Raw genomic sequence first — 40,420 nt, 5'->3', positions numbered from 1 at the left:
AGGAACCTCGACCATCCGAAGATGGACGGGGTATCAACATATCTGGCGTTGATTTTTGGCACACTGTTGAGTTCTCAAGGAACGGACGCTTCCTTCAGGCCCTTCTCACGGGGCCTTCCGGGCGCTTCCCTTCGGTGTTTCAAACACTACCAGGCTTTCCGGGCCCTCCTGACCACCTCCCTGCGGGCACCCTGGGGGCGCGCAGTGGTTTAGACCAGTTAGGCTCTCGACTTGATAAGCGCTCCGCCGACCCTCGACTCGTTCTCGCGTTGGGGTCAGGCAGGGCTACGACAGTACAACCGAACCGGCATCCGGTGCAAACCGGTTCCGGTGCTCCCCTAGGTCTGTCAACTGGTAGAAGCCGGACGGAACTAGGACTTCTCATGACCTACTCTTCAGAACAGCGCGTCGTCCGCGACCTGCGGTGGCGGCGCCGTACGAATCTCCGCCCCTGGGAGGCTCCATGACCACAGTGACGTCCCCTCTTGCCGGCCGGGCCATCGGACTCGCCGCTGTGCCCGATCCGGTGTTCTCCGGTGCGATGGTCGGCCCCGGGACCGCCATCGATCCCGTGCGTGAGCCGTCGGAGGCGCTCTCTCCCGTCGACGGGATCATCGTGTCCCTGCACCCCCACGCCTTCGTGGTCGTGGACGCCGAAGGGCACGGTGTGCTGACGCACCTGGGTATCGACACCGTCCAGCTGAACGGTGAGGGCTTCGAGCTCCTCGTCAACAAGGGCGACACCGTGCAGCGGGGTCAGGCCGTGGTCCGCTGGGACCCGGCGGCTGTCGAAGCCGCCGGGAAGTCCGCCATCTGCCCGGTCGTGGCGCTGGAGGCCACGCCCGACGCCCTGTCCGAGGTCCGTGAGGACGGCGACGTGAAGGCCGGCGAGAGCCTCTTCGGCTGGCAGTGACCCGCCGGCGTCGGTGACGGCGAGTCCGACAACCATCGCGGCGGCTGGGCCGCCGCCCAATCGGAGACGGTGAAATGGAGACAACGCTGCGAGGCGTCGGCGTGAGCCACGGGGTGGCGATCGGCGAGGTGCGGCACATGGGCACGGCGGTTCTCGAGCCGCCGGCCAAGCAGAACCCCACGCAGGACGCGGAGCGCGAACAGGGGCGCGCCCGCCAGGCCGTGGAAGCCGTGGCGGCCGACCTGATCGCGCGGGGCAATCTGGCGGGCGGCGAGGCGCAGGCCGTGCTCGAGGCGCAGGCCATGATGGCGCAGGACCCGGAGCTCATGGCCGACGTCGATCGCCGTGTCGCCGTCGGCAGCACGGCCGAGCGCGCGGTGTACGACGCGTTCGCGGCCTACCGTGCGCTGCTGGCCGGCGCCGGGGAGTATCTGGCCGGGCGGGTCGCCGACCTGGACGACGTACGGAACCGGATCGTGGCGCGGCTGCTGGGTGTGCCGATGCCGGGTGTGCCGGACAGCGACGAGCCGTATGTACTGATCGCACGCGACCTGGCGCCGGCCGACACGGCGCTGCTGGATCCGGCCCTGGTGCTCGGGTTCGTCACGGAGGAGGGCGGGCCCACGAGTCACAGCGCCATTCTGGCGCGGGCTCTCGGGGTTCCCGCGGTGGTCGCTCTGCCCGGTGCGGGTGAGCTCGCCGAGGGCACGCTGGTCGCGGTCGACGGCAGCACGGGCGAGATCTTCGTGGAGCCGAGCGACGAGAAGCGCGCGCAGATGGAGCGGGCCGCGGCGGAGCGGAGGGCGGCCCTGTCGGCGTCCACCGGACCGGGTGCCACGTCGGACGGGCACAAGGTGCCGCTGCTGGCGAACGTCGGAGGGCCCGCGGACGTACCGGCGGCCGTGGACGCCGGCGCCGAGGGCGTCGGGCTGTTCCGTACAGAGTTCCTGTTCCTCGACGACAGCAAGCAGGCTCCGTCGGAGGAGAAGCAGGTCGAGGCGTACCGGAAGGTGCTCGAGGCGTTTCCCGAGGGCCGGGTGGTCGTGCGGGTGCTGGACGCGGGTGCGGACAAGCCGCTCGACTTCCTGACGCCCGCCGACGAGCCGAACCCGGCGCTGGGTGTGCGCGGGCTGCGTTCGCTGCTGGATCACCCGGAGGTGCTGCGGACGCAGCTCTCCGCGCTGTCGAAGGCCGCGCGGGGGCTGCCCGTCTACCTCGAGGTCATGGCGCCGATGGTGGCGGACCGTACGGACGCCAGGGCGTTCGCCGACGCCTGCCGGCAGGCGGGGCTCGAGGCGAAGTTCGGGGCGATGGTGGAGATCCCGTCCGCCGCGCTGCGGGCACGTTCGATCCTGCAGGAGGTCGAGTTCCTGTCGCTGGGGACCAACGACCTCGCGCAGTACACCTTCGCCGCCGACCGCCAGGTGGGTGCGGTGTCCCGGCTTCAGGACCCGTGGCAGCCCGCGCTGCTCGACCTGGTGGCGCTGTCCGCGGAGGCGGCGCGGGCCGAGGGCAGGAGTTGTGGTGTGTGCGGTGAGGCTGCCTCCGATCCGCTGCTCGCCTGTGTGCTCACCGGTCTCGGTGTGACGTCGCTGTCGATGGGCGCCGCGTCGATCCCGTATGTGCGGTCGACGCTGGCGAAGTACACGCTCGCCCAGTGCGAGCGGGCCGCCGCGGCGGCGCGTGCCGCGGACACCGCGGAGGAGGCCCGGGTGGCCGCGCAGGCGGTGCTGTCCGGCGAGTAGCCGGAGCGTACGGGCCCGGGTGATCGGGCCCGCCGGAGAAGGGGGCTTTCCGCCGGGAGCGGGAAGCCCCCTTCGGCGTCAGTGGTGGTTCTCCGGATCGTCGGTGGTGAGGGGGAATCCGGCGCAGTACTCGACGCCCGGCTCCGGGGACAGCGGGTCGCCGGTGGCGGCGTCGGTGCAGTAGGCGCTGAACACCTCGCCCGCGGTCAGCGGGTCGAGGCGGCCGTGGTGGAGACGCCAGCCGTGGAGATGGTCCGGGGTGCCTGGCGCGCTGGTGCGCAGCACCACTCCCCCGGCGCCTTCGAGTGCGATGCCCGCGGCGAGGACGGTGACGAATTCGGTGCCCTCCGTGGCGTCGATCTGTGCGGAGGACACCGGGTCGCCGTGGGCGTGCAGCACGGCGAGGAGCTGTTCGTCGGGGCCGGGGACGCTGCAGACGAGGTGGTGCTCGCCTGCGCCGGCGAGTTCGAGCAGGCGCATCAGGATGCGGGAGGCCCGGTCGAACGCGGCGCTGCCGATGTCCTGACCGCAGTCGGCGCAGACGCCGAGGTCGGCGAGGAGCAGGGTGGCGTACTCCCAGGTGGCCTGGCGCACGGTCCTGTTGACGAGTTCGGGCAGCAGCGTGGTCAGTGGCCGGCCGGTGTAGGGAACGCCGGGGCCGCGGCGCGCGAGTTCGGCGGTGAACCGGCTGCGGCCCGTCGGGCCGTCCGCGTCGATGCCGGCTTCCGCGCAGAACTCGGCGAACTCGTCCGGGTCGAAGAGGGCGACGGAGGTGTGCAGTTGCTGGGTGGACAGGGTTTTCAGCAGCCGTTCCGACTGCCTCAGATAGGTCGGGTAGTCGTCGAACGCGAAGGTGCGGTAGCGACGCATCCGTGTGAAGTCCTGTTCGTCGGCGAGGATGCCGACGGTGCTCGGGACCTCGCGGCGCAGGGCGCGCCGCAGTGCCGCGCCGTCGCCGGGCCGCTTGGACGGGCCGGACCGCCGGGACCGCTGCTGTGACCGGTGCTTGGACTGCTGCTTGGACTGGTTGGTGTTCGCCATGCCGATTCCCCCGGTGAGCTGTCGATCATTCGTGACTCACCGTAGCGGCCGGCACTGACAGTGCCGGTTTCGGCAGTCGGTCGCGGACGAGTCGGCTCTGGGCCAGACAGACCGCGGAGAGGCCGGCGCCGAACAGGGCCCAGCCGAGCGGGCCGGCGGCGATGGTCGCGGTCATGACGAGCGGGCCGAGGCTGCGTTGGGCCGAGTTGGCCAGGCCGTGGACGCCCAGGTAGGCGCCCTGCGCCTGCTCGGGCGCCAGGGCGACGGACAGTTCCCACGACGCCGTGGCGTGCAGCATTTCGGCGAATGTCAGGGCAATCGCCGCGAGGGTGAGGGTGACCGTCGCGGTCCATGCTCCGCCGGCGGTCGACAGGCTGAGCGCGAGGGCTCCCACCGCGAACGCCCCGGCGAGGGGCACGAGGAGTCGGCGGGCGGCGTGGCTGGTGGCGCCGTAGCGGGAGAGCGGGATCTGGAGGGCGACGACCATCACGTTGTTGAGGACCATCAGCAGCGGGGCGAGGCCGTGCGGTGCGTCGGTGGCGTGGACGATCCACAGCGGCAGTCCGACCTTGAAGACGGCGTCGTCGAGCAGCAGGAGCGCCTCGGTCGCGGTGTAGAGGAGGTAGGTGCGGTCGCGCCAGGGGCCGGCCGGTTTCCCGGGCCCGGCGGTGCCGTCGGCGCCGGCCGTGCGGGCGGGGACGGGTGCTTCGCCGCAGCGCACGATGAGGAGGGCCGCCGTGAGGGCCGCGATGCCGTTGCCGACGAGCAGGGCCTGGTAGGCGGGGGTGGTCCCGACAGCGAGGGCGGCCGCGGCCGCGAGGCCGCCGACGGCGAACCCGATGTTGGAGACCGTGCGGTTGACGGCCTGGTAGCGCACCCGTTCGGAGCCTGCGATGCGGGCTGCGTACAGCTTGGTGAGGACGCTGCTGGCGCGGTCGCCGAAGCTGCCTGCCGCGGAGAACGCGATCAGCAGGAGGTAGTGGTCGGTGGTGAGGAGGCAGAATCCGGCCGCGGCGCGCAGCAGTTGGGTCGCGATCAGCAGGCGGTTGAGGGACATCCGGTCGGCGAGGCGTCCGGCGAGTGGGGCGCCGGCGACGCCGATGCCGGCGGAGACGGCGATGAGCATGCCGACCTCGGCGACGGTCAGGCCGGTGACATGGGTGAAGTAGAGGGCTCCGGTGGCCGCCCAGAGGCCGTTGCCCGTCTTGTCGACGAGCGCTGTCCAGAGCATGCGGCGGCCGTCGGGTCCGCCCGGGATGCGTTCTTCGAGTGTGCGTCGGCGCTTCTGCTGACTCACGGTCCCCCCGCCTTGACTCGGATTACGTATTGATACATAATTATCTACGTGGCAGCACAATATGCGATCTCCGGTACGACCGCCAGTACGATTGCCGCCTCCGTGGAAGGAGCGGTGGCCGAAGGGACGTTGCGGCCGGGAGACGCGCTCCCCCCGGTGCGCCGGCTCGCCGAGGACCTGTCGGTCAGCCCGGGCACGGTGGCGACCGCGTACAAGGAGCTGCGGCGCCGCGGGCTCGTCGTCACCCGCGGCCGGGGCGGCACGATCGTGGCGGCGGCCCCATCGGTCGCCTCACGCCGGCCGCCGAAGGTGCCGCAGGGGCTGCGGGATCTGGCGGGCGGCCATCCCGACCCGGCGTTCCTGCCGGATCTGGTGCCCCCGGGCCGGCTCTCGGCCGGTGTCCGCTCACACCGGGCGACGCCGCGGCTGCCGGAGCTGGAGGAGACGGTCCGGGCCTGGATCGGCGGGGCGGGGGTGCCGGTGGAGCACGTCACCTTCGCGCACGGGGCCCTCGACTGCGTGGCCCGGCTGCTCTCCACCGACCTGAGGCCGGGCGACGCGGTCGCGATGGAGGACCCCGGATATCACCATCTGCTCGACCTGGTGCAGGCGTTGGGGCTGCGGTCGGTGGCCGTGGCCGTGGACGACGAGGGGATGCGGCCGGAGGCGCTCGAGGCGGCGCTGCGGGCGGGCGCGCGGGCCGTCGTGTGCAGCCCCCGCGCCCAGAACCCGTACGGCGGCGCGTTCTCCGCCGCACGGCGGGACGCCCTGGTGGCGGTGGTACGGCGGACGCCGGACGTCCTCGTCGTCGAGAACGACCACGCGGCGGACATCGCGGGCGCGCCGCTCCACTCCCTGGCGTCCGGCGGGCTCGCGCGCTGGGCGCACGTACGGACCGTCACCAAGTTCCTGGGCACGGACCTGCGCTGGGCGGCGGCGGCCTGCGACCCGACGACGCTGGGGCGGCACGACGGGCGGCTGCTGCTGACGTCTGGGTGGATCAGCCATCTGCTGCAGCGCACGGTGCTCGGTCTGATGAACGACCCGGCCACGACTGCGCTGGTGTCACGGGCGCGCTCCGCCTACGCCGAGCGGCGCGGCGCTCTGGTGGCGGAGCTGGCCTCACGTGGGGTGGCGGCACACGGCGGGAGCGGGATGAATGTGTGGGTGCCGGTCCGGGACGAGTCCGCGGTGGTGAACGGGCTGCGTTCGCGCGGCTGGTGGGTGGCGGCCGGGGCGCGGTTCCGGCTCGCGTCGGCGCCCGGGGTGCGTATCACGGCGGCCGGCCTGCTTCCCGCGGACGCGGCCCGGCTGGCCTCGGACTTCGCCGGTGTGCTGGGCGAGTCCGAGACCACGTACGGGGGTTAGCGCCTCCCCGCGGCGGCGGCGCTACGGGCGGGTGCGGGTGCGGGCGATGTCCTCGTAGAAGCGGAGGAGTTCGAGGTTGTCCACCGAGCCCGGGTTGACCGCCTTGTCGAGCGCGGTGCCCTGGAGGAGGCGCTTGACCGGCACCTCGATGCGCTTGCCGGTGAGCGTGTGGGGTACGCCGGGGACCTCGATGATGTCGTCGGGGACGTGGCGCGGGGAGAGGTTCTCACGGATGGACTGCTTGATCCGGGTACGGAGGCCGTCGTCGAGCACGGCGCCCTCGGAGAGGTGGACGAAGAGCGGCATCCAGTAGCCGCCGTCCGGTTCCTCGAGGCCGATGACGAGGGACTCGCGGATCTCCGGGAGGCGTTCGACGACCTCGTAGATGTCGGCGGAGCCCATCCGGACGCCCTGTCGGTTGAGGGTGGAGTCGGAGCGGCCGTGGATGACCACGGAGCCGCGGTCGGTGATGGTGATCCAGTCGCCGTGCCGCCAGACGCCGGGGTACATCTCGAAGTAGCTGTCGCGGTAGCGGCTGCCGTCGGGGTCGTTCCAGAAGCGGATCGGCATCGAGGGCATCGGGTTGGTGACGACCAGTTCCCCGACCTCCCCGATGACGGGCTTGCCCTGCGGGTCCCAGGACTGGAGGTCGGTGCCGAGGCAGGCGGCCTGCAGTTCGCCGACCTCGACCGGGAGGGTGGGCACGGCACCGGCGAAGCAGCTGCACACGTCCGTTCCGCCGCTGACGGAGGCGATCCACAGGTCGTCCGCGACCTCGTCGTGGATCCAGCGGAAGCCGTCCGGCGGCAGCGGGGAGCCGGTGGTGGCGACGCACTTGACGCGGGAGAGGTCGAAGTCGCGCCCCGGGTGGACGTCCGCCTTGGCGCAGGCCATGACGTACGCGGCGGAGGTGCCGAACAGGGTGGCCCCGGTGCGCTCCGCGACGCGCCACTGGGCGGCGGTGTCCGGGTGGCCGGGGCTGCCGTCGTACAGGACGACGGTGGTGCCGGTGAGCAGGCCGGAGACGAGGAAGTTCCACATCATCCAGCCGGTGGAGGTGTACCAGAAGAGGCGGTCGCCGGGGCCGAGGTCGCAGTGCAGGCCGATCTGCTTGAAATGTTCGAGCAGGATGCCGCCCTGGGACTGGACGATGGCCTTGGGCAGGCCGGTGGTGCCGGAGGAGTAGAGGACCCACAGCGGGTGGTCGAACGGAACCTGTTCGAAGACCGGCTCGGCGTCTCCCGAGGTCACCGCGGACCAGTCGAGGGCGCCTTCGGGTGCGTCCGTGCCGAGCAGCGGGATGTGGACGACCGCACGCAGGGTGGGCAGTTCACGGCGGAGTTCGGCGACCGTCTCGGTGCGGTCGTGCTCCTTGCCGCCGTAGCGGTAGCCGTCGACGGTGAAGAGGACGACCGGTTCGACCTGCTGGAAGCGGTCGAGGACGCTGCGGGCGCCGAAGTCGGGGGCGCAGGAGCTCCAGACGGCTCCGACGGCGGCCGTGGCCAGCAGCGCGGTGACGGCCTGCGGGATGTTGGGGAGGTAGCCGCTGACGCGGTCGCCGGGGCGTACGCCGAGGGACCGCAGCTCGGCGGCCAGGGCGCCGACCTGGCGGCGCAGCTCGGCCCAGCTGACCGGGGTCGGCTCATGTGTCTCGTCCACATGCAGGAGCGCCGGGTCATGTGCGCGCTCCGGGTCCTCCGCGGTGCGCAGGGCGTGCTCCGCGTAGTTGACGGTGGCGCCGGGGAACCACTGGGCGCCGGGCATGGCGCGGTCGCCGAGCACCCGGTCGTACGGGGTGGAGAAGCGGACCTCGAACCATTCGGCGACCGCCTGCCAGAACGTCTCCAGCTCGTCGACGGACCAGCGGTGCAGTGCCGGGTAGCCGCCCTCGGCGGGTGCGCCGTGGCGTTCGGCGGCCCAGGCCTGGAAGCGGGTGACCCGGGCGGCGGCGACGCGGTCGGGATCGGGCTGCCACAGGGGGGCACGGTTCGCTGCTGAGGTCATGGGGCGACTCCCGGGGTGGCTCTACGCGGTGTGTGCGTGCGCCGCGCACGGGCTGGGGTGTGCGCGGACGCGGCTGACAGGACGATGCCATGTGATCGACGTTCGCACCAGGGCGGATCCTCCATGGTCGGGACGGCCGATATGTGGTCCGACCATGGGTGAACGCCAGTTGAACAGGGCATCCGAGCGCCCATCCGGGTGGCAGGGTGAACAGCATGGACGGTCGTGATCTGGTGCGCGCGGTGAGAACTTTCGGTACGGCACAGGGGCTGCGCGCGGCCCGCTCGGCGTGGCGCCGCCGGCGGACCGATGCCGAGTCTCTGCCGCCCCGGGGTGCGGAGCGGGCCAGAGTGCCGGGCCCCGCCGGTGACGCGGAGCCGCTGCCCGGCGGCGGGACCGTGCGCTTCGCCCGCTCCGAGCTGCGGATCGTGGTGACCGTCGGCGGGGCGGTGTTCCGCGGCTGGGACGGTGCGCTGCCGGAGCCCTCGTACGCGCTGGCCGGCGCTCCGCCGGAGCCGGACCCGCGGGTGGGTCTCGAGCCGGACAAGGACGGCGGCTGGAAGGTGGTCTCCGAGCGGCTGACCGTCGCGGTCTCACGGCACGGCACGGTGGAGATCCGTACGCCGGGCGGCGTGCTGCTGCGCCGTGATCTGCCGCCGCGCTGGTGGGAGCCGGTCGGGGGCGGACCGGCGCGCTGGGTGCAGCGCAGCGAGATCCCGGCGGACGCACGGCTGTTCGGTCTTGGTGGCCGTGCGTCGGGGCCCCGGCTGCGGGACGGCTCGTACCGGCTGTGGAACACCGCTCCGCCGGCCGGGTTCGGCCCGGACGACGGTCCGCTGCACATCACCATGCCGGTGCAGACGGTGGTGGCCGACGCGGGCACCCACCTCGCCTTCCACGACAACAGCTGGGACGGCCTGGTCACCGTCCGCGAGGGCGAGGAGGGAGCCGGTTCCGGCCATGACAGGCCCGGCACGGTCGAGCTGAGGATGGACGGCGGGCCGCTGCGCAGCTGGGTCCTGGTGGGGACGCCGGCGCGCGTCCTGAACGGCTGGGCGCAGCTGACGGGCGCGCCCGCGGTGCCGCCGTCCTGGGCGCTGGGCCCGCAGCACCTGCGGCGGACCGGCGGCGAGGAGGAGGTGCGGCGGACCGTGGAGGCCCATCGGGAGCTGGGCCTGCCGCTGTCGGCCGTCCATGTCGGCGGCGACGCCGACGAGCCCGGCCCGGCCGGCGATCCCGACCGCTTCCCCGGGCTGCCCTCCCTCGCCAAGGATCTGCGCGAGGACGGGGTGCGGCTGGTGCGGGCGGTGACCCCGGCGGTGCCCGCCGGGACCGGGGAGGCGCTGTACCGCCACGGCTCCACCACGGGGCTGTTCGTACGGGACGCGCGGGGCGGTGAGGTGCGGGGTACGGCCGGGCGCGGGGAGTGCGTCTTCCCCGACTTCACGGACCCTCGGGTGCGCGAGTGGTGGGACGAGTTGTACGGGGAGACGGCGGCGCAGGGCTACTCCGGGGTGTGGCTCGACCGGAACGAGCCGGCGGCCTGCACCTCCTTCGCCGGGCTGACGCTGCCCCGCTCCGCACGGCACGCCCTGGACGGGCGCGGCGGCGACCACCGGGAGGCCCACAACGTGTACGCGCCGGCCATGGCGAGGGCCGCCCATGAGGGACTGCGCCGGCAACGGCCCGACGAGCGGCCCCTGGTGCTCTCCCGTTCCGGCTGGGCGGGCATGCAGCGGTACGGCGGCGCGTGGGCCGGGGACGTCACGACGGGGTGGCCGGGGCTGCGGGCCTCGCTGTCGCTGGTGCTGGGCCTGGGGCTGTGCGGCGTGCCGTACTCGGGTGCGGATGTGGGCGGCGACGACACGGTGCCGGCGGAGCTGTATCTGCGCCGGCTCCAGCTCGCGGCGTATCTGCCGCTGTTGCGCACGACGGAGTCCCGGCCGCCCTGGGCGTACGGGCCGGAGGTGACCGCGCACGCGCGGGCCGTTCTGGCGGAGCGCGAGCGGCTGGGCCCCTACTTCATGACCCTGGCGCAGGTGGCGCGGCTCAGCGGTGCGCCGTATGTGCGTCCGCTGTGGTGGCGTTCTCCCGGGGACCGCGACCTGCGGAACTGCGAGGACGCGTTCCTGCTGGGCGACGCGCTGCTGGTGGCGCCGGTCCTGGAGCCGGGCTCGGAGCGGCGTGCGGTACGGCTGCCGCGCGGCCGGTGGTACGACACGGCGTCGGGCCGGCCGTACGAGGGCCCCGGGCAGGCTCTGGTGGACGCGCCGCTGTCCCGTGTGCCGGTGCTGGCGCGGGCGGGGGCGGTGCTGCCGGTGCTCGACGGGCGGGACGACGGGAGCGGGGCGCCGGGCCGGGTCGGTCTCGAGGTGTGGACGCCGGCCGAGGGGCGCAGGGGCGGCGGGCTGGTGGTGCGGGACACCGGCGACGGCTGGGACGAGCCGGAGATCGAGCGCTACACGACACGGCTTGCGGGCGGCCGTGTGGTGGTGGAACGGACCATGGACGACGGTGCGGTGGCGGTCGAGGAGCCGGTGCGGGTGCGCGGTCTGGAGTGACGCGCCGGGTCTCAGCGGCCGCCCGCGCTGTGGCTGTAGGCGGAACGGCCGGCGTCGAAGTGGCCGGGGGCGCCGTCGCCGTAGGCGCCGGCGAACCAGTTGCGGACCGCGGTCGTGTGCAGCGGGAAGGCGAGGTCCGCGGGGGCGTGCAGCAGGTGCCAGCCCTCGGTCTCGTCGGTGGGCACGGACAGCGGCAGTTCGGCGGCGGGGCGCTGGGGGAGCAGCCCGAAGACGAGCAGATGCCCGGCCGGGGAGCTGAGGACGTCGGCGAGGCGTACGTCGTCCTGCGACGCCTCGATGCCGGTCTCCTCGCGCAGTTCGCGCACCACCGCGTGCCGCCAGTCCTCGCCGTGGTCGATGAAACCGCCGGGCAGGGCGGTGCCGCCGAGGGCGGGTTCGATGGTGCGGGTGATGACGACGAGTCCGGTGCCGTGCGCGTCGTGGGCGGGCTGGAGGGCGACGGCGACCGGCAGTGGGTTGCGGTAGGCCCGCTCGCCGCAGGCGGGGCAGGTGCGGGGCCAGCCGGCGTCGGCGGCGTACGGCGTTCCGCAGCGGGGGCAGTGGGAGTGATGGGGCACGAGCGGACTGTAACCGATCACTCTTTCCCGGCGCGGTGGTTGCTGGTAGACCGGGCGCATGACTCGACTTGGTTCCGCTTTACGTGTCCTGACCGCCGCGGCCGCCGCGCTGCTGCTCGCCGCCTCGGCGGCGCCCGCCGCGCAGGCCGTGCCCGAGCCGAAGGCGCCGCGGGAGTTCGTGGCGCTGCGCGCCGTGGCGCCGACGATCATCGAGGAGATGCGGTACACGACCGGCCACAACTTCGTGGGCGAGCCGGTCGACGGCTACCGGCAGCCGGTGTGCGTCGTCACCCGGCCGGCGGCGCGGGCGCTGGGACAGGCACAGGCCCGGCTGCTGCGGCAGGGGTACTCGCTGAAGGTGTACGACTGCTACCGGCCGCAGCGGGCCGTCGACCACTTCGTGCGGTGGGCGAAGGACCTCGGGGACGAGGCGATGAAGCAGGAGTTCTATCCGCAGGTCGACAAGTCGCGTCTCTTCGCGGACGGTTACATCGCCGCGAAGTCCGGGCACAGCCGCGGCAGCACCGTCGACCTCACGCTCGTGAAGCTGCCTGCGCAGCGCACCCGGCCGTACGTCCCCGGTGAGACGCTCGTGCCGTGCCACGCGCCGCAGGCCGAGCGGTTCCCCGACAGCTCCGTCGACATGGGGACCGGCTACGACTGCTTCGACACCCTGTCGCACACGGACGACCCGCGGATCACGGCCGAGCAGCGCACCAACCGGGACCTGCTGAGGAGCACGCTGGCCGCGGTGGGGTTCGCGAACCTCCCCGAGGAGTGGTGGCACTTCACGTACCGGCCGGAGCCGTTCCCCGGCACGTACTTCGACTTCCCCGTCGCGGTGCGTTCGGTCGCCGGGCACCGGGCGGGCTGACGCCGGGGGCCGTGGCGGCTACGGTGCCCGCATGGCAGAGCAGCGGACATTCGAGTCGTACGAGGAGTTCTGGCCCTACTACGTCGCGATGCACTCACGGGCGGCGACCCGGTGGGTGCATCTGACGGGGACGCTGACCGGGCTCGCGGTCGGCGTCTACGGGCTGACGCGGGGGCGGAAGCGGTACGCGGCGGCGCTGCCGCTGATCGGGTACGGGACGGCCTGGCCGGCGCACTTCTTCATCGAGAAGAACAACCCGGCCACGTTCGGGCATCCGGCGTGGTCGCTCCGCGGTGATGTGCGGATGATCCGGATGATGCTGGCCGGGCGGGACGCGGAGCTCGCGGAGACCGCCGCGAAGTGGCTGGCGGAGAACCGCTGAGCCGTCGCTCCCGTCCCGCCGGGTCCGCGGCGGCTCCGGCGCGTGCGGCTTGACACCGGCCCGGCTCCTGTCCAGGAGCCGCCGTGAACAGCGCATGTAGTCCATTGCCTTGACGCCCCGTCACGGCAGGTGAAAACTCCCCTCTCGTCACCGCCCCGCACTCCGGGGCCGCACACGCACATGGAGCACGCACCCTGCACGGAGGACCGGCCCCGCGGCCGGGCCAGGGCAAAGGAGCAGCCATGAGCAACGCAGACATATTCCTCGGTGAGGTCATCGGCACCGCGATACTCATCCTCTTCGGCGCGGGGGTCTGCGCCGCCGTCACCCTGCACCACTCCAAGGCGAAGGGAGCCGGCTGGGTCGTCATCGCCTTCGGCTGGGGCTTCGGCGTGATGGCCGGCGCGTACACCGCGGCGCCGCTGTCGGGCGGTCATCTCAATCCGGCGGTGACCGTGGGCCTGGCCGTCGACACCGGCGAGTGGGGCAAGGTGCCGCTCTACATCCTGGCGCAGCTGGTGGGCGCGGTCCTCGGCGCGGTCCTCGCCTACCTGGTCTACTTCGCGCAGTTCCAGGCCAACGCGGACACCAGGAACGGCCGGCCCACGCTGGGGATCTTCGCCACGGGCCCGGAGATCCGCAAGCCGTGGGCCAACCTCGTGACCGAGATCGTCGCAACGGTGGGTCTGGTGCTGCCGATCCTCGCGTTCGGCAGGAACGACGGCATCGGCATCGGCCGGATCCCCGGCCAGGACGCCGGGATCTACGGCTCGGGCATCTCCATCCTGCTGGTGTCGCTGCTGGTCGTCGGCATCGGCCTCTCGCTCGGCGGGCCGACCGGCTACGCCATCAACCCGGCGCGCGACCTGGGCCCCCGCCTGGTGCACTCCGTGCTGCCGATCCCCAACAAGGGAACGTCCGACTGGGGTTACGCCTGGGTGCCGGTGGCCGGACCGGTCATCGGCGGGCTGCTGGCCGGGCTCGTCTTCAACCTGGCCTTCTAGGCCGCAGGGCTTCGGCCCGCCACCGGCTCCACCACGACACCGATTCCGGTAACACGACGCCGATTCCGACAAGGGGACGTCATGACGGACAGGTTCGTCGCCGCCATCGATCAGGGCACCACGTCCAGCCGCTGCATCATCTTCGACCGGAACGGCGCGATCGTCGCCGTCGACCAGCGCGAGCACCGCCAGATCTTCCCCCGGCCGGGCTGGGTGGAGCACGACGCCACCGAGATCTGGTCGAAGGTGCAGGCCGTCGTCGCCGGGGCCATGGCAGCGGCGGGCCTGCGGGCCGACCAGCTCAGCGCGCTCGGCATCACCAACCAGCGGGAGACCACGGTCCTGTGGGACCGCGCCACCGGACAGCCCGTGCACAACGCGATCGTCTGGCAGGACACCCGGACGGCCGGCCTCTGCCACGAACTCGGCGGCGCCGAGGGGCAGGACCGCTTCCGCGGCACCACCGGCCTGCCGCTCGCCAGCTACTTCTCCGGCCCCAAGGCCGCCTGGCTGCTGGAGAACGTCCCCGGCCTGCGCGCACGGGCCGAGCGGGGCGAGATCGCGTTCGGCACCATCGACTCCTGGCTGATCTGGAACCTCACCGGCGGCACGGACGGCGGGGTTCACGTCACCGACGTCACCAACGCCTCGCGGACCATGCTGATGGACCTGCGCACCCTCCAGTGGGACGAGCGGATCCTCGAGGCGATGAACCTGCCGGCGGCGATGCTCCCCGAGATCAGGTCCTCTTCACAGGTGTACGGGACGGCCACCGGCCGGCTCGCCGGGGTGCCGGTGGCCTCCGCGCTCGGCGACCAGCAGGCCGCCGTCTTCGGCCAGGCCTGCTACGACACCGGGACCGCCAAGAACACCTACGGCACCGGCAGTTTCCTGCTGCTGAACACCGGCGAACGGCCCGTGCCGTCGAAGAGCGGGCTGATCACGACGGTCGGCTACCAGATCGGCGAGGAGCCGCCGGTCTACTGCCTGGAGGGCTCGATCGCGATCACCGGCGCCCTCGTCCAGTGGTTCCGCGACCAGCTCGGCATCATCGGCTCGGCCGACGAGATCGAGCCCCTCGCCGCGAGTGTGGAGGACAACGGCGGGGCGTACATCGTGCCCGCCTTCTCCGGCCTCTACGCGCCGTACTGGCGCTCCGACGCGCGCGGCGTCGTCACCGGCCTGACCAGGTACGTGACCAAGGCGCACCTGGCGCGGGCGGTGCTGGAGGCGACGAGCTGGCAGACGCGCGAGGTGGTCGACGCGATGTACCAGGACTCCGGGGTGCGGATCACCACGCTCAAGGTCGACGGCGGCATGACCGCCAACCATCTGCTGATGCAGCATCAGGCGGACGTGCTGGGCGTGCCGGTGATCCGGCCGACGGTGTCGGAGACGACCTGCCTCGGCGCGGCCTACGCGGCCGGGCTCGCGACCGGCGTCTGGTCGGACACGGACGAGCTCAAGACGCACTGGCGGCGCGATGTGGAGTGGTCGCCGCGGATGGAACCGGAGGTCCGCGAGCGGGAGTACGGCAACTGGCGCAAGGCGGTGGAGAAGAGTTTCGGCTGGGAGGAGACCGGCCCGAGCTGAGCCCGCCCTCGCGCGCCCCATGAGGCCCACGGCCCGTACCCCTGTCGGTGGGGGTACGGGCCGTGTCCGCTCCAAAGGCGCGGGCGGCTCAGGTGACGGCGGGCTCCCGCACCTGGTCCGCGCGGACCAGCGCGTGTTCGACGACCGCGACGAGGATGTCCTTGACGGACTCCCGCTCCCGCGCGTCGCCGATCAGGACCGGCACCTCGGGGTCGAGGTCGAGCGCGGCGCGCACGGTCTCGGCCGGATACCGCTTCGCCCCCTCGAAGGAGTTGACCGCGACGGCGAACGGGATGCCGCGGCGTTCGAAGTAGTCGATGCCGGCGAAGCAGTCGTCCAGGCGGCGGGTGTCCGCAAGCACGACGGCGCCGAGCGCCCCCTGCGCCAGCTCGTCCCACAGGAACCAGAAGCGGTCCTGTCCCGGGGTGCCGAAGAGGTACAGGACCAGGTCCTCGCGGAGGGTGATGCGGCCGAAGTCCATGGCGACCGTGGTGGTCGTCTTGGCCTCGACACCGGCGATGTCGTCGACCGGCCGGCCCGCCTCGGTGAGTCTCTCCTCCGTCCGCAGCGGCCTGATCTCGCTGACCGCGCCCACCAGGGTGGTCTTGCCGACACCGAAGCCACCTGCCACCAGGATCTTCAGAGTGACCGGCTCGATCGGCGCCTTGCGGCGGCTAGAGCGCCCGAAGACCATTGATCACCTCGCGGAGAATGCTCACGTCCGGCAGTTCCGCCGGAGGTACGGGACGGGTTACATGTACGAGTGCGTCGTCGACGAGGTCTCCGACGAGGACGCGGACCACACCGACCGGCAGGTCGAGCCCGGCGGCGAGTTCGGCGATGGACTGGGGGACGTCGCCGCAGCGTTCGACGATCTCGACGTGTTCCGGCGAGAGCGTCTGGTCGCGGCCCGGATCGTCGACCGCGGGCTCGGGCACGACCAGGGCGATCAGGTCCAGCCGGTGGCGGCCGGCGTGGCTCGTACGGCCGCGGGTCATGGCGTACGGGCGCACCACCGGCCCCGCGTCGGCGTCGATCCAGTGGTGCGACCTGCGACTGTGCCGGACTGAGTCACTCATGGCCGGCCCTCACCCTCCGGCGGCCGGTCCGGTCCGGGGCGCCGTGACGAGGTGGGCTCCGACGCGCTTGACCATCAGCGTCATCTCGTAGGCGACCTGGCCCACGTCCGAGTCGGCGTCGGCCAGCACCGCCAGGCAGCTGCCGTCGCCGGCGGCGGTGACGAACAGGAACGCCTCGTCGAGCTCGACGACGGTCTGCCGGACCTGGCCGGCCTCGAAGTGGCGGCCGACGCCCTTGGCGAGGCTGTGGAAGCCGGAGGCCACGGCGGCCAGGTGCTCGCTGTCCTCACGGGTGAGCTCCCGTGAGGCGCCGGTGGCCAGGCCGTCGCTGGAGAGGACGAGGGCCTTCCTGATGGTGGCGACGCGGTCCACCAGCTCATCGAGGAGCCAGTTGAGCCCGCCCGTGCGCTGGGCGCCGGTGGCGTCGGGTGCTGCGGCGTGCGGTGCGGTCATCGACCGTCCCCCTCAGATGTCGATCCTGGTACGGTCCGGCCGTCGCCGGTCTGGTCGTCGGCCTGCTCTGCGGCGGCGTCCTCGGCGTTGCGGCGGCGGCCGCGCTGCCAGCCGCGCTGCATGGAGGCCATGCGGTTGCGCACCTCTTCGGCGTCCCGCTCCGGTTCACGCGCCGCGTCACCGGCGGCGGGCTGCGCGGGTTCCTGCGCCCTGAGCTGGGGCGCGAGGCTGGCCTGCCGTACCCGGCGGGGCAGTTCGTCGAGGAGCGGCGCCGCGTCGGGTGCGGGGCCGTCGTCGCGCCGTCCGGCCGGCCGGGTCCGGTTGTCCTGGGACGGCGGCACGGGCGCCGCGTCGGCCTGCCGCCCGGTCCTGGACCGGTCGCGGCGCTCGGAGGTCAGCGGCGTGGGGGCGGCCGTGAGCGGCGGCCGGGCGAACGGCGTCGGCTCCACGGGAAGGCCCGGGTCCGCGGCCGGGTGGCTGCGGCCGCCGGCGCCGCGTTCGTCGACCCGTCGGCCGTGGTCGGCGACGAGCGTCGGCGGGCGGCGCCTCGGCAGCGGCACCGGTCCCGCCGCGCGGTGTTCCCGCGGCTGCTCGGACGCCTGCTGGTGGCCGGTGCCGTCGCCGCGGCGCTCACGCCGGCGGGAGCGGAAGATGCCGCCCCGCTCGCTGTCGCCGTCGTCCAGGTCGGCGAGGCGGTCCGGGTCGCCGGTCAGGGACCGGTCGTCCCCCAGCAGCGCGCGGTCGCGCTCGTCGAGGCCCAACGCCTCGACCGGGGCTTCCAGTTCGACCGGTCCGTCGAGGAGTGCGGCGCCGTTCAGGCCGCTGTGCCGCTGCGACAGGGCCGTCTGCCGGCCGTCGCGCCGGCCGGCGGCGCTCTCGCTCTTGCGGTCCAGCCGGAAGCCGGCGCCCTGGGTCTCCGGCGCCTCCGTGAGCAGGGCCGCCGGTATGAAGACCACGGCGGTGGTGCCGCCGTACGGGGACTGCTGGAGCGACACCCGTACGTTCTGGCGCTGCGCGAGGCGGCTGACGACGAAGAGGCCTAGCCGGTCGGTGTCGGAGAGTTCGAACTCGGGGGTCTCCGCGAGCCGCAGATTCGCCTCGAGGAGGGCGTCGGCCGCCATGCCGAGACCGCGGTCGTGGATCTCCAGGGTGAAGCCGTTGGCGACCCGCTCGCCGAGGACCTGCACTCCGGTGTGCGGGGGCGAGAACACCGTGGCGTTCTCGAGGAGTTCGGCTATGAGGTGGGTCAGGTCGGCGACCGCGGGGCCGCCCACGCCGATCCTCGGCAGCCTGCGCACCTCGATGCGCTCGTAGTCCTCCACCTCGGCGACCGCGGCGCGCACGACGTCCATCAGCTGGATGGGCTTGCGCCACTGCCGTGAGGGGGCGGCGCCCGAGAGGATCACCAGGCCCTCCGCGTGCCGCCGCATCCGGGTGGTGAGGTGGTCGAGGCGGAACAGGTCGGCCAGTTCCTCGGTGTCCTCCGTGCGCCGCTCCATGGTGTCGAGGAGGGACAGCTGGCGGTGGAGCAGGACCTGGTTGCGGCGGGCGAGGTTGACGAACACCTCGGAGACGCCGCGGCGCATGTCCGCCTGGCGCACGGCGGCCTCGACGGCCGCCCGCTGGAGGGTGTTGAGCGCCTGCCCGGCCTGCCCGATCTCGTCCTTGTCGTACTCGAGGCGCGGCGCCTCGGTCTCGACGTCGACGTGTTCCCCGGCGGCGAGGCGGCGCATCACGCTGGGCAGCCGTACGCCGGAGACCTCGTGGGCCTCCTTGCGCAGCCGGGACAGGTCGCGGATCAGGTCGCGGCCGATGCGTACGGAGACGATGACGGAGACGAGCAGCGCGAGGAAGCCGAGGACGCCTGCCACGCCGGCCTTGACGAGGACGCCGTACGCGGCGGGTTCGACGCGGTCCTGGTAGCGGTCGCGGGCCTCCGCGGCCTCCCGGTCGAGGTTGTCGAGGACCGGGGTGGCGGCCTGCTGCCAGCGTTCGGCCTCGGAGGCGGGGAGCCCGTCGGCGGGGCCGGCGGCGATCAGGCGCTCCTCGGCCTCGCGCAGTGGCGCGGTCTCCGGGCTGCCCCAGTACTCCTCGAAGCGCTCGCGGTCCTTGGCGGGCAGCATTTCGAGGTTGGTCTCGTAGTGGATCTGCCGGTGCGCCGCGTGGTCGGCGAGCTCGCGGATCTCCCCCGCGGACACCTTCCGCGCCGTCAGCGAGGAGGCGATCAGGGCGTCCTCGCGGGCGAGCATCTCGCGGGCGCGGGACAGGCCGACGAGCGCGCGGCCCTGGCGTTCCAGCTCGACGTCGTCGATGGCGTGCAGCGACAGCAGGAAGCCGTGCGAGGGGTCGATGATCCGGTTGAAGAATTCCAGCACCTGCGGGCGGGTGATGGTGTTCGTGTCCACGGACCGGCGGAGTACGCCGATGCCGTCGAACGCGTCGATCAGCGCGGTGAGCCGGTCGAGCGACTGCGGTGTCATGTCGCTTCTTACCGACGATTTCAGGGCGTTGTCCCGGATGTCAGCCAGGGCCTGGTCGGTGGCCGCGCGGCGGTTGCGCAGTGCGGGCAGCGCGTCGGCGGCGCGGCGGTCGGCGAGATAGACGAGCGTCTGCCGGCGCTCTTCCTGGATGACGCCGACGCTGTCCACGACGGGCTTCCCGACCTGCTCGGCCACGGAGGCCGTTTCGAGGAGCTGGTTCGCCTCCCGACCGGTCAGTACGGTGGCGAATCCCCAGAGGGCCGTGAGCGAGACCAGCGGAACGAGCAGCAGCGCCACGATCTTCCGGCGGATGGACTTCCCGCGAAAGCGCATGGCCTCCCCCTGGTCGACCCCGCACCGTGCGGGTGGTGTTCCGTCAGCAAACGGCGTGAGCCTACTACTGTCACACTGCCAACTCGAAGACTCGTCCGGACGGTTTTCGGCCGCCGTGGCACCGTCCGATCGCGGGATGTCCCGGTATTCACGGAGATGGCGTTCCCGGCCGCGCCGGGCACCGGCGGCGGCCTGCTCCTGTTCGGACCGGGGCAGATGGCTGGAACTCTTCGCTGCCCGGGAATCATCACCCCTGGTCGTTCGTCATGCTGAGCGGGGGCGCCCGGGCTTCGCGGTCGCCGCACGCATCGGTTCCGGCCGTCGTCACGCGGAGCCGGAGGCCGTGCGGCGTGTGCCGCGGATGTGCGGCGGTCGGAGTAGGGCGGCAGAATCCGGGCACCCACCGTTAAGTCGGGACAGAGGTGGGGAGTGACACGATCCATGGACACGGAAGAGCGTCGTGAGACGGCGCCGACGGTGGACGACGTGTATGTGCCGCGGCAGCAGCTCGGGTTCGACGAGCCGGAGCCGCGCCAGCAGCTCTGGGTCGAGGAGCCGGCGACCAGACGGCGCATGGCCGACCCCGTCCGCACGGCGGCCGTCCGCGCGGTGATCATCATCTCCCTGACGATGATCCAGGGAATGACCGCGCTGCTCTTCACGCTCGCCGGGGCGTGGCCGGCGTTCCCGTTGGTGCTCAGCTCGGTGGGCAGCACGGTCGTCGCCACCTGGGCCGTGCTGGACGTGTGGGTCACCCGCCAGGTCTGGAACCAGCGCAACGGCGTGGTGTCGGTGCCGAGCAGCACCGCCCGCGCGCTGCGGCGGGAGCGCCGCCGCGCCCGCCGGGCGGCCCGCGCCGCCGCCCGCGGGACCTCACGGATACGGCGGCGCGGCGGCGGCAGGCTCTCGCAGGCGTAACGCCCGCGCGCGGAGCGCTGGTCGGCCTGCTTCGCCGCGTCCGTACCGCGTAGCCGCCCCCACGCGCGGGCGGGTCACTCCAGTCGGTCGGTGGCGGTCCGCGACGGCTCCGGGGCCGGTTCCTCCGTCGGCTGCTCGGGCAGCGGCGTCCGCTTGAACATGCGCGTCGCGGTGATCTCTCCGTGCACCGTCGCGCCCCCGGGGTCGGCCTGCGGCAGACCGGGGCGCAGGTGCTCCTCGACGCTGATGTACTTCAGGCCCGCCCTCAGGTCCGCGTCGTTGCGCAGCCGGATCACCAGCGGGAACTCCGCCAGCGCCGTCGTGTCGAACAGGCCCGTGGTGTAGAGCAGTTGCACGCCCAGCGCGTCGGACACCGCGCGCTGGAGCTCGAGGAGATACGTGGCGTTCGCCCGGCCGATCGGGTTGTCGAGGAAGAGCGTCCCGGCGTGCCGGTGCCTGTCGCGGCCCCGGTCGTTGCTGCGCAGCGCGGCCATCGTGCAGTACAGGGCGATCGCCGCGGTCAGCAGCTGGCCGCCGGAGAAGACGTCGCCCATCTGACCGACCGGCACCCGCTCGGCCCGCAGCACCGCGTCCGGCTTGAGGATCTCCACGGCCACGCCCCGCGGTTCGAGGGCCGCCTGCACTCCGCGCAGCAGCAGCGACATGCCGTCCCTGCGCAGGTCGGAGTTCTTCTTCACGGCCGCGCGGGTCGCCTCGTCGACGACCTCGCCGAGCCGCTCGGACAGCGTCGCCTGGTCGGGTTCGTCGAAACGGATGCGCAGGAACTCCTGCCCCGACCACTCGCCGAGCCCGTCCGGCAGCCGGGAGAGCCGCTGCGCGGAGCGGAGCGTCGCGAGCGCCGATTCCACGAGGCCGCGCAACCGGTCCACGATGGTGTCGCGGTTGCGCTCCAACTGCTCCAGCTCGTCGGTGAGCACCCGCAGCCGGGGCGCGAACGCCTCCGCCCACTTCGCCGCGTGCTCCGGCAGCGCGGCCGCCGGGAGTTCGCGGATCTGCTGGCGGGCCGGCGTGCGCACCTGCTCGTAGCGGGTGGAGTTGGCGTGCCGTACGAGGACGTCGCTCGCCTCCCGTACGGCCGACTCCGCGGCCGACAGCTCGCCGGCGCAGGCGCGCAGCGAGCGGCGCGCCTCCGCGGCGGAGTGCCTGGCCTCCTCCAGCGTGCCGGAATACGGCTCCGGGGGCTGCGGCGCCTCGTCCTCGTGGTGGTCTCGCAGCAGGTCCCGCAGGAGCGTGGCCGTCTCCTCGAAACCGCCCGCCGCGTCCTGGGAGGCCCGGTGGGAGTGGAGCATCCCGGCGTGGGCGGCGCGGGCCGCCTCCAGGGTGTCGGTGCAGGCGGCGAGTTCGCCGGTGGCCGTGCGCAGCAGGGCCTGGGCGTGCTCGGCGTCCACGGGGACCAGCTCGTCGGGCAGTTCGGTGTGGGCCTCGCCGTCGGCGGGCGCGAGGCGTTCGGCCTCGCCGCGCAGGCGGCCCAGCTTCTCGCTCGCCTCCGAGGTGCGCGTCTCCAGCATCTGCACCAGCGACTCGGCCCGGACCGCGGCGGCCTGGCGGGAGGGTCCGTCGGCGCCGTCCGTCTCCTCCAGGAGCTGCGCCGCGCGGGTGCGGACCTTGTTGGTGAGCCGGTCGAGCTCCGCGAGCGCGGCGCTCTCGTCGCTCTCCGCGCGGGCCTGCTCGGCGCGCAGGTCGGCGCCGACGCCGACCTTCTCGTAGAGCTGGGACGCCGCGCGGTACGCCTCCCGCAGGGCGGGCAGCGAGGAGCGGGGCGCGTCGGGGTCCTGCTCGGGGAGGGTCTCGGGCGCTCCGGCGATCTCGGCGCGCTCGGCGCGCAGGGCGCGGGCCGTGCGGCGGGCGTCGTCCCCCGCGCGCTGGGCGGCGCGGCGGTCCTCGTCGGCGGCCCTGGCGCGCTCCAGGCAGCTCGCGGCACGGGCCTCCGACTCGGCGGCCTCGTCGGCCAGTTCGCGGAGCTTCACCTGCCAGCCGGCCCGCTCGCGCAGCCGGAAGGCGAGGCCCGCGAGGGCGTCGGCGGCCCGGCGGGCGCGCTGCGCGGCGTCCTGCCGCTCGTCACGGACGCGGGCGGCGTCGGCGGCCGCCTCGTCGGCCTCGGCACGGGCGGTACGGGCCTCGGCGAGCGCCTCCGCCGCCTCCTCGGCGGCCGCGCGGGCGCTGCGGGCGCCTTCCGCGAGCTCGGCGAGCATCCCCTGCGGGCAGTCCGCGCGCCACGCTCCGAGGCGGGCCCCGATGGCCCGGTCGGCGGCGAGGCGGGCGGCGAGCGCACGGATGTCCTCGTCCCGCGCGGCCGCCCTGGCGCGCAGCGCGTGGCGCTCCTCGTCCGCGGCGTGCTCGTCGTGCATCGCCGGGTTCGGCGGGACCAGGAACACGCCCTCGTCATCGTCCGCTCCGGGCCGCGGAACCGGGGCGAGCAGGGCGGCCGCGGTTCCCACGGCCACGGCGGAGCGCGGCAGCAGGGCCGCGCCCGCGAGCACCTCGCGCGCCCGCAGATGCGAGGCAGGGTCGGTGATCACCACACCGTCGACCAGTTCGGGCCGCGCGGCGAGGACGGCGGCGTGGTCGGCGGGGTCGACGGACTGCGCGAGATAGCGCCAGCCGGGCAGGGCGGGGATGCCGTGCTCGCCCAGGTACTCGACGGTGGCCAGGACGTCGGGGCCCGGGGGCAGCAGACCTCCGTCGCCGAGGGCGCCGAGGATGCGGGCGTCGTCGGCGGCGGCGGTGCGCAGGTCGAAGAGCTGCCGCTCGGCGGAGGAGACGGACCGGTCGATCAGTTCGCGCAACTCGTCGGCGAAACCGTCGAGTTCCTCGACGCTGAGGGGGCCGGCCGCGGCGCGCAGCGTCTGGTCACGGGAACCTGCCGCGGCGGGACCGGCTGCTCCGTGCTGCGGTTCCGGCGCGCCGCTGCGCGGGGACGGGACCGCCGCGGTCGGGGCCTGTGGGGCGAGGCTCAGCAGGTCCGCGAGGCGTTCGTCCGCCGCGATGGACTCGGCGGCGCGGCGCTCCGCCTCGAACGCGTGCTCCGCGGCCTGCGCCGCGTCCGCCGCGCGGGCCGCGGCCAGTTCGGCGCGGCTCTCCGCCGCCGCCGTCTCCTTCGCACGGTCCGCCGTGGTCCTGGCCGCCCCGCGGGCCTCGTCCCATGCGGCGACGGCCGCCTTCTCTGCGTCACTCGCCGCCAGCGCGGCGCGCGCCGGGTCGGCGTCGGGGGCGGTGTCGTCGAGCCATCCGGCCCGTACGGCCTCGGCGGTCTCCTGTTCGACCTCGCTGAGCCGCTGGCGCAGGTGGCCGATCTCGCTGCGGGCGCGCTGCGCCTCGGTCGCGGCGGCGGTCGCGTCGCGGTGGGCGGTCTCGGCCGTCTCCTGGAGCGCGCGGGACCGCTCCTCCTCCTCGTTGGCGACGCGCTCGCCGTCCTCTGCCGCCGTGTGCAGGGCGCGCACCAGGTCGCCGGCGGCCTTCGCGCGGGCGGCGAGCGCGGGGGCGGCGTCGCGCTCCGCCTCGCGGATCGCCGCGGCGACGCGGGCGGAGCGGTCGGCGGCCGCGCGGTGGCGCAGCACGGCTTCTGCGGCCAGCCAGGCGGAGTGCAGCGTACGGGCGTCGATCAGCTCCCGGCGCCTGGCCGCCGCGCCCTTCTCCGCGGCGGCCAGTGCCAGGGAGGCGTGCCGGAAGGCCAGTTCCGCGGCGACCAGGGAACTGCTGCCGCGCGCCTGTTCGGCTTCGGTGACCGTGTGCGCGGCGGCGGTGACCTGCTCGGCGAGCTCGGCGGCCCGGGACCGCTCCTCCGCGGCGCGGGCGGACAGCCGGTGCGCGAGGGTGCGGGTGCGGCGCTCGGCGCCGGCGTGGACGTCGCGCGCCCGGGCCCTGGTGGCCGCGGCCTCGACGATGCGGCCGAGGAGATCGACGGACCCGGCGGTGAAGTCGCGTTCGGCGGTGAGTTCGGCGCGGCGGCCCAGCTTGTTGCCGAAGCCGCTGACGAGGTCGGCGAGGCCGTCCGTGTCGCGGGTGTCGGTGACGGCCCGCAGCAGCAGATCGGTGAAGTCGGAGTCCTTCTTCACCGCGAAGAGGCCGGCCGCCTCACCCTCGTCGGCGTTCATCTCACGCTGGTAGCGGAAGAGTTCGGGGTCGAGGCCGAGGTCGCCCAGGTGCTCGTTCCAGCGGTCGTGGATCTCCTCCCAGTACACCTCGAGGTGCGGATACGCCTTGCCGGCCTCGGTGAGCGCGTCGCGGAAGCCCTTCATGGTGCGGCGGCGTCCCTGGGCGCCGGAGGCACCCTCGACGAGCGGGCGCACGGCGGTCGACTCGGCGACGGGCAGCGAGTCCAGGCCGAGGCCCGGACCGGGTCGGAACGAGTACCACGCCTCGGCGAACTTCCGCGGATCGTTCGACACCTGGCGGCCCCGCCACTCGCTGACCTTGCCGACCACGACCAGCTCGCCCGTGAGCGTGTGCTGCCACTCCAGCGCGACATGTCCGCAGTCGTCGGCGAGGAGGAACTTGCGCAGCACTCCGGAGCTCGCCCCGCCGAGGGTGTTGCGGTGGCCGGGCAGCATCACCGAGAAGATCAGCTTGAGCAGGACCGACTTGCCTCCGCCGTTCTCCAGGAAGAGCACGCCCGCGGGCGCCGGGCGGCGCGGCGGGCCGACCGGCTCCTCCTCGAAGAACTCCGCCTGCATGGGGGCGGGGTCGGGCACGGGCTCGCCGACTCCACGCAGGTCGAGCACGGTGTCGGCGTAGCGCGCACCGGCAGGACCGATGGAGTACAGGCGGACCCGGGACAACTCGTACATGGCGGCGGACTCTCGGTTTCGTCGATGGCGCGTGTGCGTCGGTGGTGCGTGTTGAGCGGTTGCGCGAGTGCTGTGCGGTGACGCGTGTTGAGCGGTTACGCGTGGAAGGGCAGGCCGGCGTCGGCCGCCAGCTCGAGGTCGTCGCCGTCCGGCGGGGCGACGAGCGTCGCCGTGCCGTCGCTGACCGGGACGACGCCGAGCTCCAGCAGCTCGGCCATCGCGGCGCTGCCCGCCATGTCACGGACCTGGAGCTGGTAGCGAGCCGTGGTGCGGTACGCGCCGCCGGCGTCGTCGCCGGTCCGCTGGAGGAAGCCGGAGTCGGTGAGGAAGGCGACCGCCTTGCCGACGATGCCGGTCGTGGACCCGGCGAGACGGCGGGCGTCCTTGGTCGCACCGGCCGCGCTGCGGCGCGTGTACACCCGCCAGGCGGCCTCCAGACCGGGGGCGTCACTGGCCGGGTCGGTGTTCTCGCCCTGCTCGTCCGCGCGCTCCTCGAGGCGGCGGCACGCCTGGCGTACGAAGGCGTCGACGCCGTTGACGGTGATCCGGCCCACGTACCCGTCGTCGGCGAGGTCCTCGGGGCGGGGGAAGGCCATGGCGGCGACGGCGAGATGGGCGAGCCCGTGCAGGAAGCGGTCCGCGGAGTCGGCGGAGGCCCGTCGGGCGTAGTCGCCCATGCGGACGGCGAAGACCGAGTCCTCGCCGGCGGTCACGGCCATGCCGGCCCGGGGGGAGACTTCGAGGACGATCAGGCCGAGGCCGGTGGCGACGGCGTCGGCGAGGCGCGCGAAGGCGGTGTCCTCGCGGTAGCGGCGCAGCAGTTCGGCGTACTCGGCGTCGCGCGCCGGGAGCAGCTTGGGCTGCAGGCCGAAGGAGACCAGGCGGGCGGCGTCGGCCGCGTCGGCGGGCGTGACGGCGCCACCGGGGGCGGCGGAGACGGGACCGGCCGGCGGGCCCTGCGGGGCGACCGGCTCGCTCCACGCGGCGCCGGGCTCGGCGTGGTGGTCGCTCACGGGGTGGGCTCCTTGCTGGCGGGGTGGTGCGGGTACGTGCGGCGGTGGTGGGCGGGCCGGGTCATGAGGCCTCCGAGCGGGCCGCCGCCATGCCCGCCGCGTCGAGGAGCGCCGTGCCGACTATCAGGTCGGCGCCGCCGAACTCCGGGTCGTCCAGCTCGGTGCCGTCGTCGACGGCGAACAACAGCCGCTGCTCGCCCTGCCGGTAGGCGGTGCCGACCGGCGGGCTCGCCGCGTGGACGGCGAGCAGCGCCACCAGATACGGCAGCTCCGGGTCGCGGCCGCGTGCCTCCGCGAGCAGGCCGGAGAGCCGGCGGGGTGCGTCGTGCTCCAGGTCCAGCAGCTCCATGGCGCTCGCGAGCTGCTCCTCGCTGAAGCGGCTGTCGTCGGGGGTGGCGATCAGGTCCGGCTCCGGCATCTCCGCCCCGAGGTGCTCGCGCTCCGCGGGCGGGGTCAGCAGCAGGTCGACCAGGTCACCGACCCGGACCGAGGGCGGCGTGCGCAGTCCGGTGCCACGGGCGAAGAACGCGTCCGTGACGCTGATCGCCGACTCGACGGGCAGCGGCAGCAGCGGCGCCAGCAGCTGTCCGTACAGGTCGAGCCCGGTGCGGGCGGTGGGCCGGGCGAACGCCTGGCGGTCCTGCTCGGCCCGGAACAGCGGCCCGGCCTCCAGCAGCCGGGACTGGAGCTGGGTGTGTCGCCGGATGCAGTCCTTGACGATGTCGACGAGCTCGGCGGCGCGCCGCTTGTGCTCCGGGTCCTCGGCCTCGTCGCGGGCCCGGCGGATGTTGGTGAGGATCGCGTTCTCGTGGCGGTAGCGGTCGGCGACGTGGTCGAGCGCCTCGGCGATCATGTCGGGGACGGTGTGGAGCCAGTCCACGGCCCGCACGTTGCGCCGGGTGGCCTCCAGCGTCCTGCGCAGGGTCTCCGAGTACTGCACGGTCCGGTAGCGGGCCTGCTCTGCGGCGAGTTGCGCGTCGGCGAGGCGGCCGCGGTTGATGAGGACCTCCAGCTTCACCTCGGCCGCGATCTGCGCGCTGGTCACGTCGGTGTCGAGCGCTCCGACCAGTACGTTGACCGCTTCGTCGGTGGTGCGCAGGTAGACGGTGCCGTCGTAGCCCGGCACCTCCTCGACGAGCTTGAAGTCGTAGTCCCGGCGGGTGTAGACGCCGTCCGTGCCGAAGGTGCCGTAGACCGCGCGGAACCCGCGGTCGACGCTGCCGACGTTGATCAGGTTCTCCAGCACCCAGCGGGCCACGCGCTCGTGCTCGGCGGCGGGCCGCCGGGGGGCCTGGGCGGCCACGCGCGGCAGCAGACGGGCCACTATCTGGTCGTGGTCGGCGCCGGTGTCGAAGTCCATGTTCAGCGTGACGAGGTCGATCGCCGCGAGCGCGACCTCCGCCATGGCGTAGACCGAGTACTCCCCCGCGAGATTCGCCTTGCGCACGTCCAGATCGTGCAGCGGCGCGGTGCACGCGAGCGCGCGGAGCCGCCGCGCGAGCCCTTCGTCGGCGGCCGGGCCCTGGGCTGGGCGCGGCGCCGCGCTGAGCTGGGGCGGAACAGTGTCCGTCGGGGCAGGCGAAGTCACGGAGCACAGATTAGGTCCTCGCACCGACAACGGTCGAAACGGACCCAGAGCGGACCCCGCGCTGACCTGCCGACCCGGCCCGGCCCCCGGGACCTGGTGGCCGGCCCGGGAAACGCCCCTGCGGGCGACGCCACCGCCCGGCCGGTCCCGTCGCGACGGGTCGGCCCAGCCGGTCCGGTTCGCGCTGACCCAGGTCCGCCGACCCGCTCAGCACCGGGCCGTGACGCCGACGACGACGGACGCGATGTCCGGCTCGAAGGCGAGCGCGGCGGGCAGCTGGCTCTCGGCGACGTCCCTGCCGAGGGCTCCGCTGACGGCGAGGTTCCGGAACTCGACGGGCGCGTCCGGGGCCCCGACCCCACGCGCGAGCAGCGCGGCCCACCCCCGCCACCCGCCCTCGACCGGGTCACCGACCCCGGTGGTGAGCGAGTCCCCGAGCGCGACGAACCGCAACGGCACCGGGCCGTTTCGGGCGCCGGGCCCTGCGGGACGCGCCTGCCCCGCCCTCCGGACGATCCCACCGGGCGCGGAAAGGGGACCGGCCGCTTCCGACGGCACGGCAACCCCGGCGGCGCCCGTCCCGGAGCACATCAGCGGCCCCCGCTGTCCGCGGCGCGGCCCGAGACCGGGAGGGCGGCCTCGTGGGCCGCGAGGAACGCCGTCACCGAGCGGCGCCAGTCGAAGAGTTCGGCCCGGGCGCGGGCCGCCTCGCGACAGGCGGGTTCCGGGCGCGCGAGCAGGTCCCGTACGCCTCGGGCGAAGTCCTCCCCCGTGTCCGCCACGGCCACGCCCGCGTCGCCCACGACCTCCGGCAGCGCCGAGGACGCGCTGGCGACCACCGGCGTGCCGCAGGCCAGCGCCTCCAGGGCGGAGAGCCCGAAGGTCTCCGCGGGCCCGGGCGCCAGACACACGTCGGCCGCCGCCTGGAGGTCGGCGAGGGCCTCGCGGTCGGGGACGTGGCCGAGGAACTGGACGGGCAGCCGTTCCTCGCGCGCACGGCGGACGAGCGAGGGCTTCAGCGGCCCGTCCCCGGCGACCACCAGCGAGACCCGCAGGCCCTGTTCCCGCAGTGCGGCGAGCGCGTCGAGGGCCGTCCCGGGACGTTTCTCCACCGACAGGCGCGAGCAGAGCAGCAGGAGCACGTCCGCGCCGGCGGCCTGCCGGGCCCGCAGCACCGTGCTGCGCCGGCCCGGCCGGCAGCGCCGCAGGTCGACGCCGAGCGGGGCGCGTACGACGTTCTGCGCCCCGATGCGTACGAACTCCCGCTCGGCCCACTCCGTCGTGCACACGATCCGCGCGTACGCCCAGGCGCTGCGGCGGTTGAGGCGGTCCGCCGCCCGCGCGGCGGCCTGCTCGGGGACGCCCCAGGTGCGCAGGACGCCGTCCGCCGTCTCGTGCGAGACCATCACCGCCGGGATCCGCCGCCGGCGTGCCCATTCGCCGGTCCACCGCAGGGTGGTGCGGTCGGAGACCTCGAGCCGGTCGGGCGCCAGGTCTTCGAGCAGCTGCCGCAGCGGCCGCCGCCTCGCGAGCACCCGGTAGCCGCCGGTCCCGACGATCTCCGGGCCGGGCAGGGTGATGACGCGCCCCTGGTCGGTGAGCCGGTCGCTCTCGACCTCGCCGGGCACGACGAGCACCGGCTCGTGGCCCGCGGCCAGGTAGCCGCGCCCCAGCTCGGCGAGCGCGGTGCGCAGCCCGCCGGACGAGGGGGTGACGAAGTTCGCCAGCCGTACGATGCGCAGCCCCCGCTCCCCGGTCACGCGGCCACCGCCGTACGGGTGCCGAGTACGTCGGCGTAGTGGTCCAGCAGCATGTCCCCCACCGCGGTCCAGGTCCGGCCCTCGACGGCGGCGAGCCCGGCCTGCCCGTACGCCCGGCGCAGCGCGGGGTCCCCGGCGAGCGTGGCGACGGCGGAGCGTACGGCGTCGGCGCTGTGGGGTTCGACGAGCAGCCCGGTGCGGCGGTGGTCGACGAGGTCGAGGGGGCCGCCGGCGGCCGGCGCGATCAACGGCAGCCCGCTGGCCATCGCCTCCTGGACGGTCTGGCAGAAGGTCTCGTACGGGCCGGTGTGGGCGAAGACGTCGAGCGAGGCGAAGATCCGGGCGAGGTCGTCGCCGGTCCTGCGGCCGAGGAAGACGGCGCCGGGCAGGGCCGTCCGCAGCGACGTCTCGCTGGGCCCGTCCCCGACGACGACCACTCGGACGCCGGGCAGCCCGCAGACCCCGGCGAGCAGTTCGACGTGCTTCTCGGGGGCGAGCCGGCCGACGTACCCGACGATCAGTTCGCCGCCGGGCGCGAGGCTGCGGCGCAGTTCCTCGTCGCGCAGCCCGGGCCGGAAGCGGGTGGTCTCCACGCCGCGCGGCCACAGCCGTACACGTTCGACCCCGTGCTCCTCGAGGTCGCGCATGGCGGCGGTGGACGGGGCGAGGGTGCGGTCGGCGGCACCGTGCACGGCCCGCAGACGGCGCCACGCGGTGCCTTCTCCCGCGCCGACGTAGGTACGGGCGTAGCCGGCCAGGTCGGTCTGGTAGACGGCGACGGCCGGCAGCCCGAGCCGCGAGGCGGCGGCCATGCCGCGCACTCCCAGTACGAAGGGCCCGGCCAGATGGACGAGGTCGGCACGGTGCGCGGCGATCGCCGCCGCGACCCGGCGACTGGGGAGTGCGACGCGCACCTGCGGATAGCCGGGCAGCGGCAGGGAGGGGACGCGCACGACCGGGCAGGGGGCGGCGGCGTCACTGCTGTCCGCCCCGGCGGCCGCCGGGGCGATGACGAGCGGCTGGTGACCGCGGTCGGCGAGATGCCGGGCGGTCTGCTGGGCGCAGTGCGCCACACCATTGACGTCGGGCGGAAAGGACTCGGTGACGATGACGACACGCATACCCGTGTTGTCGTCCCGCCCGAAGTGGCTGCGCCAACGTGGATCTTTCCGGCTGCGGAACGTCCCGTGAGCGTTTGTGGCCGGGGCGGGCGCCAATCGTCGTCAACCGCCCCCAACCGTCGCCGAACGCCCCGGGAGGCGTCCGGGGGCGCCTCCCGGGCGTCCGGGACATCACACAGCGGGCCTGTCGGGCCCGATGCGGCTCCGTACGGCGGTCTGCACCTCGGCCTCCTCCGCGGGGTCGGCGGCCAGCCGGCGCAGCCGCTCGGCGACGCGCACGTCGCCCGTCTCCGCGTGCAGCGCGGCGACTTCTCTGGTGGTCTCCTCGCAGTCCCACAGGCATTCGACGGCGAAGCCGTTGGCGAAGGACGGGTCGGTGGCGGCCAGTGCCCGGGCGGCGCGGCCCCGCAGATGCGAGGAGGCGGTCTCCCGGTAGACGTGGCGCAGCACGGGGGCGGCGCAGCCGATGCCGAGGCGTCCGGCGCCGTCGACAAGGGTCCACAGCCGGGGCGCGTCGGGTCCGTCCGCGCGGACGGCTTCGCGCAGGGCGCCGAGCACGAGCTGCGCGTCGCCGGCGCCGCCGCGGCAGGCGAGCACGCCGGCCGCGGACGCGCCGAGTTCGTCGGGGCGGTGCACCCAGCTCCGCGCCCGGTCGGTGGCCTCTTCGCCGCACATCCGCTCGAACGCGGCGACGGCGGCCTCGGCGACGGTCCGGGACCCGGCGGCCACCGCGGCCTCGACCAGGTCGAGGACGACGGGGTCGCGCGACTCGGCGAGGTAGTGCAGGGCGGCGCAGCGGGCGCCGTCGGGGCCGCCGCGGGCGGCCTCGACGATGGCGGCGCGGTCCTCGGGGCCGGCCACCGCGGTCAGACAGCGGGCGGCCGGGACATGGAGGGCGCTGCCGCGCTCGAGGCCCTGGTCGGCCCAGTCGAGGACCGCCTGGACGCTCCAGCCGGGGCGGGGCCCGGAGGGGCGCATCTGGCGCTGCCAGCGGTCGAAGGACCCCGCTTCCTGCGCGGCCCTGACCCTGGCGCCGACGGTGTCGCGCGGGTCCTCGGCCCACAGCCGCCAGGGCCGGGGCTCGAAGGACTCGCGCATGGCGGCGGCGAGTTCGGCGTCGCCCTCCGCGGTGGCGGGGAATCTGGCGAGCACCGGGGCGGCGAGGGCGCGCAGGCCGGCGTCGTCGTCGCGCAGGGCGAGTTCGTCGAGCGCCCAGGCCCAGTTGGCGCCGTTCGCCGCGTACCGCCGCAGCAGGGCGAGTGCGTCGCCCCTGCCGTAGGAGGCCAGGTGTCCGAGTACGGCGAGGGCGAGACCGGTGCGGACCTCCTCGGTGTCGAGGTGGTCGTCGATGTCGCACAGGTGCCGTTCGATCTCCTCGAGACTGCCGTGGAGATCGAGGTAGAGGCGTGCGTAGTAGAGGGAGCGGTTCTCGACCTGCCAGTCGTGGCGGGGGTCGCTCCGGACGCAGTGGTTGAGGGCGGCGAGCGCTTCGGCACGGGGAGCGGCGAGCGCGTGCAGCGTGCCGTCGCCGCGGCCTCTCTGCAGCAGACCGAGCAGGGTGCCGCTCGGCGCTATGACTGGTTCGAACATGGGGAGTGCCTCACATCAAGCTGTCGACGCGACCGGGAAGTGGAGTGCCTAGGCCGCGCAGCAGCATGTAGGGCCGCCCGTCGTCATACGCGTCTTCCGCTTGGTGTAGAGCATCTTCCTCTGCCTCTCTTCGGTGGCCCCAGGGGAAACTCCCGGTTGATGTCGTCCGGGATGGGGCTGACGTCATGATGATGACCCACCCATTTCGCCACCGCGACCACATTTACGGCGCCCCCCGTGGCGACGTCCTCGGCGCTGCCCGCGGGCCGCTCAGCGGCTCTCGAACAGCTCCAGGAGTTCTGTCTTCCCGAACATCCGGGCCGTATCCGCGGCGGACGGGGTTCCCGCGTCGGGGTCGGCGCCGCCGGCGAGGAGGACGCGGATCACGGCGTCCTCGCCCTTGAAGACCGCGCCGGCGAGCGGCGTCTGCCCGCGGTCGTTGGCCCGGTCCGGCTCCGCGCCGCGGGCCAGCAGCGTCTCCACCGCGGCGGCGTGGCCGTGGTAGGCGGCGAGCATGACGAGTGTGTCGCCCTTGTCGTTGGTGAGGTTGGCCGGGACGCCTGCGTCGACGTATGCGGCCAGCGCCTCGGTCTCCCCCTGACGCGCCAGGTCGAAGACCTTGGTCGCGAGTTCGATCACCTCGGAGTCCGGGACCTCACTCATCGGGGTGTACCGCCTTTCACACGCTTGACCTGGGCGCACGGCGGGAGAGCCGTACGAGTGAATCGACAGGGTACTGGCCCCGCGTCCGACATGGCGCCCGGTGGTGGCGGCAAGGGATCAGGGCGCGGAGGCACTGTGACGCGCCGCCCTGCCCTTTGCCCGCCGGGCAACGACCGGTGGTCCGCCAGTGCAGTGAAATGCCAAGAATTTCACTCGTTTGCACCTTTTATCGCATTGATACTTTCGGTAAGCCTGGGAGAACTGATGGTGACTGTCCCCTCACCCAGGAGAACCTCATGATTCTGTCCATGTCCGGCGTCGTGCTCCTCGGCATCATCGTCTTCCTCTTCTTCCGGAAGGACGGCCTGAAGGCGTCGCACGCATTCGTCTCCGCGCTGTTCGGCTTCTTCCTCGCGGGCACGGCGATCGCGCCCAGCATCACGGCGGGCACGACGAGCCTGGCCGGTCTGCTGGGCGGGATCAAGTTCTGACCGCCTGCCCCTTCAGCACTCAAGGAGACGATGTGGCCCGGCGTCCACTCCCCCGCATCCTGACCAGCGGTGGCGCGCAGATCGCCCGCAGCCGCGAGATCGCGCGCACGGCCGCCGACAGCGCCACCGACGTCCTCCATCCACTGATCACGGTCTCCCGCGGCCTGCGGAAGCTGGCCGCGACGGGCCGGCAGAAATGGGCGGCGACCCCCAAGGAGCGGCGTGGTCCGACCCTGTTCCTCGTCGCCCTGTGCGTCTTCGCGGTCGCGGTCGTCCCGTACGGGCCCCTGATGGCCCTGATCACGGTGATGGCCGCGGCCGCGTGGCAGGGACGCGTCCGTACGCCGGTCCGCACCGGGCCCGGCGAGGCGGAGGCCGCACGCCTCAAGGCGCTCTACGAGGCGCTCGTCCCGTACTTCTCCGTCCCCGAGGACCCGGCCCCGCTGTACGCCCACGGCGGGGAGTGGAGCAAGGCCTTCAGCGAGTACGCGTTCGACGGCGACGGCCGGCTCACCCGGCTGCGCATCGCGTACCCGGCGTACTTCACCGACGGCGAGGCCGCCGCCAGGTCCCGGATCGAGCAGCTGCTGCACGCGAAGTCCGGGCGCGGCCGCGAGTACCTCTTCACCTGGGACGAGGAGGGCAACGTGCTCGTCATGAGCGTGCTGCCCGCCCTGTCCACCGCCATCGCCGCCCAGCGCTTCGTCACCGTCCCCGGTGAGACCGTGCTGGGCTTCACCGACGCCGACGCGGTCCAGCGCACGGTGCCGGTGACCCTCGACGGCGAGACCACCCAGGCGCCCCCGGTCGTCTGGCGCACCGGGCCCCGTTCCACCGAGCCGCACCTGCTCGCCGTCGGCGAACCCGGCAGCGGCACCACGACCCTGCTGCGCTCCATCGCTCTCCAGGCGCTGCAGCACGGGGACGTCCTCGTCGTGGAGGGCAGCGGGACCGGCGAGTACGCCTGCCTGACCGGCCGCAGCGGCGTCCTGGCCGTCGAGTGCGGACTGGCCGGCGCGCTCTCCAGCCTGGAGTGGGCCGCCCAGGAGACGGAACGGCGCCTCATCGCCGCCAACCGCGCACGGCAGGCGGGGCAGCCCGCGCCCTACGACACCAGGCGGCCGCTGTGGATTCTGGTGGACCGGCCCAGCGTCTTCGGGCATCTGGCCGCCGCCGACGGCCGCCGCGACCCGCAGGAGATGCTCTCCGTGCCGCTGCGCCACGGGCGCGCGGCCCATGTCACCGTCGTCGTGGCCGAGCAGTACGACAGCCTCGGCGCCCTGACCGAGACGGTGTGGACGCACACCCGCGCCCGGGTGGTGCTCGGCGCGGCCGACTTCACGGACGTGGCGGCGGTGCTGGGCACGGCGCCGAGCACGACGCCGACGACCGCCGTCCCCCCTGGCCGGGGGTACGCACGGCTCGGCACGGGGCCGGTCCTGCGCCTCCAGGTCCCGGCCACGCCCGACCCGTTCGACGACGCGACGACGGAGGCCCACCGCCGCGCGGTCCTGGCCCTGCTGCCGCCCGGCCCCGACGCCCCTGCCCCGGTCGCGCCGCCGCAGGGGATCCCGGCGAAGCCGCTCACTCCGCCGACGGTCCAGGCGTAGCCCGCTTACGCCACGAAGGTGCGGGGGGTTTCCGCACCCGTCGACGCACCCGTGGAGACGAGGCGCGCCGCCGCCGCCAGCCGGGCCGCGGCCTCGTCGGCCACCGGGCCGCCCACGGTGAACGGCAGGCGCACGTACCCCTCGAACGCGCCGTCCACGCCGAAGCGCGGCCCGGACGGCACCCGGACCCCGACCCGCTCGCCGACCTCCGCGAGACGTGAGCCGGAGAGGCCGCCGGTACGGACCCAGAGGGTGAGACCGCCGCCGGGGACGTCGAACTCCCAGTCCGGCAGCTCCCGGCACACCGCGGCGACCAGCGCGTCCCGGTTTCCGCGGGCCTGCTCGCGGCGGATCGCGACCGCCTCGTCCCAGCCGCCCGTCCGCATCAGCCAGTTGATCGCCAGCTGTTCGAGCACGGGGGTGCCCAGGTCCGCGTAGGCCCGGGCGGCGACGAGCGAGCGGATCACGTCCGGGGCCGCGCGGACCCAGCCGATCCGCATACCGGCCCAGAACGCCTTGCTCGCGGAGCCGACGGTCAGCACGGTCGACCCGGCGGGGTCGAACGCGCAGACGGGGCGCGGCATGTCCAGGCCGGGGTCGAGGTGCAGTTCCGACATGGTCTCGTCGACGACGAGCACCGTGCCGGCCGAGCGGGCCGCCTCCACCAGGGCGCGGCGCTGGGGCTCGTCGGCGAGCGCGCCGGTCGGGTTGTGGAAGTCGGCGACGACGTACGCGAGGCGGGGCGCGGAGTCCCGCAGGACCTGGCGCCAGCGGTTCAGGTCCCAGCCGGTCAGGCCCTCGGCCATGGCGACGGGCACGAGCCGCGCGCCGGCCTCCCGCATCAGCTGGAGGATGTTGGCGTACGAGGGGGACTCGACCGCGATGCGCTCGCCGCGGCCGGCGAAGAGATGACAGATCGCGTCGATCGCGCCCATCGCCCCGGTGGTGACCATGATCTGTTCCGGCATGGTCGGGATGCCGCGCTCGGTGTAGCGGTCGGCGAGCATCTGACGCAGGGCGGGCAGACCGGCCGGGTAGTCGCCGTGGGTGTGGGCGTACGGCGGCAGTTCTTCGAGGGCGCCCTGGACGGCGCGGGTGAGCCACGGCTCGGGCGCCGGCAGCGCGGCGCAGCCGAGGTCGATCATGGAGCCGAGGGACTCGGGCGGCAGGGGTTCGAGGCCGCGGGCGGGCAGCGGGTTTCCCGCGGGGACGGCGGTCCAGCTGCCCGCTCCCCGGCGGGACTCGAGGAAACCTTCGGTGCGCAGCGCCTCGTAGGCCGCGGCGACGGTGGTGCGGCTAACGGACAGCGAGAGCGCCAGTTCGCGCTCGGCGGGGAGCCGGGCCGCCACGGGGACGCGGCCTTCCAGGACGAGCAGCCGGATGCCGTCGGCGAGCGCCCGGTAGGCGGGCGGCTTGCGGGTGCCCGGTCCGGCGGGGCGCGGCTGCTGGGAGGTGAGCTGCCGGGCGAGTTGGGCCGCACCCACCGCAGAGGTCCACTGCGTCATGAAAGTCAGTCCACCTTCCTCGAATTGGCCATGGCTGGCGATCGTTCCGTAGCCACAGAGTGTCATGCATCAGTCCACCGACACCACAAGGGGGCGGAATCGTGTCCGCGTATCTCACCCGCAGGCTGCTGCAGCTGTACGTCGGCCTCGCGCTGTACGGAGTGAGCTCGGCGCTGCTGGTGCGCGCCGGGCTCGGCCTCGAACCCTGGGGCGTGCTGCATCAGGGCCTGGCGGAGCTGACCGGGCTGACCATCGGCGTGGTGTCGATCATCGTCGGGGCGGTGGTGCTGCTGCTCTGGATACCGATCCGCCAGCGGCCCGGGCTCGGGACCGTGTCGAACGTGTTCGTCATCGGCCTCGCGATGGACGCCACCCTGGCGATCGTCCCGCGGGTGGACGGGCTCGGCGGGCAGATTCCGCTGATGGCGGGCGCGATCGTGATCAACGGCATGGCCACGGGCCTCTACATCGCGGCCCGCTTCGGCCCGGGCCCCAGGGACGGCCTGATGACCGGCCTGCACCGGCTGACGGGCCGGTCGATCCGGCTGGTGCGCACCGCGCTCGAGGTGACGGTCGTCGCGACCGGTTTCGTGCTCGGCGGCTCGGTCGGCGCCGGGACGGTGGCCTACGCGCTGGCCATCGGGCCGCTGGCCCAGCTGTTCCTGCGCGTCTTCGACGTCCCGGAGAAGGACAAAGGCAGCACGGTGGTCGCCGGAGGGTCACCCGTACAGGCGATACTGCGGCGGTGACGCGCATACGCCATCCCTATCTGGACCATCCCGTGACGCTCGCCTTCGCCCACCGGGGCGGGGCGGCCGACGGCATCGAGAACACCGCGGCGGCCTTCCGGCGGGCCGCCGACGCCGGTTACCGCTACTTCGAGACCGATGTGCACACCACGGCGGACGGCCGGCTGGTCGCGTTCCACGACACGACGCTGGACCGGGTGACCGACGCCCGGGGACGTATCGCGACGCTGCCGTGGAGCGAGGTGCGGCGGGCGAGGGTCGGGGGCCGTGAGCCGCTGGCGCTGTTCGAGGAGCTGCTGGAGGAGTTCCCCGAGGCCCGCTGGAACGTGGACCTCAAGGCGGAGTCCGCCCTCGGGCCGCTGGTCGACCTGATCCGCCGGACGGACGCCTGGGACCGGGTGTGCGTCGGCTCGTTCTCCGAGGGCCGGGTCGTCCGGGCGATGCGGCTCGCGGGTCCGCGACTGGCGACCTCGTACGGGGTGCGCGGCGTGATCGGCCTGCGCCTCGGCTCGTACGGGATACCGGCGGCGGTCCGCAGCGGCGCGGTGTGCGCCCAGGTGCCGGAGACGCAGGGCGGCATACGCGTGGTGGACCGGCGCTTCGTACGGGCGGCTCACGCGCGGGGGCTGCAGGTCCATGTGTGGACGGTGAACGACGCCGACCGGATGGCCGCTCTCCTGGACCTTGGCGTGGACGGCATCATGACCGATCATCTTGAGACGTTGCGCACGGTGCTGACCGCCCGGGGCGTGTGGATGTGACCCGGCGCTTCTTGCGACGGCACGAGCGAGGGGGCGCGGGGTGACAGCGGAGACCGCGGACCGCACCGGGGACACCGGCGGGGACAAGCAGACGGCGCAACGCAGACGCGAACAACGGGGCTGGTACTTCTACGACTTCGCCTGCTCCGTCTACTCGACGAGCGTCCTCACGGTGTTCCTGGGGCCCTATCTGACATCGGTCGCGAAGGCGGCGGCCGACGCGGAGGGCTTCGTGCACCCGCTGGGCATCCCGGTGCGGGCCGGCTCCGTCTTCCCGTACGCGGTGTCCGTCTCGATGGTGCTCGCCATCCTGATCATGCCGCTGGCGGGGGCGGCGGCGGACCGCAGCGGCAGGAAGAAGCCGCTACTCGCCGTCGCCGCGTACGTGGGGGCGACGGCGACCGTCTGCATGTTCTTCCTCGACGGCGACCGCTATCTGCTGGGCGCTTTCCTGCTGATCGTCGCGAATGCCTCGCTGGCCGTGTCGATGGTCCTCTACAACGCCTATCTGCCGCAGATCGCGGAGCCCGACGAACGCGACGCGGTGTCCTCGCGCGGCTGGGCCTTCGGCTACACGTCCGGGGCCCTGGTCCTGGTACTGAACCTGATCGTCTACTCCGGCCACGAGTCCTTCGGACTCTCCGAGGGGGACGCGGTCCGCATCTGTCTGGCCTCCGCGGGGCTGTGGTGGGGCGCCTTCACGCTGATCCCGCTGCGGCGGCTGCGCGACCGGAGCATCGCGACGTCCGGCGAGGGCGCGGTCGGCTCGGGCTGGCGGCAGCTGACGGCGACGCTGCGCGACATGCGCCGCCATCCCCTGACGCTGTCGTTCCTGCTGGCCTATCTCGTATACAACGACGGCGTGCAGACGGTGATCTCGCAGGCGTCCGTCTACGGCTCCGAGGAGCTGGGCCTCGACCAGACCACCCTGATCACGGCGGTGCTGCTGGTGCAGGTGCTCGCCATCGCGGGAGCGCTCGGCATGGGCCGGCTGGCCCGTACGTACGGCGCGCAGCGCACGATCCTGGGCTCGCTGGCCGTCTGGACGCTGATCCTGGCCGCGGGATACTTCCTGCCCGCGGGCGAGCCGGTGTGGTTCTACTGCCTGGCGGCGGGCATCGGGCTGGTCCTGGGCGGCAGCCAGGCGCTGTCGCGGTCGCTGTTCTCGCACCTGGTGCCGCGGGGCAAGGAGGCGGAGTACTTCTCGGCGTACGAGATGAGCGACCGGGGCATGAGCTGGCTGGGACCGCTGGTGTTCGGCCTGGCGTTCCAGCTCACGGGCAGCTACCGGGACGCGATCATCTCTTTGGTGATCTTCTTCGTACTGGGATTCGTGCTGCTCGCGAGGGTTCCGGTGAGGCGTGCGGTGGCCGCGGCGGGGAACCCGGTACCCGACCGGATTTAGACGCCTGAGTAAAAGGCCGGTAGTGTACGCCTTTGGCTTGCCAGGCGGACCGTTACTGCGTGCTGGAATAGTGAAATCAGTGGGTGACACTTTCTGTCAGATGTGACAAACCGGGCACTGGTGGGTACCCCAACCAATGGCAAAGCAGCGGCACGACGGGCGACGCATGACCCGGAACGGGAATCTTTACCGCCGACCGGACGTTGACCGGATGACGACGACAGCGACACCTGTCCTGTGGGCGACAAGCCCGGGAGGCACGATTCATGAGTGAGCGAGCTCTCCGCGGCACGCGACTTGTGGTTACCAGCTACGAGACGGACCGCGGCATCGACCTGGCCCCGCGCCAGGCGGTGGAGTACGCATGCCAGAACGGACATCGGTTTGAGATGCCGTTCTCGGTCGAGGCGGAGATTCCGCCGGAGTGGGAGTGCAAGGCGTGCGGCGCCCAGGCACTCCTCGTGGACGGGGACGGCCCCGAAGAGAAGAAGGGCAAGCCGGCGCGTACGCACTGGGACATGCTGATGGAGCGCCGCACCCGCGAGGAGCTGGAGGAGGTCCTGGCCGAGAGGCTGGCGGTCCTTCGTTCCGGCGCCATGAACATCGCGGTGCATCCGCGCGACAGCCGCAAGTCCGCGCCAGGACGCCTTCAAACTCTCCACCGACCCGCAGTTCGTCGCGAAGGTCGTCGACGTCGTCGGCCTGTACCACCATCCGCCCGAGAAGGCAGTGG

Annotated in this window: 30 protein-coding genes and 2 pseudogenes; 15 read left to right on the top strand and 17 right to left on the bottom strand. The window is 73.6% G+C overall.

Features of this window, described 5'->3' with window-relative positions; all coding sequences use genetic code 11:
• The first annotated feature begins 463 nt into the window (after positions 1-463).
• Positions 464-913, top strand: coding sequence for a PTS sugar transporter subunit IIA (locus ACWD01_RS33950; protein ID WP_451167374.1), 450 nt, complete (start codon positions 464-466; stop codon positions 911-913).
• A 74-nt stretch (positions 914-987) separates the two neighbouring features.
• The gene (gene ptsP / locus ACWD01_RS33945; protein WP_451167372.1) at positions 988-2,658 is read left to right on the top strand and encodes a phosphoenolpyruvate--protein phosphotransferase; all 1,671 of its coding nucleotides are present in this window, start codon (positions 988-990) and stop codon (positions 2,656-2,658) included.
• A gap of 78 nt (positions 2,659-2,736) precedes the next feature.
• On the opposite strand, the gene ACWD01_RS33940 is transcribed toward ptsP, so the two are convergent.
• Together ACWD01_RS33940 and ACWD01_RS33935 are read right to left on the bottom strand one after the other, a co-directional pair.
• Positions 2,737-3,699 carry a hypothetical protein gene (locus ACWD01_RS33940; RefSeq protein WP_451167370.1) on the bottom strand — a complete coding sequence of 321 codons (963 nt, stop codon included), beginning with the start codon at positions 3,697-3,699 and terminating at the stop codon, positions 2,737-2,739.
• 25 nt (positions 3,700-3,724) lie between these two features.
• Positions 3,725-4,996, bottom strand: a complete 1,272-nt coding sequence (locus ACWD01_RS33935; protein ID WP_451167369.1) for an MFS transporter — start codon at positions 4,994-4,996, stop codon at positions 3,725-3,727.
• Positions 4,997-5,044: 48 nt separating this feature from the next.
• Between ACWD01_RS33935 and ACWD01_RS33930 the strand changes: the two genes are divergently transcribed.
• A complete protein-coding gene (locus ACWD01_RS33930) occupies positions 5,045-6,364 on the top strand; it encodes an aminotransferase class I/II-fold pyridoxal phosphate-dependent enzyme (RefSeq protein ID WP_451167367.1) in 1,320 nt (439 codons plus the stop codon).
• A 21-nt stretch (positions 6,365-6,385) separates the two neighbouring features.
• Here the strand turns inward: ACWD01_RS33930 and ACWD01_RS33925 are convergent, their stop codons facing one another.
• Positions 6,386-8,368, bottom strand: a complete 1,983-nt coding sequence (locus ACWD01_RS33925) for an acetoacetate--CoA ligase (protein ID WP_451167365.1) — start codon at positions 8,366-8,368, stop codon at positions 6,386-6,388.
• Positions 8,369-8,583: 215 nt separating this feature from the next.
• Between ACWD01_RS33925 and ACWD01_RS33920 the strand changes: the two genes are divergently transcribed.
• On the top strand, positions 8,584-10,929 hold the full coding sequence (locus ACWD01_RS33920; RefSeq protein ID WP_451167363.1) for a glycoside hydrolase family 31 protein: 2,346 nt from the start codon (positions 8,584-8,586) through the stop codon (positions 10,927-10,929).
• Positions 10,930-10,940: 11 nt separating this feature from the next.
• Here the strand turns inward: ACWD01_RS33920 and ACWD01_RS33915 are convergent, their stop codons facing one another.
• Entirely contained in the window at positions 10,941-11,567 is a 627-nt protein-coding gene (locus tag ACWD01_RS33915) for an NUDIX domain-containing protein (protein ID WP_451167361.1), read from the bottom strand.
• On the opposite strand from ACWD01_RS33915, the gene ACWD01_RS33910 reads away from it, so the two are divergent.
• The 4 genes from ACWD01_RS33910 to glpK all read left to right on the top strand — a co-directional run bounded on the left by ACWD01_RS33910 (position 11,566) and on the right by glpK (position 15,360).
• Positions 11,566-12,381, top strand: coding sequence for a M15 family metallopeptidase (locus ACWD01_RS33910; protein ID WP_451167359.1), 816 nt, complete (start codon positions 11,566-11,568; stop codon positions 12,379-12,381). The genes ACWD01_RS33915 and ACWD01_RS33910 overlap by 2 nt on opposite strands.
• Positions 12,382-12,412: 31 nt before the next feature.
• Positions 12,413-12,763 carry an Mpo1-like protein gene (locus ACWD01_RS33905; RefSeq protein WP_451167357.1) on the top strand — a complete coding sequence of 117 codons (351 nt, stop codon included), beginning with the start codon at positions 12,413-12,415 and terminating at the stop codon, positions 12,761-12,763.
• Positions 12,764-13,005: 242 nt separating this feature from the next.
• Positions 13,006-13,767, top strand: a complete 762-nt coding sequence (locus ACWD01_RS33900) for an MIP/aquaporin family protein (protein ID WP_451167355.1) — start codon at positions 13,006-13,008, stop codon at positions 13,765-13,767.
• An 81-nt stretch (positions 13,768-13,848) separates the two neighbouring features.
• Positions 13,849-15,360 (top strand): glycerol kinase GlpK, encoded by a 1,512-nt coding sequence (gene glpK, locus ACWD01_RS33895; RefSeq protein ID WP_451167353.1) that lies wholly within the window; start codon positions 13,849-13,851, stop codon positions 15,358-15,360.
• A gap of 88 nt (positions 15,361-15,448) precedes the next feature.
• Here glpK and ACWD01_RS33890 read toward each other — a convergent pair whose 3' ends face one another.
• Genes ACWD01_RS33890 through ACWD01_RS33875 form a run of 4 tightly spaced genes read right to left on the bottom strand, consistent with a single transcriptional unit; the run spans position 15,449 to position 19,705 of the window.
• Positions 15,449-16,054, bottom strand: coding sequence for a GTP-binding protein (locus ACWD01_RS33890; protein WP_451167351.1), 606 nt, complete (start codon positions 16,052-16,054; stop codon positions 15,449-15,451).
• Positions 16,035-16,439: a DUF742 domain-containing protein gene (locus ACWD01_RS33885; RefSeq protein ID WP_356899363.1), complete on the bottom strand. Its 405-nt coding sequence runs from the start codon at positions 16,437-16,439 to the stop codon at positions 16,035-16,037. Before ACWD01_RS33885 ends, ACWD01_RS33890 begins: the two co-directional genes overlap by 20 nt.
• A gap of 9 nt (positions 16,440-16,448) precedes the next feature.
• Positions 16,449-16,892: a roadblock/LC7 domain-containing protein gene (locus ACWD01_RS33880; protein ID WP_451167349.1), complete on the bottom strand. Its 444-nt coding sequence runs from the start codon at positions 16,890-16,892 to the stop codon at positions 16,449-16,451.
• Positions 16,889-19,705 (bottom strand): nitrate- and nitrite sensing domain-containing protein, encoded by a 2,817-nt coding sequence (locus tag ACWD01_RS33875; RefSeq protein ID WP_451167347.1) that lies wholly within the window; start codon positions 19,703-19,705, stop codon positions 16,889-16,891. Before ACWD01_RS33875 ends, ACWD01_RS33880 begins: the two co-directional genes overlap by 4 nt.
• A 441-nt stretch (positions 19,706-20,146) precedes the next feature.
• Between ACWD01_RS33875 and ACWD01_RS33870 the strand changes: the two genes are divergently transcribed.
• Entirely contained in the window at positions 20,147-20,623 is a 477-nt protein-coding gene (locus ACWD01_RS33870) for a hypothetical protein (RefSeq protein ID WP_451167346.1), read from the top strand.
• A gap of 74 nt (positions 20,624-20,697) precedes the next feature.
• Here ACWD01_RS33870 and ACWD01_RS33865 read toward each other — a convergent pair whose 3' ends face one another.
• The 8 genes and pseudogenes from ACWD01_RS33865 to ACWD01_RS33830 form a co-directional block, all read right to left on the bottom strand.
• Entirely contained in the window at positions 20,698-25,431 is a 4,734-nt protein-coding gene (locus ACWD01_RS33865) for a hypothetical protein (RefSeq protein WP_451167344.1), read from the bottom strand.
• 95 nt (positions 25,432-25,526) lie between these two features.
• Positions 25,527-26,444 (bottom strand): hypothetical protein, encoded by a 918-nt coding sequence (locus ACWD01_RS33860; RefSeq protein ID WP_451167342.1) that lies wholly within the window; start codon positions 26,442-26,444, stop codon positions 25,527-25,529.
• A 61-nt stretch (positions 26,445-26,505) separates the two neighbouring features.
• Entirely contained in the window at positions 26,506-28,032 is a 1,527-nt protein-coding gene (locus ACWD01_RS33855; protein WP_451167340.1) for a hypothetical protein, read from the bottom strand.
• Between the two features lie 210 nt (positions 28,033-28,242).
• A pseudogene (locus tag ACWD01_RS33850) lies at positions 28,243-28,485 on the bottom strand (GDSL-type esterase/lipase family protein); the annotation flags it as partial.
• Positions 28,486-28,622: 137 nt separating this feature from the next.
• Entirely contained in the window at positions 28,623-29,792 is a 1,170-nt protein-coding gene (locus ACWD01_RS33845; protein ID WP_451167338.1) for a glycosyltransferase, read from the bottom strand.
• Positions 29,789-30,913 (bottom strand): glycosyltransferase family 4 protein, encoded by a 1,125-nt coding sequence (locus tag ACWD01_RS33840; protein WP_451167337.1) that lies wholly within the window; start codon positions 30,911-30,913, stop codon positions 29,789-29,791. Before ACWD01_RS33840 ends, ACWD01_RS33845 begins: the two co-directional genes overlap by 4 nt.
• Before the next feature lie 171 nt (positions 30,914-31,084).
• Positions 31,085-32,503: a HEAT repeat domain-containing protein gene (locus tag ACWD01_RS33835; protein ID WP_451167335.1), complete on the bottom strand. Its 1,419-nt coding sequence runs from the start codon at positions 32,501-32,503 to the stop codon at positions 31,085-31,087.
• Positions 32,504-32,773: 270 nt separating this feature from the next.
• On the bottom strand, positions 32,774-33,166 hold the full coding sequence (locus tag ACWD01_RS33830; protein WP_451167334.1) for an ankyrin repeat domain-containing protein: 393 nt from the start codon (positions 33,164-33,166) through the stop codon (positions 32,774-32,776).
• 296 nt (positions 33,167-33,462) lie between these two features.
• Between ACWD01_RS33830 and ACWD01_RS33825 the strand changes: the two genes are divergently transcribed.
• Both ACWD01_RS33825 and ACWD01_RS33820 read left to right on the top strand, forming a co-directional pair.
• A complete protein-coding gene (locus ACWD01_RS33825; RefSeq protein WP_147990831.1) occupies positions 33,463-33,657 on the top strand; it encodes a hypothetical protein in 195 nt (64 codons plus the stop codon).
• A gap of 32 nt (positions 33,658-33,689) precedes the next feature.
• Entirely contained in the window at positions 33,690-35,267 is a 1,578-nt protein-coding gene (locus ACWD01_RS33820) for a hypothetical protein (protein WP_451167332.1), read from the top strand.
• 5 nt (positions 35,268-35,272) lie between these two features.
• On the opposite strand, the gene ACWD01_RS33815 is transcribed toward ACWD01_RS33820, so the two are convergent.
• Positions 35,273-36,772: an SCO1417 family MocR-like transcription factor gene (locus ACWD01_RS33815; protein ID WP_451167330.1), complete on the bottom strand. Its 1,500-nt coding sequence runs from the start codon at positions 36,770-36,772 to the stop codon at positions 35,273-35,275.
• A 68-nt stretch (positions 36,773-36,840) separates the two neighbouring features.
• On the opposite strand from ACWD01_RS33815, the gene yczE reads away from it, so the two are divergent.
• The 4 genes and pseudogenes from yczE to ACWD01_RS33795 all read left to right on the top strand — a co-directional run.
• Positions 36,841-37,521, top strand: a complete 681-nt coding sequence (gene yczE / locus ACWD01_RS33810; protein WP_451167376.1) for a membrane protein YczE — start codon at positions 36,841-36,843, stop codon at positions 37,519-37,521.
• Positions 37,518-38,282, top strand: a complete 765-nt coding sequence (locus ACWD01_RS33805; protein WP_451167329.1) for a glycerophosphodiester phosphodiesterase family protein — start codon at positions 37,518-37,520, stop codon at positions 38,280-38,282. Before yczE ends, ACWD01_RS33805 begins: the two co-directional genes overlap by 4 nt.
• A gap of 40 nt (positions 38,283-38,322) precedes the next feature.
• A complete protein-coding gene (locus ACWD01_RS33800; RefSeq protein ID WP_451167327.1) occupies positions 38,323-39,687 on the top strand; it encodes an MFS transporter in 1,365 nt (454 codons plus the stop codon).
• 266 nt (positions 39,688-39,953) lie between these two features.
• Positions 39,954-40,325: pseudogene (locus ACWD01_RS33795) on the top strand (RNA polymerase-binding protein RbpA); the annotation flags it as partial.
• Positions 40,326-40,420: the final 95 nt, after the last annotated feature.

This window comes from Streptomyces sp. NPDC002835, from assembly GCF_053591995.1.
Note: the sequence above shows the minus strand (reverse complement) of the source record. Positions and strands in the feature narration are given on the sequence as shown.

Coding starts and splice junctions, on each gene's coding strand:
- ACWD01_RS33950 (WP_451167374.1), top strand. CDS start 464: ATGACCACAGTGACGTCCCCTCTTGCCGGCCGGGCCATCGGACTCGCC.
- ptsP (WP_451167372.1), top strand. CDS start 988: ATGGAGACAACGCTGCGAGGCGTCGGCGTGAGCCACGGGGTGGCGATC.
- ACWD01_RS33940 (WP_451167370.1), bottom strand. CDS start 3,699: ATGGCGAACACCAACCAGTCCAAGCAGCAGTCCAAGCACCGGTCACAG.
- ACWD01_RS33925 (WP_451167365.1), bottom strand. CDS start 8,368: ATGACCTCAGCAGCGAACCGTGCCCCCCTGTGGCAGCCCGATCCCGAC.
- ACWD01_RS33920 (WP_451167363.1), top strand. CDS start 8,584: ATGGACGGTCGTGATCTGGTGCGCGCGGTGAGAACTTTCGGTACGGCA.
- ACWD01_RS33910 (WP_451167359.1), top strand. CDS start 11,566: ATGACTCGACTTGGTTCCGCTTTACGTGTCCTGACCGCCGCGGCCGCC.
- ACWD01_RS33915 (WP_451167361.1), bottom strand. CDS start 11,567: ATGCGCCCGGTCTACCAGCAACCACCGCGCCGGGAAAGAGTGATCGGT.
- ACWD01_RS33905 (WP_451167357.1), top strand. CDS start 12,413: ATGGCAGAGCAGCGGACATTCGAGTCGTACGAGGAGTTCTGGCCCTAC.
- ACWD01_RS33900 (WP_451167355.1), top strand. CDS start 13,006: ATGAGCAACGCAGACATATTCCTCGGTGAGGTCATCGGCACCGCGATA.
- glpK (WP_451167353.1), top strand. CDS start 13,849: ATGACGGACAGGTTCGTCGCCGCCATCGATCAGGGCACCACGTCCAGC.
- ACWD01_RS33890 (WP_451167351.1), bottom strand. CDS start 16,054: ATGGTCTTCGGGCGCTCTAGCCGCCGCAAGGCGCCGATCGAGCCGGTC.
- ACWD01_RS33885 (WP_356899363.1), bottom strand. CDS start 16,439: ATGAGTGACTCAGTCCGGCACAGTCGCAGGTCGCACCACTGGATCGAC.
- ACWD01_RS33880 (WP_451167349.1), bottom strand. CDS start 16,892: ATGACCGCACCGCACGCCGCAGCACCCGACGCCACCGGCGCCCAGCGC.
- ACWD01_RS33875 (WP_451167347.1), bottom strand. CDS start 19,705: ATGCGCTTTCGCGGGAAGTCCATCCGCCGGAAGATCGTGGCGCTGCTG.
- ACWD01_RS33870 (WP_451167346.1), top strand. CDS start 20,147: ATGGACACGGAAGAGCGTCGTGAGACGGCGCCGACGGTGGACGACGTG.
- ACWD01_RS33865 (WP_451167344.1), bottom strand. CDS start 25,431: ATGTACGAGTTGTCCCGGGTCCGCCTGTACTCCATCGGTCCTGCCGGT.
- ACWD01_RS33840 (WP_451167337.1), bottom strand. CDS start 30,913: ATGCGTGTCGTCATCGTCACCGAGTCCTTTCCGCCCGACGTCAATGGT.
- ACWD01_RS33835 (WP_451167335.1), bottom strand. CDS start 32,503: ATGTTCGAACCAGTCATAGCGCCGAGCGGCACCCTGCTCGGTCTGCTG.
- ACWD01_RS33830 (WP_451167334.1), bottom strand. CDS start 33,166: ATGAGTGAGGTCCCGGACTCCGAGGTGATCGAACTCGCGACCAAGGTC.
- ACWD01_RS33825 (WP_147990831.1), top strand. CDS start 33,463: ATGATTCTGTCCATGTCCGGCGTCGTGCTCCTCGGCATCATCGTCTTC.
- ACWD01_RS33815 (WP_451167330.1), bottom strand. CDS start 36,772: ATGACGCAGTGGACCTCTGCGGTGGGTGCGGCCCAACTCGCCCGGCAG.